The organism is Streptomyces atratus (assembly GCF_014648655.1).
Taxonomy (GTDB): Bacteria; Actinomycetota; Actinomycetes; order Streptomycetales; family Streptomycetaceae; genus Streptomyces; species Streptomyces atratus.
On sequence record NZ_BMRN01000024.1, the window covers coordinates 55,789 to 111,952 of the forward strand.

At 69.2% G+C, this 56,164-nt stretch carries 47 protein-coding genes and 2 pseudogenes; 32 read left to right on the forward strand and 17 right to left on the reverse strand.

Going from position 1 to position 56,164, the window contains the following annotated elements; translation table 11 throughout:
- Positions 1-309: 309 nt before the first annotated feature.
- The 6 genes from IEZ15_RS29135 to IEZ15_RS29160 all read left to right on the forward strand — a co-directional run bounded on the left by IEZ15_RS29135 (position 310) and on the right by IEZ15_RS29160 (position 6,569).
- Positions 310-1,908: an alkaline phosphatase D family protein gene (locus IEZ15_RS29135; protein ID WP_189280050.1), complete on the forward strand. Its 1,599-nt coding sequence runs from the start codon at positions 310-312 to the stop codon at positions 1,906-1,908.
- A gap of 896 nt (positions 1,909-2,804) precedes the next feature.
- Positions 2,805-3,245, forward strand: a complete 441-nt coding sequence (locus IEZ15_RS29140; protein ID WP_114247530.1) for a DUF6278 family protein — start codon at positions 2,805-2,807, stop codon at positions 3,243-3,245.
- A gap of 123 nt (positions 3,246-3,368) precedes the next feature.
- Positions 3,369-4,112, forward strand: coding sequence for an amino acid ABC transporter ATP-binding protein (locus IEZ15_RS29145; protein ID WP_114247531.1), 744 nt, complete (start codon positions 3,369-3,371; stop codon positions 4,110-4,112).
- Between the two features lie 14 nt (positions 4,113-4,126).
- Positions 4,127-5,038 carry a glutamate ABC transporter substrate-binding protein gene (locus IEZ15_RS29150; protein ID WP_114247532.1) on the forward strand — a complete coding sequence of 304 codons (912 nt, stop codon included), beginning with the start codon at positions 4,127-4,129 and terminating at the stop codon, positions 5,036-5,038.
- Positions 5,039-5,055: 17 nt separating this feature from the next.
- Positions 5,056-5,700 carry an amino acid ABC transporter permease gene (locus IEZ15_RS29155; RefSeq protein ID WP_189280051.1) on the forward strand — a complete coding sequence of 215 codons (645 nt, stop codon included), beginning with the start codon at positions 5,056-5,058 and terminating at the stop codon, positions 5,698-5,700.
- A complete protein-coding gene (locus IEZ15_RS29160; protein WP_189280052.1) occupies positions 5,697-6,569 on the forward strand; it encodes an amino acid ABC transporter permease in 873 nt (290 codons plus the stop codon). Before IEZ15_RS29155 ends, IEZ15_RS29160 begins: the two co-directional genes overlap by 4 nt.
- Positions 6,570-6,762: 193 nt before the next feature.
- Here IEZ15_RS29160 and IEZ15_RS29165 read toward each other — a convergent pair.
- Positions 6,763-7,146 (reverse strand): annotated as a pseudogene (locus tag IEZ15_RS29165) (CocE/NonD family hydrolase); the annotation flags it as partial.
- Positions 7,147-7,282: 136 nt separating this feature from the next.
- Complete coding sequence (locus IEZ15_RS29170; RefSeq protein WP_189280053.1) at positions 7,283-8,506, reverse strand: L,D-transpeptidase; 1,224 nt, start codon at positions 8,504-8,506, stop codon at positions 7,283-7,285.
- A gap of 225 nt (positions 8,507-8,731) precedes the next feature.
- Here IEZ15_RS29170 and IEZ15_RS29175 point away from each other — a divergent pair, with 225 nt between their 5' ends.
- The 5 genes from IEZ15_RS29175 (at position 8,732) to IEZ15_RS29195 (ending at position 14,261) form a co-directional block, all read left to right on the forward strand.
- Entirely contained in the window at positions 8,732-9,898 is a 1,167-nt protein-coding gene (locus IEZ15_RS29175; RefSeq protein ID WP_189280054.1) for a lipid II:glycine glycyltransferase FemX, read from the forward strand.
- Positions 9,895-11,559, forward strand: coding sequence for a murein biosynthesis integral membrane protein MurJ (gene murJ / locus IEZ15_RS29180; protein WP_189280055.1), 1,665 nt, complete (start codon positions 9,895-9,897; stop codon positions 11,557-11,559). Before IEZ15_RS29175 ends, murJ begins: the two co-directional genes overlap by 4 nt.
- Before the next feature lie 64 nt (positions 11,560-11,623).
- Positions 11,624-12,307, forward strand: coding sequence for a response regulator (locus tag IEZ15_RS29185; RefSeq protein ID WP_189280056.1), 684 nt, complete (start codon positions 11,624-11,626; stop codon positions 12,305-12,307).
- Positions 12,304-13,740, forward strand: coding sequence for an ATP-binding protein (locus tag IEZ15_RS29190; protein ID WP_189280057.1), 1,437 nt, complete (start codon positions 12,304-12,306; stop codon positions 13,738-13,740). Before IEZ15_RS29185 ends, IEZ15_RS29190 begins: the two co-directional genes overlap by 4 nt.
- Positions 13,737-14,261, forward strand: a complete 525-nt coding sequence (locus IEZ15_RS29195; RefSeq protein ID WP_189280058.1) for a hypothetical protein — start codon at positions 13,737-13,739, stop codon at positions 14,259-14,261. Before IEZ15_RS29190 ends, IEZ15_RS29195 begins: the two co-directional genes overlap by 4 nt.
- A 239-nt stretch (positions 14,262-14,500) precedes the next feature.
- Here IEZ15_RS29195 and IEZ15_RS29200 read toward each other — a convergent pair whose 3' ends face one another.
- Positions 14,501-15,280, reverse strand: coding sequence for a hypothetical protein (locus tag IEZ15_RS29200; RefSeq protein WP_189280059.1), 780 nt, complete (start codon positions 15,278-15,280; stop codon positions 14,501-14,503).
- A 150-nt stretch (positions 15,281-15,430) separates the two neighbouring features.
- Positions 15,431-15,679, reverse strand: coding sequence for a hypothetical protein (locus IEZ15_RS29205; RefSeq protein WP_189280094.1), 249 nt, complete (start codon positions 15,677-15,679; stop codon positions 15,431-15,433).
- Between the two features lie 105 nt (positions 15,680-15,784).
- Here IEZ15_RS29205 and ggt point away from each other — a divergent pair, with 105 nt between their 5' ends.
- Complete coding sequence (gene ggt, locus IEZ15_RS29210) at positions 15,785-17,593, forward strand: gamma-glutamyltransferase (RefSeq protein WP_189280060.1); 1,809 nt, start codon at positions 15,785-15,787, stop codon at positions 17,591-17,593.
- Between the two features lie 145 nt (positions 17,594-17,738).
- On the forward strand, positions 17,739-18,494 hold the full coding sequence (locus IEZ15_RS29215; protein ID WP_189280061.1) for a glycoside hydrolase family 75 protein: 756 nt from the start codon (positions 17,739-17,741) through the stop codon (positions 18,492-18,494).
- A 21-nt stretch (positions 18,495-18,515) separates the two neighbouring features.
- Here IEZ15_RS29215 and map read toward each other — a convergent pair whose 3' ends face one another.
- The gene (gene map / locus IEZ15_RS29220) at positions 18,516-19,283 is read right to left on the reverse strand and encodes a type I methionyl aminopeptidase (RefSeq protein WP_189280062.1); all 768 of its coding nucleotides are present in this window, start codon (positions 19,281-19,283) and stop codon (positions 18,516-18,518) included.
- A 41-nt stretch (positions 19,284-19,324) separates the two neighbouring features.
- Between map and IEZ15_RS29225 the strand changes: the two genes are divergently transcribed.
- On the forward strand, positions 19,325-19,594 hold the full coding sequence (locus IEZ15_RS29225; protein WP_114247546.1) for a helix-turn-helix domain-containing protein: 270 nt from the start codon (positions 19,325-19,327) through the stop codon (positions 19,592-19,594).
- 277 nt (positions 19,595-19,871) lie between these two features.
- Here IEZ15_RS29225 and IEZ15_RS29230 read toward each other — a convergent pair whose 3' ends face one another.
- Positions 19,872-20,963 (reverse strand): Rieske 2Fe-2S domain-containing protein, encoded by a 1,092-nt coding sequence (locus IEZ15_RS29230; RefSeq protein ID WP_189280063.1) that lies wholly within the window; start codon positions 20,961-20,963, stop codon positions 19,872-19,874.
- The gene (locus tag IEZ15_RS47240; RefSeq protein ID WP_373302634.1) at positions 20,926-21,315 is read right to left on the reverse strand and encodes a hypothetical protein; all 390 of its coding nucleotides are present in this window, start codon (positions 21,313-21,315) and stop codon (positions 20,926-20,928) included. The genes IEZ15_RS29230 and IEZ15_RS47240 overlap by 38 nt, the downstream gene beginning before the upstream one ends.
- A 237-nt stretch (positions 21,316-21,552) precedes the next feature.
- Here IEZ15_RS47240 and IEZ15_RS29240 point away from each other — a divergent pair, with 237 nt between their 5' ends.
- From IEZ15_RS29240 to IEZ15_RS29250, 3 genes are all read left to right on the forward strand, one after another.
- Entirely contained in the window at positions 21,553-22,395 is an 843-nt protein-coding gene (locus tag IEZ15_RS29240) for a nitrilase-related carbon-nitrogen hydrolase (RefSeq protein WP_114247549.1), read from the forward strand.
- The gene (locus IEZ15_RS29245; RefSeq protein ID WP_189280064.1) at positions 22,392-23,675 is read left to right on the forward strand and encodes an aspartate aminotransferase family protein; all 1,284 of its coding nucleotides are present in this window, start codon (positions 22,392-22,394) and stop codon (positions 23,673-23,675) included. The genes IEZ15_RS29240 and IEZ15_RS29245 overlap by 4 nt, the downstream gene beginning before the upstream one ends.
- Before the next feature lie 117 nt (positions 23,676-23,792).
- A complete protein-coding gene (locus tag IEZ15_RS29250) occupies positions 23,793-24,155 on the forward strand; it encodes a hypothetical protein (RefSeq protein WP_189280065.1) in 363 nt (120 codons plus the stop codon).
- Positions 24,156-24,248: 93 nt separating this feature from the next.
- Here the strand turns inward: IEZ15_RS29250 and IEZ15_RS29255 are convergent, their stop codons facing one another.
- Entirely contained in the window at positions 24,249-26,135 is a 1,887-nt protein-coding gene (locus tag IEZ15_RS29255) for an alkaline phosphatase family protein (protein WP_189280066.1), read from the reverse strand.
- Between the two features lie 181 nt (positions 26,136-26,316).
- On the opposite strand from IEZ15_RS29255, the gene IEZ15_RS29260 reads away from it, so the two are divergent.
- Positions 26,317-27,234 (forward strand): LysR family transcriptional regulator, encoded by a 918-nt coding sequence (locus IEZ15_RS29260; protein ID WP_189280067.1) that lies wholly within the window; start codon positions 26,317-26,319, stop codon positions 27,232-27,234.
- Between the two features lie 32 nt (positions 27,235-27,266).
- On the opposite strand, the gene IEZ15_RS29265 is transcribed toward IEZ15_RS29260, so the two are convergent.
- The gene (locus tag IEZ15_RS29265) at positions 27,267-28,214 is read right to left on the reverse strand and encodes a hypothetical protein (protein ID WP_189280068.1); all 948 of its coding nucleotides are present in this window, start codon (positions 28,212-28,214) and stop codon (positions 27,267-27,269) included.
- Positions 28,215-28,456: 242 nt separating this feature from the next.
- Here IEZ15_RS29265 and IEZ15_RS29270 point away from each other — a divergent pair, with 242 nt between their 5' ends.
- From IEZ15_RS29270 to IEZ15_RS29290, 5 genes are all read left to right on the forward strand, one after another.
- Complete coding sequence (locus IEZ15_RS29270; RefSeq protein WP_189280092.1) at positions 28,457-30,145, forward strand: thiamine pyrophosphate-dependent enzyme; 1,689 nt, start codon at positions 28,457-28,459, stop codon at positions 30,143-30,145.
- Between the two features lie 13 nt (positions 30,146-30,158).
- Positions 30,159-31,538 (forward strand): NAD-dependent succinate-semialdehyde dehydrogenase, encoded by a 1,380-nt coding sequence (locus IEZ15_RS29275; RefSeq protein ID WP_189280069.1) that lies wholly within the window; start codon positions 30,159-30,161, stop codon positions 31,536-31,538.
- Between the two features lie 311 nt (positions 31,539-31,849).
- On the forward strand, positions 31,850-33,250 hold the full coding sequence (gene hydA / locus IEZ15_RS29280) for a dihydropyrimidinase (protein ID WP_189280070.1): 1,401 nt from the start codon (positions 31,850-31,852) through the stop codon (positions 33,248-33,250).
- Between the two features lie 10 nt (positions 33,251-33,260).
- Positions 33,261-34,262 (forward strand): TIGR03842 family LLM class F420-dependent oxidoreductase, encoded by a 1,002-nt coding sequence (locus IEZ15_RS29285; RefSeq protein ID WP_189280071.1) that lies wholly within the window; start codon positions 33,261-33,263, stop codon positions 34,260-34,262.
- A 124-nt stretch (positions 34,263-34,386) separates the two neighbouring features.
- Entirely contained in the window at positions 34,387-35,946 is a 1,560-nt protein-coding gene (locus tag IEZ15_RS29290) for an NCS1 family nucleobase:cation symporter-1 (RefSeq protein ID WP_189280072.1), read from the forward strand.
- On the opposite strand, the gene IEZ15_RS29295 is transcribed toward IEZ15_RS29290, so the two are convergent.
- Together IEZ15_RS29295 and IEZ15_RS29300 are read right to left on the reverse strand one after the other, a co-directional pair.
- A complete protein-coding gene (locus IEZ15_RS29295) occupies positions 35,909-36,685 on the reverse strand; it encodes a hypothetical protein (RefSeq protein ID WP_189280073.1) in 777 nt (258 codons plus the stop codon). The genes IEZ15_RS29290 and IEZ15_RS29295 overlap by 38 nt on opposite strands.
- A 137-nt stretch (positions 36,686-36,822) precedes the next feature.
- Positions 36,823-37,005, reverse strand: coding sequence for a hypothetical protein (locus IEZ15_RS29300; protein ID WP_189280074.1), 183 nt, complete (start codon positions 37,003-37,005; stop codon positions 36,823-36,825).
- Between the two features lie 22 nt (positions 37,006-37,027).
- Between IEZ15_RS29300 and IEZ15_RS29305 the strand changes: the two genes are divergently transcribed.
- Together IEZ15_RS29305 and IEZ15_RS29310 are read left to right on the forward strand one after the other, a co-directional pair.
- Positions 37,028-37,333, forward strand: coding sequence for a hypothetical protein (locus tag IEZ15_RS29305; protein ID WP_189280075.1), 306 nt, complete (start codon positions 37,028-37,030; stop codon positions 37,331-37,333).
- Between the two features lie 140 nt (positions 37,334-37,473).
- A complete protein-coding gene (locus IEZ15_RS29310; RefSeq protein ID WP_189280076.1) occupies positions 37,474-38,949 on the forward strand; it encodes an amidase in 1,476 nt (491 codons plus the stop codon).
- Here the strand turns inward: IEZ15_RS29310 and IEZ15_RS29315 are convergent.
- A complete protein-coding gene (locus IEZ15_RS29315) occupies positions 38,927-39,118 on the reverse strand; it encodes a hypothetical protein (protein ID WP_189280077.1) in 192 nt (63 codons plus the stop codon). The two genes, IEZ15_RS29310 and IEZ15_RS29315, sit on opposite strands and share 23 nt — an antisense overlap.
- A gap of 217 nt (positions 39,119-39,335) precedes the next feature.
- Here IEZ15_RS29315 and IEZ15_RS29320 point away from each other — a divergent pair, with 217 nt between their 5' ends.
- Positions 39,336-41,852: a SpoIIE family protein phosphatase gene (locus IEZ15_RS29320; RefSeq protein WP_189280093.1), complete on the forward strand. Its 2,517-nt coding sequence runs from the start codon at positions 39,336-39,338 to the stop codon at positions 41,850-41,852.
- 39 nt (positions 41,853-41,891) lie between these two features.
- Here IEZ15_RS29320 and IEZ15_RS29325 read toward each other — a convergent pair whose 3' ends face one another.
- Both IEZ15_RS29325 and lplAB read right to left on the reverse strand, forming a co-directional pair.
- On the reverse strand, positions 41,892-42,227 hold the full coding sequence (locus IEZ15_RS29325; protein ID WP_189280078.1) for a hypothetical protein: 336 nt from the start codon (positions 42,225-42,227) through the stop codon (positions 41,892-41,894).
- A gap of 80 nt (positions 42,228-42,307) precedes the next feature.
- Positions 42,308-43,372, reverse strand: a complete 1,065-nt coding sequence (lplAB, locus tag IEZ15_RS29330; RefSeq protein WP_114249393.1) for a lipoate-protein ligase LplAB — start codon at positions 43,370-43,372, stop codon at positions 42,308-42,310.
- Between the two features lie 697 nt (positions 43,373-44,069).
- On the opposite strand from lplAB, the gene IEZ15_RS29335 reads away from it, so the two are divergent.
- The 5 genes from IEZ15_RS29335 to IEZ15_RS29355 all read left to right on the forward strand — a co-directional run bounded on the left by IEZ15_RS29335 (position 44,070) and on the right by IEZ15_RS29355 (position 50,116).
- Positions 44,070-44,495, forward strand: coding sequence for a hypothetical protein (locus IEZ15_RS29335; RefSeq protein WP_189280079.1), 426 nt, complete (start codon positions 44,070-44,072; stop codon positions 44,493-44,495).
- 841 nt (positions 44,496-45,336) lie between these two features.
- On the forward strand, positions 45,337-46,713 hold the full coding sequence (locus IEZ15_RS29340; RefSeq protein ID WP_308427453.1) for a SulP family inorganic anion transporter: 1,377 nt from the start codon (positions 45,337-45,339) through the stop codon (positions 46,711-46,713).
- A gap of 397 nt (positions 46,714-47,110) precedes the next feature.
- Positions 47,111-47,581 carry a hypothetical protein gene (locus IEZ15_RS29345; protein WP_189280081.1) on the forward strand — a complete coding sequence of 157 codons (471 nt, stop codon included), beginning with the start codon at positions 47,111-47,113 and terminating at the stop codon, positions 47,579-47,581.
- A 127-nt stretch (positions 47,582-47,708) separates the two neighbouring features.
- Positions 47,709-48,836, forward strand: a complete 1,128-nt coding sequence (locus IEZ15_RS29350) for a PLP-dependent cysteine synthase family protein (protein ID WP_373302635.1) — start codon at positions 47,709-47,711, stop codon at positions 48,834-48,836.
- Positions 48,833-50,116: an MFS transporter gene (locus IEZ15_RS29355; protein WP_189280082.1), complete on the forward strand. Its 1,284-nt coding sequence runs from the start codon at positions 48,833-48,835 to the stop codon at positions 50,114-50,116. The genes IEZ15_RS29350 and IEZ15_RS29355 overlap by 4 nt, the downstream gene beginning before the upstream one ends.
- A 264-nt stretch (positions 50,117-50,380) precedes the next feature.
- Here IEZ15_RS29355 and IEZ15_RS29360 read toward each other — a convergent pair whose 3' ends face one another.
- A complete protein-coding gene (locus IEZ15_RS29360) occupies positions 50,381-53,182 on the reverse strand; it encodes a hypothetical protein (protein WP_189280083.1) in 2,802 nt (933 codons plus the stop codon).
- Positions 53,183-53,743: 561 nt separating this feature from the next.
- Between IEZ15_RS29360 and IEZ15_RS29365 the strand changes: the two genes are divergently transcribed.
- Positions 53,744-54,552, forward strand: a protein-coding gene (locus tag IEZ15_RS29365; RefSeq protein WP_229846163.1) for an IS5 family transposase whose coding sequence is annotated in 2 segments (ribosomal slippage) — positions 53,744-54,088 and positions 54,091-54,552 — 807 coding nt in all. Because the reading frame shifts where the segments join, the coding sequence is not laid out codon by codon here.
- An 8-nt stretch (positions 54,553-54,560) separates the two neighbouring features.
- On the opposite strand, the gene IEZ15_RS29370 is transcribed toward IEZ15_RS29365, so the two are convergent.
- Together IEZ15_RS29370 and IEZ15_RS45165 are read right to left on the reverse strand one after the other, a co-directional pair.
- Entirely contained in the window at positions 54,561-55,358 is a 798-nt protein-coding gene (locus IEZ15_RS29370; protein ID WP_189280085.1) for a bestrophin-like domain, read from the reverse strand.
- Positions 55,359-55,888: 530 nt separating this feature from the next.
- A pseudogene (locus IEZ15_RS45165) lies at positions 55,889-56,164 on the reverse strand (hypothetical protein); the annotation flags it as partial.

The following is a 56,164-nucleotide window of genomic DNA, read 5'->3' on the forward strand; positions in this document are numbered from 1 at the left end:
CAGCGGACATCCACCGCACGTGCATCGTTCGTCGGTCGGGGCGAGGAGAACTGAAGCCCGCTGGCCCGGTGCCGGGGGTGCTCGTGCGACACGCAGGGACCAGGAGGCCGACTGCGAACGGGGCTCCGGCTGTCGCAATAGAAGCTTCACGCACCCGATACGGGCGAGGCATCCTTGCGAGGCCGGGTGTTAACGGTCGCCCCGTGTTGTAGGTGCGCCAGGGTATCAAGCTGTCATGTGTGGTGGATCTGATCCTCTCTCGCGCGGTCAGCGGCGCGAGAGCCCTTTACCGCTCTCCAAAGGATGAAGATGCCCCGAACCGATGCCCCGTTCGTCACCCGTCGTGGCTTCATCGGCGCAGTTGGCGCGGCCTCCGTGCTCCTCGGTACCGGAGCCGTCGCGAGCAATACGGCAGTTGCCCAATCCCGGTCCGCAGCACGGGACTTCCCGTTCCGTGTAGGCGTCGGATCCGGTGACCCGCTGCCCGATTCCGTGGTGTTGTGGACCCGTCTGGCGACCGACCCGCTCGCCCCCGACGGCTCCGGCGGAATGCCGCCCCGTCCGGTCGCTGTCCGGTGGGAGGTCGCCGAGGACGAGCGGTTCCGTCGCGTGGTGAAGCGTGGCACCGTCACGGCGACGCCCGAACTCGGTCACTCCGTTCACCCGGAGGTGTGGGGCCTGCGTCCCGGCCGCGTGTACTGGTACCGCTTTCGTGTCGGTGGCCACATCAGCCAAGTGGGCCGCACCAGGACCGCTCCGTCGTACCATGCCAGGCTCTCGTCGCTGTCCTTCGCGTTCGTCAGCTGTGCCAACTGGAGCGATGGCTTCTTCACGGGCTACCGCCACCTCGCGAACGAGGACATCGACCTCGTCGTCCACCTCGGCGACTACATCTACGAGTACGGCATCAACGCCACCGGCGGCGCCCGTAAGCAACCGATGGGCGGCGAGTTCCGGCCCGAGGCAACGGACTTGGCGCGGTACCGGCTGCAGTACGGGCTCTACAAGAGCGACCCCGACCTGATGGCCGTGCACGCCGCGCACCCCTTTGTGGCGACCCTCGACGACCACGAGGTCGAGAACAATTGGGCCGACGAGTTCCCCGAGGCGTCGAGCCAGAGCAAGGGGGAGCTGTGGCTGCCGCGCCGTGCGGCGGCGTTCCAGGCCTACTACGAGAACCTGCCCTTCCGTGCCGGGTCGATCCCGGGCGGCGCCGACATGCGGATCTACCGCCGGTTGACCTACGGGAACCTGGTCGACTTCAACGTCCTCGACACTCGGCAGTTCCGCGACGACCAGCCGTACGGTGACGGCACCCACGCCCCCGGACCGGAGAGCACCGACCCGTCGAAGACGATGATGGGCTTCGAGCAGGAGGCATGGCTTCTGGACAACTTCGCACGCTCGAAGGCCCGCTGGCAGGTGATCGCCAACCAGGTACCGATGGCCGAGGTCGACCTGGACCCCACCGAGGCGAAACTGCTCTTCATGGACCCCTGGGACGGGTACGCCGCCAACCGTCGGCGCATCCTCGGCGGCGCTCTCGAACGCGACGTCGACAACCTGGTCGTGCTCAGCGGCGACCGTCATCAGAACAACGCCGCCAACCTGCTCCTCGACTACGACGACGAGCGCTCGCCGATCGTCGGCAGCGAGTTCGTCGGCACGTCGATCACCAGCTCCGGTGACGGCGTGGACATGAACGAGTGGGGGCGGACAGCCCTAGCCGCGAACCCGCACATGAAATTCTTCAACTCGCAGCGCGGCTACGTCCGGTGCAGCGTCACGAAGAACGAGTGGCGCAGCGACTTCCAGGTCATGCCGTACGTCAGCCGGCCGGATGCACCCATCTCGACACGGGCGACGTACGTCATCGAGAACGGGGTGCCGGGTGTGCAGCCCGCATGAGGGTGCGGTGAGCGCCGGCACGCGGTACGGCCGGCGCTCCGAGGCGGACCTCGACGCCACGCGGCCGAACGGCCGCAGCGCGTGCGACGCTGCCCGCCGGACCTGACCGACGGCGGGAAGAGGTCCGGCAGTCTCCATGAGCCGGTGTCCGAGGGGGAGCGCTCGAGCCCACTCGGACACCGGTGAAAAGACCTGTTGGTCAGGGCCTCTGCCTTCCGGCCGTGGACTCACCCCGCACAGGGCCCGCAGCGCTGCGAGACCCGGGTCAGACCTTGCCGGCGGTGAGAGCCCCGTGAGGTTCGGCAGAAGGTTGGGACGGCCGGTCCGGGCGTCCGTCACCACGCCGCTGGTGGCGCTCGACTTGATCGCGGTGACCGTCGCCGGGCTCGCCAAGATGGCCTCCAGCGGTCCGTAGCCGGTGGCCGGCGCCTCACCGCCGGGCAGGTCGGCCCGCAAGAATCGCCGGTCTTCCAGGTCGCTCACACCCGGACACCGTGACGCCATGACGTCCGGACGTGTTCCGGATGACGAATCAGAAACGGAGGCCGGTGTGCCCGGACCGGGCGGGCTGGTTTCGGCGTCACGGATTCGCATATCCGTTCACTGGTACGTCTGATCGATGGTCGGTGGTCTCCGACGTCGGCTGCCTGGCCGGTTTCGGGTCGCAGCCCACACCTCAAGGTGCGGCGATCCGGGGCCGGTTTTGTGTCATGGTGGGCTGATGGTCGCTTCACGATGTTGACTGAGTGGGGCCCGGTGGGAGTCGAATGGGAGATGATCACGGTGGATGTGAGTGAACCGAGGGTGACGGGAACGCGTTGCCCGGCGTCGCCCGTGGGTGGTGCCCCCCGAACCGGGACGCCGTCCAGCGGCGGTGCGCCCCAGGGAAACCGATCATGAACATCCCTTTCTTGGACAGCTGGCGCAAGCGTCACGACGGTACGCGAGGGGCGGGGCTCGCAGCCGCCGTCGAGGCTGATCCTGAGGGTGTGGCCGACCTCCTCGCGGAGTGCGAGCTACTGCGTGTCCGGGCGGGGCAGCGGGGGCTCGAACTCGATGACAGCCCGGCCTCGTTGGCGGCTCTCGATCAGTTGCCGCCGCGCTGGCGCGACGATCCCGAGGAGCTGCCCTGGCTGGGCAACGACGCGGGGCTGTACCTGGGCACGGTTCTGGTGCGCAACGTCCCCGGTGCGGTCTGGAACATCTGGCCGAGCGGACAGCCCGTGGTGCGGCTTGCCTCGGGGCGGGAGATCGATGTGGTCGAGGCCGGGCTGGACTGGGCGATCGCGGGCAGTCCCGAGCTCTCGCAGGTGTACTCGGAGTCGGCCGAGGGGTAGAACTCTCACTAAAACCGAATAAGATGCCTTATATCCCATTTATGCGTGTCGGAGGCGAAGTCCCTTTTCGCGCTGGATAGTTTGCGCTGACCTCGACATAGCGACAAGTGGGTGGGGCAGCGTATGGCCGTCGATCCGTTGATCGAGCTGCGGGACGTCAACAAGTTCTACGGGCAGCTGCACGTACTGCGGGACATCAACCTCACCGTCGGCCGCGGGGAGGTGGTGGTGGTCATCGGCCCCTCCGGCTCCGGTAAATCAACGCTCTGCCGGACCATCAACCGGCTGGAGACGATCGAGTCGGGTCACATCGTGATCGACGGCAGACCTCTTCCCGAGGAGGGGAAGGGGCTGGCCCAGCTCCGGGCCGAAGTGGGCATGGTCTTCCAGTCGTTCAACCTGTTCGCGCACAAGACCGTGCTGGCCAATGTCTCGCTCGCCCAGCTCAAGGTCCGCAAGCGGAAGAAGGACGACGCCGACCGGCGCTCCCGGGAACTGCTGGAGCGGGTCGGACTCGCCTCACAGGCCGAGAAGTTCCCCGCCCAGCTCTCCGGCGGCCAGCAGCAGCGGGTCGCCATCGCGCGCGCCCTCGCCATGGACCCCAAGGCACTGCTCTTCGACGAGCCCACCTCGGCGCTCGACCCGGAGATGATCAACGAGGTGCTGGAGGTCATGCAGCAGCTCGCCCGGGACGGCATGACCATGGTCGTCGTCACGCATGAGATGGGCTTCGCCCGCTCCGCGGCCAACCGCGTGGTCTTCATGGCCGACGGCCGCGTCGTCGAGGACCGCACTCCCGAGGCGTTCTTCACCGCTCCCGAGAGTGACCGCGCCAAGGACTTCCTGTCCAAGATCCTCAAGCACTGACGGGGAGCTCCGTGTTGCGTACGAGAAGATTTCTGGCCGCCTGCGCCGGTCTCCTGCTGGCCGTGCTCGCCGCCGGTTGCGGCAAGGAGGGCAGCCCGCCGGTGAAGGGCCCGAAGCCCGAGCAGCTGCCCGTGTACAAGGTCGACACCAGCTTCCGGCTGCCCGAATCACCGACCTGGAAGAAGGCGAAGAAGCGCGGATACCTCAGGGTCGGGGCCAAGGAGGACCAGCCCTACCTGGGCGAGAAGGACCCGGCCACCGGCGTCTACTCCGGCTTCGACATCGAGATCGCCAAGATGATGTCGGCCTCGCTCGGCTTCGACCCGAAGACGATCCGCTTCAGGACCATCGCCTCCGCCAACCGTGAGACGGCGCTTCAGAACGGCCAGATCGACTACTACGTCGGCACCTACACCATCAACGCCATGCGCAAGAAGCTCGTCGGCTTCGCCGGGCCCTACTTCATGGCCGGGCAGTCTCTGCTCGTCCGCACCGACGAACACGACATCAACGGCCCTCAGGACCTGGCCGGCAGGACGGTCTGCTCGGCGGCCGGATCGACCCCGTACCAGCGCATCGCCGCCGACTACCCGAAGGCGATCCTGGTCGCCTACGACACGTACTCGATCTGCGTCGACAACCTGCTGACGTACCAGGTCGACGCCGTCACCACCGACGACGCGATCCTGCTGGGCTTCGCCGCCAAGGCGCCCAAGGAGCTGAAGGTGGTGGGCAAGCCGTTCTCCGAGGAGCCGTACGGCATCGGCGTCCCGCGCAGCGACAACGCGCTGCGGTTCGCCCTCAACGACGCACTGGAGGCGAACGAGAGGAACGGCAACTGGAAGAGGGCGTTCGAGGCCACACTCGGTCTGTCCGGGGTGCCCGCGCCGACTCCGCCGCCCATCGACCGCTACCCGGCGACCTGAGAGGGCGGGCATCGACCATGGACGTACTCACACAGAATTTCTCGCTCTACGGCAAGGGCTTTCTCGGCACGGTCGAGCTGACCGTCTACTCCTCGATCCTGGCCCTGCTCCTCGGCTTCTTCATGGCCTCATGCCGGGTGGCTCCCGTCGGCTCGCTCCGGGTGTTCGGCACGGTCTGGGTGACGGTGCTGCGCAACACCCCGCTGACGCTGCTCTTCTTCGCGGTCCTGCTCGGACTGCCGCGCTTCGGCCTGGTGCTTCCCTTCAAGGTCTTCGCGGTCCTCGCGCTCGGCTGCTACACCTCCGCGTTCATCTGCGAGGTGCTGCGCTCCGGCATCAACACCGTGCCGACGGGGCAGGGCGAGGCAGCCCGCAGTCTCGGCATGACGTTCGGTCAGACGCTGAACAACATCGTGCTGCCGCAGGCGTTCCGTTCGGTGATCCCGCCGATCGGCTCGACACTCATCGCCCTCGCCAAGAACTCGGCGATCGCCGGGGCCTTCAGCGTGACCGAGCTGCTCGGCACCTACAAGACCCTCAACGAGCTGGGTTACAGCATCATCTGGACCTTCGTCTGGATCGCCGTCGGCTACCTGATCATCACCCTGTCCATCAGTGCGCTCTTCAATGTGCTGGAGAAGCGCTGGGGAGTCGCCCGATGACCACCCACACCGCGCCGTCCCCCACCGCGCTCTACGACATCCCGGGCCCGGTCACCCGTAAACGCCACCGCTTGTACGGGTTCGTCTCGACGGTCCTGATCCTCGCCCTGGTCGGCTGGGTCATCCATCTGCTCTTCGACACCGAACAGTTCACCAGCGCCAAATGGACACCCTTCGAGTACAAGGGCATTCAGGAGCTGCTGCTGCGCGGACTGGGCAACACGCTCAAGGCGTTCGCGTACGCCGCCGTGCTCTCCCTCGTGCTCGGGGCGGTGCTCGCCGTCGGCCGGCTCTCCGACCACCGGGTCGTGCGCTGGGTCTCGACGCTGCTGGTCGAGTTCTTCCGGGCCATGCCCGTTCTGGTGATGATCTTCTTCATCTTCGTGGCGCTGAAGGTGCAGCCGCTGCCCGCGCTGGTCACCGGTCTGACCCTGTACAACGGCTCGGTGCTCGCCGAGGTGTTCCGTACCGGAATCAATTCGGTGGAGCGCGGCCAGCGCGAGGCCGCGTACGCCCTGGGGATGCGCAAGACGCAGGTCACCACGTTCGTACTGGCCCCGCAGGCGGTGCGTGCCATGCTGCCCACGATCATCAGCCAGCTGGTGGTGGCGCTGAAGGACACCTCGCTCGGCTATCTGATCACCTACGAGGAATTCCTCCACGCGGGCAAGCTCATCGCGTCCAACCTCGACTACGATCTTCCCTTCATCCCTGTGGTGATGGTGATCTCGCCGATCTACATCGGGATGTGCATGCTGCTCTCCTGGTTCGCGACCTGGGTGGCCAAGCGGGAGCGGCGCAATCCGAAGACGAAGGCCGTGGAGGTCGCACCGGCCGAACCAGGAACGCTGCTGCCGGGAGTGCAGTAGCCGGGACCCGCTGCGAAGCGGGCCCCGAGGGGCAGTGCCCGCCCGGCAGCAGCCGGTGATCACTTCTCGCGCAAGGGAACGGACACGTACGACGGGTCCGCCCGGGGCGAGGAGAAGGTCAGCTGTGGGCCGGCCGGGTCGTGCTCGATGTACAGCGGGTCGACGGTGTCGATCACCAGGGTGAGTCGGTGACCGGCGGGCCCGCGACCTCGATGTCGCCGCCGGAGAGCCAGAGGCCCCGCGAGGTGTAACTGACCACCACATAGCCGGAGTCGGCGAGCTGCTGGGCCTGGGCGAGGTACTCGACCTGTGGCAGGCCCCAGCTGGTGGGCAGCACGATCAGTGGATGCCGCTCGCCCGGCTGCGCACCGGCGGCCGTGAACACATTGCCCTTGAGCGTGATCCCGCCGGAGCCGGGGATGTCGTAGAACCCCAGGCCCGGAGCGGACGCCGCCACCGCTGCGGCGGCGGGCCGGGCGGTGGCCGCCGGGGCCGCGCCGAGGGCGGCTCCGGCGAGCAGGACGGCGGCCGTTCCGATGGAAGCGGTGGTGCGCAGAGCCGGGTACGGGCGTGCCACGGGTCACTCCTCACGCGTGCCGGTGCAAAGTGACCCGACGGTAACCCTGGCTCCTTACTCGTGGTAACTCGTCGTAAGTCGCGTGAGAGCAACGATTATTGGATGCGGTGTCAGTAACGCGGCGCAGCGGTGCGGCTCACTTCAGCGCGCTCTTCGCCTGCCAGTCGGACCATGTCACATTCCACGCCCCGTACCCGTTGCCCTCCGCGACCGTGCCCTTGGCGTCCGCGCCGGTGATCTCGAACGGGTCGCCGACCCGCACCTGCTGGTACAGCGCACCGGCATTGGCGTCGCTCATTCCGACACAGCCCGAACTGTGGTTGGCCACCCCGAAGTAGGCCGCGTTCCACGGCGCCGCGTGGGCGTACATCCCCGACCAGGTCAGCCGCATCGACGAGTCGACCATCTTGTCGTAGGCGTCGCCGAGACCGACCGTCTCGGAGCGCATGTTGATCGTGCCCTCCTTGGCCATCAGCACGGCCGTGCCGCGCCAGGACGCCTTCTCGCCGCCCGGGGTGCCGGCCGACATGGGCACGTCCATGACGGTCTTTCCGTCCCGCTTCAGCGCCAGCCGGTGGCGGTCGAGGTCGACCTTGACCACCTGGTCGGTTCCGATGGTGAAGGTGGTCCTGTAGTCGCGGACGAACCAGCCGCCGGACGGGCCCGAGTCGATTCCGTTGAGGTCGGCGTCGAGCGTGACCTTCGTACCGGACTTCCAGTACTCCTTGGGCCGCCAGTCGACGCGGTCCTTGCCGGAGTAGTCCTGCAGCCAGCCCCAGGAGCCCTCGGTGTTGTTCGAGGTGGAGACCTTCAGGGCCTTCTCGACCGCGGCCCTGTCCTTCACCGGGTTGTCGAAGACGATCGACAGGGGCTGGGCGATGCCGACCGTGGTGTTCTTGCCGGGGGCCAGCGTCAGCTTGTTGACCTTGTCGGCCCCGGCGGTGGTGAACCCGGCCTTGTCGCTGCCGCCCTCGGTGTCCTTCGCCTCGACGCTGTACGTGGTGCCCGGAGCGGCCGGCCGGTCGGACGTCCAGGTCCTGCCGTCGGCGGATATCCGGCCGGTGAGCGCGTCCCCCTCGGCTGCGCTCACCGTGACCGTCTTGAGCTTGCCGCTGCCGAGGGTCACCTCCACCGGCTTGCCGGGAGTGGCTCTGCCGCCCTGGAGGTTCACCGAGATCTTGGTGTCCTGTGCCGGCGCCTTCCCGGCCACATGCCCCGATCCCTTGCCCGAGTCCGATGTGGACGCGCCGGAACAGGCAGTGAGCGTGGCGCCGAGCACCGCGGTACCCGCGATCAGGGTGAGCCGGACCGGGCGGCCGAGCGGGGCGGTACGGCGCATGCGCCGGCGTGCAGAGATCAACGGAAAAACCTCCAAGGCATTGCTTCTCGTCGGTGGAGAGGTATTCACCCGACGATAGGTTCCGCAAATCGGCCGAAAACCGGGAAATCCCCTGTGTGACATGGGCCGCAGCGCAACGGTCATCGTCCGGTCACATTCGCCGCTCGGCTCCGTCATGGACCGCTGTGAGCATCCTGTGCAGCCCCGCAGAGCCGACAGCGGGGCGGACCAGGGAGGGCCACGAACATGTCAGCGCTGCTCGCGACCGGAGACCGCAGCCATGACCACGAGCTACGGATACGCAGCCTGACCGCCGCCGAGCACCGGGCGTTCGTGTCCACCTGTACGGAGGCAAGCTTTCTGCAGTACCCGTCCTGGGCCTCGGTGAAGGACCGATGGACCTCCGAAATGGTCGGCTGGCACAGCGACTCGGCTGAACCGGCCGGGGCCGCGCTGGTGCTCTACCGGCAATTCCCGGGAACCCGCAAATACTTCGCATACCTGCCCGAGGGGCCGGTCGCCGACTGGGCCGACCCCGACATCGACCGCTGGCTGCGGCCGCTCATGGCGCATCTGCGGAGGTCCGGTGCCTTCGCCGTACGGATCGGCCCCTCGCCGGCGTACCGCCGCTGGGACACCGCCCGCCTGAAGGCCGCGACCGGCCCCGGCCGCAAGGTCGGCGACGTACTCGCGACGGAGGTGGACCCGCTCGGCACGGCCGTCGCCGAACGGCTCCGGGCCCGCGGCTGGCGCCGGTGCGGCGGCGACGGGGGAGGGGACGCCGACGCACAGCCGCGCTATGTCTTCCAGGTGCCGCTCGCCGGACGGACCCCCGACGAACTGTGGTCGGGACTCAACCAGGAGTGGCGCCGCAATGTACGCAAGGCCCAGAAGGCCGGGGTGCGGATCGTCATCGGCGGCGCGGCCGAACTGCCGGAATTCCACCGCCTGCTGCGGATCACCGAGGAGCGCGACGGCTTCCGGCTCGGCCGCTCCCTCGCGTACTACCAGCAGCAGTACGCCGTACTCAACGCCGAACACCCCGGCCGGATGAAGCTCTATCTGGCCGTCCACCAGGGCGAGATCCTGGCCGCCCACACCATGATCAGCACCGGCCGGCGGGTCTGGTACCAGACCGGCGCCTCCGCCGACCACCGCCGCGAGGTCCGTCCCAGCAACGCGCTGCAGTGGAAGATGATGCTCGATGCCCATGGGCTCGGTGCCGACGTGCACGACATGCGCGGGGTACCCTCCACCCTTGACCCCGACGACCGCCCCTTCGGGCTGCTCCGTTGGAAGCTCGGCACCGGAGGCCAGGTCGTCGAGACCCTCGGAGAGTGGGAGACATCGGTGGGCGGAGCTGCCAACAACACCCTGTACCGGGCGTTCCAGGCGTACCTGGCGCGCCGATGACGGCCACCGAGACGGCCTCCGCGAAGGCCGCAGAGCGCAAGTCCGGCTCGGTGCTGCGCAGCGGCGCCGTCATGGCGTCCGGCTCCATCGTCTCCCGGGCGACCGGCTTCATACGCTCGGCGGTCGTCGTCGCCGCGCTCGGCACCGGACTCCAGGCGGACGGGTACACCGTCGCCAACACCGTGCCCAACATCCTCTACACCCTGCTCATCGGCGGCGCGCTCAACGCCGTCTTCGTCCCCGAGCTGGTGCGGGCCGCCAGGAACCATGCCGACGGCGGCGCCGCGTACACCGACCGGCTGCTCACCATCTGCACGATCGGGCTCCTCGCCCTCACCGCGCTCACGGTCGTCGGCGCCCCGTGGATCGTCTCGGTCTACGCCCCCGACTACCACGGCGAACAGGCCGATCTCACCATCGCCCTGGCCCGCTACTGCCTGCCGCAGATCCTCTTCTACGGGTTGTTCACCCTCCTCGGTCAAGTGCTCAACGCCCGTGACCGGTTCGGCGCGATGATGTGGACCCCGGTCCTCAACAACGTGGTGATCATCGCGGTGTTCGGGATCTATCTGACCGTCGCGGCAGGCTCCGACGGTACGCTGACCGCGGCGCAGGCGCAGTGGCTCGGCTGGGGGACGACCGCCGGGATCGCGGTGCAGACGCTCGCCCTGGTGCCCGCGCTGCGCGCCGCGAAGTTCCGCTGGCGGCCGCGGTTCGACTGGCGGGGCAGTGGACTCACCCGGCCGCTGCGCGCGGCCGGCTGGCTGGTCATGCTCGTGGCCACCAACCAGATCGCCTACTGGGTGGTCACCCGGCTCTCCACCGCCACCGGTCAGCACGCCGTGGAACAGCATGTGTCGGGCGGTGCCGGCTACACCGCGTACAGCTACGCCTTTCAGCTGTGGGTGGTGCCGCACGGCATCGTGACCGTCTCGCTCGTCACCGCGCTGATGCCCCGGATGAGCCGGGCGGCGGCCGACAACGACCTGACGGGTGTCCGACGCGATGTCTCGTACGCCCTGCGCACCTCGGCCGCGGTCGTGATCCCCGCGGTGGCCCTGCTGTTCGCGCTGGCACCGTGGGTGATGGGGGCCGTGTACGGATACGGGCGCACCGGCGACGCGGACATCGCCGTGATGGCGGGGATGATGATGGCGTTCGCACCGGGGCTGATCGCCTACTCCGGGCAGTACGTGCTCTCTCGCGCGTTCTACGCGATGAGCGACACCCGCACCCCGTTCCTCCTCAATCTGGTGATCGCGGCGCTCAACGCCGGGCTCTCGATTGCCGCGTATCTGCTGCTGCCGGTCCGCTGGGCCGTGACCGGGATGGCCGGGGCGTACTCGGTGGCGCTGTTCGCGGGCTTCGGCGTCACCGCGTATGTGCTGCACCGCAGGGTTTCCGGCAGCGATGCCGGCCGGCCCTCACTGATGCGTTCGCCCGGGCTGTGGGCGCAGCTCCGGCTGGTGGCGGCGTGTGTGCCCGCCGGGCTGCTGGGATACCTGGCCGCTCGCGCCTGCGAGGGGTCCGGGGACTTCGCCGCCGTGGGGGCGGGCGCTGTCGTACTCCTGCTCACGGTGGCGCTGCTGGCACGGCCGCTGCGGCTGCGGGAGATCAGTGCCGTGATCGCGGCGGCCCGGGGGCGGCTGCGGCGGGCGTGAGCACCCGGCGCACAGTCCGGTCACCGGTTCGAATCCATTCCTTGAACGCTGGGATACTGCTGCCATGCCTCGCGTGTTGCTGATCGAAGACGACCCCTCCGTACGGGAAGGGGTCGAGCTGGGGCTGCGGCGGCGCGGTCATGAGCTGCGGTCCGTCGAAACAGGTGAGGAGGGCCTCGCGGCGCTGGGCGAGTTCCTGCCCGATCTGGTGCTCCTCGATCTGATGCTCCCCGGAATGAACGGGGTTCAGGTCTGCCGCCTGATACGGGAGACCAGCCAGCTGCCGATCATCATGCTCACGGCGCGCGGTGACGACTTCGACGTGGTCGTCGGGCTGGAGGCCGGCGCCGACGACTACATCGTCAAGCCCGCCCGTACCGAAGTGATAGAGGCCAGGATCCGCGCCGTACTGCGCAGGCTCGCCGAACCCGCGGGGCGCGGCGGCATCGAATTCCACGGCGAACTGGCCGTCGACCGCGCCGGGCTCTCCGTCGCCAAGGCGGGGCAGCGCCTCCTGCTCGCGCCCTCCGAACTGAAGCTGCTGCTCCACCTCTCGGCCTCGCCCGAGCAGGTCTTCAGCAGGCAGCAGCTCCTCGAATACGTCTGGGAGCACAGCTACCACGGAGACGCGCGCCTGGTCGACGCCTGTGTGCGGCGGCTGAGGCAGAAGATCGAGGACGTGGCGGGCAGCCCGCGCTACATCCAGACCGTCCGCGGTTTCGGCTACCGCTTCGGACCGCTCGCGTGAAGCTCTTCGCCGCGCGGTTCGGACTGCGGACCCGTCTCATAGGCGCCTTCCTTCTGGTCGCGGCGATCAGCGTCGTCACCACCGCGACCCTGACCTACCGGGAGGCCCGCTCCGCCATCCTCCAGCAGGCGCAGGACACGGCCGTCGCCCAGTTCCGCGACCGGATCGCCGCACAGGCGGTGACCCTTCCGGTGGATCCGGAGCAGCTGCGCCGGACCTGCCAGACCCTCGCCGGGGAGGGCAAGCCGCACACCTGGTTCGTCTTCGCCGAGTACGGGAAGACCCGGGTCTCCTCGACGGACCAGCCCACCTCCGGCGTGATCACGCCCGCACTGCGCGACGCCGCACGTGGAGACGTGCACGGCTCCTTCCAACGAGTCGTCAAGAATGGCAAGCCCTGGCTGACCATCGGGATGCCCGCAGTCTTCGACCGGGGCGACGGACGCCAGCCCACCGGGCTCGTCCTCTACGCCGTGATGCCGCTCTCCAGCGAGGAGGCCAATGTCAACGCCATGGTCACCGCGGCCCGCGACGGCGCCCTGCCCGCCCTCCTGATCGCGCTGGTGCCCGCCCTGCTCGCCGCCCGCAGCGTGCTGCGCCCGGTACGCGATCTACGGCGGGCCGCCGCCGGCATCGGCCGGGGCGAGCTCGACACCCGTATCGAGGTCAAGGGCTCCGACGAACTCGCCGAACTCGCCTGGACGTTCAACGAGTCGTCGACCAAGCTCCAGGAGTCGGTGGAGGAGCTCCAGCGGGCGGAGGCGCGGGCCAGACGCTTCGCCTCGGACGTCTCGCACGAGCTGCGCACCCCGCTCGCCGGGATGCTTGCCGTCACCGAAGTGCTCGACGAGGACGCCGCCCAGCTGAACGCCGACACCGCGGCGGCCGTCCGGCTGATCAGCGCCGAGACCGGGAAGCTCGCCACCCTCGTGGAGGATCTGATGGAGATCTCCCGCTTCGACGCGAAGGCCGCGGATCTCCACCTGGACGAGGTCGACGTCGCCGAGACGATCCGCAAGACCCTGCAGGGCAGGCACTGGGAGGACCGGGTCCGAACCGAACTGCCCGACGGGATAAGGGCGATGCTCGACCCGCGCCGCTTCGACATCGTCGTCGCCAACCTGGTCGGCAACGCCCTGCGGCACGGTGCGCAGCCCGTCACCGTCCGGCTGCGGACCGAGCGGCGGGGTGCGGCCCGCTGGCTGGTGACCGAAGTCGCGGACAACGGGCCGGGGATCGACTCCGCCGTGCTGCCGCACATCTTCGACCGGTTCTACAAGGCCGACGCGGCCCGCACCCGGTCGGCGGGCAGCGGGCTCGGCCTGGCGATAACCCAGGAGAACGTACGGCTGCACGGCGGCACCGTGCGCGCCGTCAACGGACCCGCGGGCGGCGCGGTCCTGACCGTGGAACTACCGATGGAGGGGCAGTGAGACGCGTACGCGCGTTCGGCGCCCTGCTGCCTCTCGTGCTGCTGGCGAACGGGTGCGGGATACAGGCGACGGATGTCGTCGAGGTCGGCGATCCGGCGACCGTGGATGTGGCGCCGGGGAGCCAGGGCACCCTGCTCTACTTCGTTTCCTCGTCGTCCGCGAACCGGCTGATGCCCGTCGTGCGGCCGTTCGCCCTGCCGGTGGAAGGCGACTCCTCGGGCACGGGGCACGTGTGGCGTGGCTCCGACAAGGCGATCGCCATGCTCTTCGACGGGCCCACCCAGGCCGAGGCCGATTCGGGCCTGCGTACCGAACTTCCGCCCATTCGAGGCGCGTTGAGTCTGACTCTGGGGCCGGACGGCGTGTCGGTCCGGGTGAACACCGCCGTCACGAAACTCTCCGAGGTCGCCCGGCAGCAGCTGATCTGCACGGCCGCGCAGGCCCGCACCGCAGACCGGAAGGCGGCGGTGAAGGTGACCGGAACCGACGGTGTCATCGGGCCGGCCCGCTGCTCCGTCTGACTGCCGGCTTCCTGCCTTAACGGTCAACGTCGGAAGTCCTTCGGGGATTGACGCAGAATGGGACCTATGCGGGGTCTTGACCACATCTGAACGCCCACGGACAGACTCGGCGCCTACCGGGTATGGGTGTACGAGAAACCGGCCTCGGGATTGGGGCCGGATCGGGCAGCGTGATACCCCGGCGGAAGGGTGCGCGACCCGCGAGCGTGACAGCGTTCAATCGCGTAGATATACAAGGTTCATGCTGAGCCGAGCAGGCTTGCCCCGCTTGCTACGTCAGTGGCGCGGTCCGGTACGACGAGCCGTGCCATCGTCGCGTCGACCTCCAGGCCAAGCCACTGCGGCAGGCTGGTGCCGAGCAGGTCCGCGTAGCCCTCGTAGTCGTCGCCGGCCCGGAAGATGGGCGACTCGCCGGTTTCGTCGCACCAGTCGCTGACAAGTTCGACCCACTCGCCGTGGTCGGAGGCGATCTGAATCAGGGAGCGGGCGACGGTCGGGTCGAGCATCACGCTGTCACCGACCCGAAAGTTCCGCCAGGTGGCGGCCGTGGCGCGTACGGCCTCTGCGGCGTCGTCGAACCACTCCACGTATCCGTAGTCCAAGGACTCGTGGACCGGGCGAATCGAGTTGTCCACCCGTGCCACCGACAGCCGGTACTCGGGGCCGTAGCCATGACCGTCGAGATAAGCGGATGGGGCGAATATCTCCGGGCTCATCAGCGTGTCGAACAGTGTGCGCCATTGCAGGCTTCGCGCCCGTAGCTCCCAAAATCCGATCAGCGAGGGTGGGAGCGGGGCGCCGAGGCGCAGCTGCAACCTGGTCAGCAGCGTCGTAAAGTCCGCCGACGGCGCGTTGGGCTCCATGCTTGCCTGTCGTGCCGGTTCGACCAGCGCCAGGAGCGCCTCGAACCGCGGCGGTTCGTGGAAATGCATATCCACAGTCTCAAAGGCTTCATCGAAGGCCCGTTCCAGGCCCGAGGCGTCCACGGCTCGAAGCCATCGACAGACCCGGTCGGTCACCTCACCGAACGTCGGCTCCGGTGCACGCCGACCATGATCTCGCGTCAGAGCCTCGAAACTAACGTCAGCCACCCGTGCACCCTATGACAAGTCGGCTCCGGAAATCCTTCGGGGGGCTGGTATGGGAGCCGGTGCCGTGGGTGGCTTCTCTCAGATGTCGGGGAGGGTGAGGTAAAGGGCGAAGCCGCAGGTGCTGGCGGATTCTCCGCGGCTCAGACGCATCAGCTTGTTGCTTTCGCCGTCGGCCAGTTCGCCGCCGACATGAGCCGGCAGTCCGAAGAACGCCTGCTTGCGGCGGAGCTTGCGGCGCCAGAGACAGGTGCGGGCGATCCAGTCCAGCGCGGCGCTGATACCCGCGGCTGTCACGCCCAGCACGATGTTGCGTACGTCGTCGGTCATGGGCGGGCATGTCAGCGGGCGATCGGCCCCGGGTTCACGGCGGTCCTGACGAGGTGGGCGGGGCGGCGTTACCCTGCGGCGGACAATCCTTCACTGGAGGTGCGCATGCGACGTCTCGTCGCGCGGAATCTATCGTTGCCGGTTGTATTCGCCGCTGTCGTCACGGTTGTGGCAGCCGCCCCGTCCTCGTCTGCACCACCGACCGCGCCGCCGCCCAAGTCGCCTGTCGCGGTGGGTTACGGAGGGGCGGTCGCCAGCGTCGACGCGGATGCCTCGGCCGCCGGTATCGAGGTGCTCCGCAAGGGCGGCAATGCGGTGGACGCCGCGGTGGCGACTGCGGCGGCGCTCGGTGTCACCGAGCCCTACTCATCAGGTCTCGGCGGTGGCGGCTACTTCGTCTACTACGACGCCAGGAAGCACACCGTGGAGACGATCGACGGCCGGGAGACCGCACCGCGCAGCGCGGACTCCTCGCTGTTCCTGGAGAACGGCAAGCCGCTCGCCTTCGCCGACGCGGTCACCAGTGGACTGGCCGTGGGCACCCCCGGCACCCCGGCCACCTGGGACACCGCGCTCGACACCTGGGGCAGCAAGTCGCTGCGGCAGGTACTGAAGCCGGCCGAGCGGCTCGCCAGGGACGGCTTCGTCGTCGACAGCACGTTCCGCTCGCAGACCGAGGGGAATCAGGCCAGGTTCGCCGACTTCCCGGCGACCAGCAAGCTCTTCCTGCCGGGCGGACAACTGCCGGTGGTCGGCTCGGTCTTCAAGAACCCCGATCTGGCGCGTACGTACGAACAGGTGGGCCGCAAGGGCATCGACGAGCTGTACAAGGGCGAGCTGGCCGACGACGTCGTACGGACCGTACGCAACCCGCCCGTGGACCCGAAGGCAACCCGGGTCGTGCGTCCCGGCGACCTCACAGCCAAGGACCTGCGGTCCTACCGGGCGCTGCGGCAAGCTCCGACGAAGGTCGGCTACCGCGGTCTCGACGTGTACGGCATGGCACCCTCCTCGTCCGGCGGTACGAGCGTCGGCGAGGCGCTCAACATCCTGGAATCCACGGACCTTTCGAGGGCGAGCGAGGCGCAGTATCTGCACCGCTACATCGAGGCGAGCCGGATCGCGTTCGCGGACCGCGGGCGATGGGTCGGCGACCCCGCGTTCGAGGACGTACCGACGCAAGGGCTCCTCAGCCAGCGGTTCGCCGACTCGCGGGAATGCCTGATCAAGGATGACGCGGTGCTCACCAGCCCGCTCGCGCCGGGAGACCCCGGCCACCCGGCCGACTGCAGGGCCGGTGGCACGGCCGCCCCGACGACGTACGAGGGGGAGAACACCACACATCTGACGACGGCCGACAAGTGGGGCAATGTCGTCGCGTACACGCTGACGATCGAGCAGACCGGCGGCAGCGGCATCACCGTGCCGGGACGCGGCTATCTGCTCAACAACGAGCTGACGGACTTCTCGTTCGCGCCCGCCAGTCCGGCGGTCCACGATCCGAATCTGCCGGGTCCGGGCAAGCGTCCGCGCTCGTCCATCTCGCCGACGATCGTGCTGAAGCACGGTGAGCCGGTGCTGGCCCTCGGCTCGCCGGGTGGCGCCACGATCATCACGACCGTGCTGCAGTCGCTCATCGGCAAGGTCGACCGGGGGCTTCCGCTGGTCGACGCCATCGCGGCGCCGCGCGCCAGCCAGCGCAACTCGCCGACGACGGAGCTCGAACCGGGGCTGTGGAACAGCCCCGTTCGGGCGGAACTGGAGTCGCTGGGTCATGTCTTCAAGCTGAACCCGGAGATCGGGGCGGCGACAGGTGTGCAGCGGCTGCCGGACGGACGGTGGCTGGCGGCAGCGGAGAAGGTGCGCCGGGGCGGGGGCTCGGCCATGGTCGTGAAGCCGAGCGGACGGCCATGACGATGCGTCAATAGCCCTATACAAATGGCTGGTTCCTCGTGAGGTCTCACGAGGAACCAGCCCGCGGTCTTGACGGAGATATGACGTCGGGTCCATCTTGGCCGCGTCGGTAAGGAAAGTTTCCTATTGGAAGGGCACCCCCACTGTGCGTACTCGAACGCTCGCCCTCGCCGCTGCCTCCGGCGCCGCCTTGCTCTCGGCCGCCACGCTGACGCCCGCCGCCCAGGCCCGCCCGGTCTCGGGTGCCGTCACCACTGCCGCCGCGCCCCGGGCGGATTCAGGCGCCGCCGACCGGGCCGGGACCGGCGTCGAGGAAGGCTCCGTCAGCGCGGCCGATCTGCTGGCCGAAGTCACCTCGTGTTCGCAGATCTCCAACGGCAAGTACCGTACGGACGAGGAGACTTCGGCGACGGTGCCGGTCTGCGGCAAGAACGGTGCCGTGTTCTGGAAGGCCGACATGGACATCGACTGCGACGGCCAGGTCACCACCGCCTGCAACGAGAACACCGACCCGTGGTTCCAGGACGACACGGCGTTCCACACCTCCGGCGACAAGCCGCTGAACGCCGAGAAACTGCCGTACGTCGTCGTGCCGAGCAGCAGCAGCATCTGGAACTACAGCAACGCGGGAATCAAGGGCGGTGGCGTCGTCGCCGTCATCTACAACAACAAGGTCGAGTACGCAGTCGTCGGCGACACCGGCCCCAACAAGATCATCGGCGAGGCCTCGTACGCCACCGCCAAGGCGCTCGGCATCGACCCCGACCCGGAGACCGGCGGCGCCGAATCCGGCGTCACCTACATCCTGTTCAAGAACTCCAAGGTGTCGCCGATCGAAAGCCACAGCGCCGCCGTCACCGCCGGTGAGGCCCTCGCCAAGCAGTTCATCCAGAACAACTAGACGATCACGAAGGGAGGTTGATCACAGCGCGGTCAGGATGCGCGGACCGTCGTCGGTGATCGCCACCGTGTGCTCGGCGTGCGCCGCCCGGCTGCCGTCGGACGTACGCAACGTCCAGCCGTCCCGGTCCGGACGGAACGCGTCCTTGCCGCTGCCGATCAGCATCGGCTCGATCGCCAGCACCATTCCGTGCCGCAACGGCATGCCGCGACCCGGTCGTCCCTCGTTGGGGACGGCCGGGTCCTCGTGCATCGAACGGCCCACGCCATGGCCGCCGAACCCCTCCGGAATGCCGTAACCGGCGCTGCGGCACACCGTGCCGATCGCATGCGCGATGTCACCGATCCGATTGCCGACGACCGCCGCCGCGATCCCCGCCTCCAGCGCCGCGAAGGCCGTGTCGATCAGCCGGGTGTCCGCCGGCCGGGTGCGCCCGACGGTGAAACTGATCGCCGAATCGCCCACCCAGCCACCGAGCGTCGCGCCCGCGTCGATGCTCACCAGATCGCCGTCGCGCAGCCGCTGGTCGGTCGGGATGCCATGGACGATCGCATCGTTGACCGACGCGCAGATCACGGCGGGAAACGGGGTGGGGGCGAAATGCGGCCGGTAGTTCAGGAACGGCGACCCGGCGCCCGCCTCGCGGAGGACCCCGCGGGCCACCTCGTCGAGTTCGCGCAACGAGACGCCGACCGCCGCCGCTTCCCGCACGGCCGTCAGTAGCTGCGCCACGACCCGGCCGGTCTCGCGCATCGCTTCGATGGATGTGTCTGTCTTGAGCTGCACCATGCCAATTACTATACCGGTCGCGGCGGTATTAGAATGACGGCATGGTACGAACGCCCCTGACCCCGGAAGAGCGCCGCCGCGGCGAACGCCTCGGAGCGCTGCTCCGCGAGGCGCGTGGCGGGCGCAGCATGGTCGAGATCGCGGCGAGCGCCGGAATCTCCGCCGAGACGCTGCGCAAGATCGAGACCGGCCGCGCCCCGACCCCCGCCTTCTTCACTGTCGCGGCGCTGGCCGGGGCGCTCGGACTCTCGATGGACGAACTGCTCACGCGCTGCGCCCCGGAGCCGGATGTGGTGCCACTGGCGGGGTAGGGCCTGTCGGGCCTCGGCCCGCCGGATGGGACCTGATCGGCCGGATGGGCCCTGGCGGCGGTGGCTCGGTCGTCGAACGAGTCCCTGTCCGGGGCGTGGGGGTTGGCGCGGGTCCCCGCAGGGGCGCTCAGGGGGGTGCGTCGCACGGTGCTTCGACCGCACCGCAGTCGAAAAGCGCGCGTAGCCGTGGCGTAACAACGCCCGGACGACTGCGACCAGTTGCTGCTCCAGGGGGTGACGCGGCCGGCCGCGCAGATCGCCGATGCGGTGGTGGCGCTCACGGCACTTCGGCTCCGTCGCTTCGCTCATCGTGGTCGAGCCGCGTCCCCCCGATCTCCCCCGGTGTCGGATAGAACCGCCGGGCCCAGCGCCGGAACGGGCCGATCGGCCCGTCACCGGGAGCGAGCCGGGGCGGCTGCTGGTACTGCTTGTGATTCCAGATCGGAAAGTCGGCGGCGGTGAACTCGCAACTGGAACGGAAGACGGCGCGGTCCAGCAGCCGGGCGGCGGTTCGGCTCACCACCCGTGCGAGCGGGGCCGGCAGCCGGGCCGGCTCCGTGAAGGCGATGCGGTTCTTCTGCCGGAACTGCATCCGGTTGGGCGCGATCGCCGTCGGCATCACCATCGTGCACATCCGAAGCCCGATTCGAGGCGTGTACACATCCGCGTGCAGGCAACCGAGTCCGTAGCCGTCCACCTCCACCTCGACGACGAAGTTTCCCAGCAGCGGCGCCGACTCATGGGCCCGCATGGACACGTGGAACGCGGCATCGTCGTAGACGACAGGCCCGCCGATCTCGGCCTTGGCCCAACCGTGCAGGGTGGCGAAATGCCCGAGGTCCACCGAGTTCTCGATGACTTCCTGGACATTGCCGGCCAGCTCCCAGGCGGCGCTACGGGCAGGCCGGTGGCCGATCTCGTGCCAGTCGGGGATGAACCAGTCCGGTGCCCGGCCGTCGTGGTGCCGCCAGACGAAGACAGCACCGTTGACCTCGTGCACCGGCAGTTGCGTCAACGGCGACCTCGGCGGCTTTGTGTCGTATCCCGTGCGCACGCACCTGCCGTCGGGGCCGAACGCGAAGAAATGGAAGGGACATACGAGATCGTCCCCGTCGACCTTCGCCAGACCGAGATGGGCGCCGAGGTGCGGACAGTACGGACGGATGGCGCGGACCGCCCCCGTGCCGAGCCGGTACAGCACCACGTCCTGCCCCGCCAAAGGCCGGGTGAGCACAACACCCGGCCGCAACTCGTCGGAGAAGGCCAGCGCGGACCAGCCGCTCGGACAGGGCAGAGCAAGCGCCCCCGCAGCATCGGCCGGTGTCGGCCCCTCACTGATGGCGCGCCCGTACTCGTGTGACAGTCCCACGACTTCCCCTCTCAGGATCGGTCGCCTGGATACTGCCCGGACCGCTCCGAGATCCTCCCGGCGCGCCGTACATCACCCGAACGGGAGGGAACGTGGAAGGTGTTGACGGTGTACGCGAGCCCGCATCTCGCCGAGCACGTTCCTGCACGCCGGTGCGTGGACGGACACGCCCTGGAACGAGGCGTCCGCTCGACAGCGCGAGGAGACGCCTTCGTACTGCCGGACCATCGCGCGGTGGCCGGGGCTTGGCGCAGCCGTCCGGCACCTCGAGAGTCACGAAGTACCCACCCTTGGGTGAGGTCCAGGTCGCGAGGCCGGTCCCGCCGAGCTGGGTATCCAGGATCCGTGCCACCGGCTCGAACTTTGTCCTGCAGCAGGGCGCGTTGGCGCTCCATCACGGCATCTGCTCTCCGAGCCGGAAGGTGAATGAACATGTGGACCGTACGGGTGCGAAACATGATCGACTCCGCCGGTTCACGGCGATGGTCTTGCCCCGCTGTGTGACGGGGCTTACGTTCTCCTCTACGCACGTATCTACGGGCGTAGAAAAGCGTAGAGGCTCTCTGACGCCGCGTCGAAGGAGCAGCTCATGTCCCAAGTCGTACGCGCCGCACTCGTCCAGGCGACCTGGACCGGCGACACCGAATCCATGATCGCCAAGCACGAGGAGCATGCGCGCGAGGCCGCCCGCCAGGGCGCGAAGATCATCGGCTTCCAGGAGGTGTTCAACGCACCCTACTTCTGTCAGGTGCAGGAACCCGAGCACTACCGCTGGGCCGAGGCCGTCCCGGACGGGCCGACCGTCCGGCGGATGCAGGAACTCGCCCGCGAGACCGGCATGGTGATCGTCGTGCCGGTCTTCGAGATCGAGCAGTCCGGCTTCTACTTCAACACCGCCGCCGTCATCGACGCCGACGGTTCTTATCTCGGCAAGTACCGCAAACATCACATCCCGCAGGTCAAGGGGTTCTGGGAGAAGTACTACTTCAAGCCCGGAAACGTCGGCTGGCCCGTCTTCGACACTGCCGTCGGCAAGGTCGGTGTCTATATCTGCTACGACCGGCACTTCCCGGAGGGGTGGCGACAACTCGGGCTCAACGGCGCTCAGTTGGTGTACAACCCGTCCGCCACCTCGCGCGGCCTCTCCAGTTATCTCTGGCAGCTGGAGCAGCCCGCGTCCGCCGTCGCCAACGAGTACTTCGTCGCCGCGATCAACCGCGTCGGCCAGGAGGAGTACGGCGACAACGACTTCTACGGAACCAGCTACTTCGTCGACCCGCGCGGCCAGTTCGTCGGCGAGGTCGCCAGCGACAAGGAGGAGGAACTCCTCGTCCGCGACCTCGACTTCGGGCTCATCGACGAGGTCCGCCAGCAGTGGGCGTTCTACCGGGACCGCCGACCCGACGCGTACGAAGGACTGGTGGAGCCGTGAGCAGCCTGCACCAACGCCATCTCGCCGTCAGCCCCGACTGGCTGGCGCTCTACTACAAGAACCCCGTGGAGATCACCCACGGCGAGGGCCGCCATGTCTGGGACGCCGACGGCAGGCGCTACCTCGACTTCTTCGGCGGCATCCTCACGACCATGACCGCCCACGCCCTGCCCGAGGTGACCAAGGCGGTCAGCGAGCAGGCCGGGCGGATCATCCACTCCTCCACGCTCTACCTCAATCGGCCGATGGTCGAGCTGGCCGAACGCATCGCCACGCTCTCCGGCATCCCGGACGCCCGGGTCTTCTTCACCACCTCCGGTACCGAGGCCAACGACACCGCCCTGTTGCTCGCCACCACGTACCGCAGGTCGAACCAGATCCTCGCGATGCGCAACAGCTACCACGGCAGATCCTTCTCCGCGGTCTCCATCACCGGCAACAGCGCATGGTCGCCCACGAATCTGTCGCCGCTGCAGACGCTTTACGTGCACGGCGGCGTCCGCACCCGGGGGCCGTACGCGCACCTCAGCGACGCGGAGTTCATCGCGGGCTGTGTCGCCGACCTGGAGGACCTGCTCGGCCACACCCGCGAGCCCGCCGCCCTGATCGCCGAACCCATCCAGGGCGTCGGCGGGTTCACCTCACCGCCGGACGGCCTGTACGCGGCCTTCCGCCGGGTCCTCGACCGCCACGGCATCCTGTGGATCTCCGATGAGGTGCAGACCGGCTGGGGCCGCTCCGGCGAACACTTCTGGGGCTGGCAGGCGCACGGCGAGAACGGGCCGCCGGACATCCTCACCTTCGCCAAGGGCATCGGCAACGGCATGTCGATCGGCGGTGTCGTGGCTCGCGCCGACGTCATGAACTGCCTCGACGCCAACTCCATTTCGACCTTCGGCGGCTCGCCGGTCACCATGGCGGCCGGCCTCGCCAACCTCTCCTACCTCCTCGAACACGATCTGCAGGGCAACGCCCGGCGAGTCGGCGGACTGCTGATCCAGCGGCTGCGTGCGATCGGCGCGGCCTCGGAGTGTGTACGGGAGGTACGCGGCCGGGGACTGATGATCGGCATCGAGCTGGTGAAGCCCGGCACCGACGAGGCGAACCCGGAGGCGGCCGCCGCCGTACTCGAAGCGGCCCGGGAAGGCGGCCTGCTCATCGGCAAGGGCGGCGGCCACAACACCAGCGTGCTGCGGATCGCACCGCCGCTCTCGCTGACCATCCCGGAGGCGGAGGAGGGCGCGGAGATCCTGGCCGAGGCTCTTCGATCGGTGGAATGAGAAGCGCCGGATGAGCGACGGGGGTGTGGGCGGCGGCCGGTACGCGGCTGTGCAGCTCGGCCGCCACCACACCCCCGTGCAGTCATCGCACCCCCGTGTCCGCCCAGGAGCACCACCGTGCCCGAGAACACCCTCCCTCTCCCGTCCACCGCCGGGCCCGGCGCATCGGCGGCCGACGCCGACGCTGTCCGGACCGTCCTCATCGGAATGTACGAGGCGTACGACGCCGGCGACCGGGCGAGGACCGACCGGGCACTCGACCCCCGGGCGACCGTCCGGGACTCCGCCGCCGAGCCGCTCACCGGCTGTCCTCCAGGCTTTCGTACCGACCGACTCACCCCTCAGCGGGTGGGGATGGCGGCACAGTGGACAGGCCCGGGAGCGGGAACCAGTGCGCGGCGCACAGTGGCGTCGGGAGCCGCTGTGCTGTGTGCCCCGGCGGCCTGGGGCGGCCGCACCGGCGCCGAACTGCCACGGTAACCCGGCGCGGGAGCGGCGTGGCCGGGAACGGCCTCCGGCGTATGCGCGTTGCGGCCGGGCCCCGGTCGGTTACTCCGGGGCCCGGCCGATCGGTCAGCCCCGGTGGCCGGTGGGGCGGGTGAGGTCCAGGGTGCGGACCGGGTCGAGTTCGCCGTAGTACGCGAGGTGCTGGTAGCGCACGTCGGTGACGGTGAGGGTGGCCTCGGCGATGCCCTGTGGCACGGTGGTCCTGAAGCGCACCGAGCCGTCCTTCTTCGTCGTACCGGTCAGCTTCTGCACCCTGCCGCCGGCCGTCAGCTCGGCCGTGACCTTCGCGTCCTTCACGGGCTTGCCGTGCGCGGTCTTGACCACGCCGTTCGTGGTGACCTTCCAGGCCGCGTCGGAGCCGGGCCGCCCCAGCAGCTCGGTGCCGGCCTCCAACGAGGTGAGGGCGAGCTGCGACGGCGGGTCGGGCTGGCCGAAGGCGACCTGGTCGATGGTCCAGAAGGCGCTGTTCGTACCGGTGTAGCGGAAACTCAGCCGGGCAGACTTCGCGCCCGCCGGGACAGCGAGCTCAAGACGCTCGACGGTGTTGGCGTCGCTCCGGTACGACTTCACGAGCTGCGGGGTGCCACCGTCGTACGAGACGTACACATCGCCGCTCTGCGGTCCGTCGACGCGGTAGTTCGTGGCGTACGAGACGGTCGCCTTCGCCGCCCCGTTCAGCTTGTACGCGGGGCTGACCAGGGTGGAGTCGAACTGTCCGGCGTCGTGCGCCTTGTCGTCCCACTCGTCGGAGTCGGCGACCGCGAACACATTGCGGGCGCGGACGTTCGTCTCGCGGCCCTGGCCTCGCTCGGCGTCGGTCCAGAACTCGTCGGTGGCGAAGGACCAGCCGCGCCACTCGGTGACACCACCGGCCGGCATCTTCGAGTTGTCGACGGACCAGCCATCGGGTGCGGTGTTCGTCCATCCCTTGGCGTCGGCCGGGAGCCCGGTCTCGTCGATGGGCGTACGGAGGGAGCCGCGCAGCGCGTCGAAGGCGTCCGTCTTCGGCTCGGCGAGCGAGGTGCCGTCGAGGTTCCAGGCGGGGTCGGTTGCGACACCCTCGTGGCGCAGGACGGTGGGCGCGATGTCGGTGATCTTGACGTCGTCGCGTACCGAACCGGGCTCGATGCCCTTGCCCTGGGCGATCACGAACGTGCCGCGCTCCAGCGGGGTGTTGCCGCCGTGGCCGCCGGTGGGGGTGTGGCCGTGGTCGGCGGTGACGACGACGAGCCAGTCCTCATCGGCGTACGTCGGCCGCGAGGTCACGGCGTCGAGCAGCCGGCCGACCTGCGCGTCGGCGGTGTTCAGGGCCTTGAGATAGGCGTCGCTCGCGGAGCCGGAGCTGTGACCGGCGCCATCGACCTCGTCGAGGTGGACGAAGGTGGAGTCGGGGTTGCCGTGCGCGAGGTAGTCCTCGGCCTTCGCGGTGGTGCCCTCGTCGTTGCCGCCCGCGATCCGCAGATCGGTCTTCGCGCCGAAGACGATCTGCGGGATCGGGCTCCAGGTGCCGACGATCAGGGTGGACGTGGCCGGGTCGGCGGTCTCCAGCCGGGTCGCGTAGTCCGGGTACCGGCCGTAGTCGGGGGCAGTGAAGTTGTTGTCCTTCACATTGTGCTTGTCGGGCCAGACGCCTGTGGCGATGGACGACCAGCCGGCACCGGAGACGGTCGGGGCCATCGGGTTGGCGTACAGGTTGCTTCGTGCGGTCAGGCCCTTGGCCATCAGCTGCTCGATGTGCGGTACGTCGCCACGCGAGAAGGCGTCGAAGGTGGCGCCGTCGATACCGATGACCAGGGACTTGGCCTGCTTGGTACCGGACGGCAGACCGGCGTACGGGGCAGCGGCTGCGGCCCCGTACTCCTGGGCGTGGGCGGCCGTGGTGGCGAGCGGCAGTGCGACGGCGGCGACGGTGGCGGCGGCCAGCACCGTACGCGCGGAGCGCGACAGGGACACGTGATCCTCCCGGATCGGTCAGGGGACACCGGACATCGGGGGCGTCCGGTGTTGCGTCCGAGACTCGCCGTCGGTGGTGATCGGACCACGCCGCGTAAGGGACGAGCGCATGAATCGTACCCAACATTTGGCCCAGACCCATTATAATTTCGTTATTTTTCGGCGTCGCTATCATCGGCCGATGAACTACCGGCGCCTCCTCTATTTCCTCGCCGTCGTCGACGCCGGGACCATCACTTCCGCCGCCGCCACCCTCCATGTCGCCCAGCCGGGACTGAGCCGTCAGCTCAAGACGCTGGAGCGCGAGCTCCGGATGACGCTCTTCGAGCCGCGCGGCAACCGGCTGGTGCTGACCGCCTCCGGGCGCGCCTTCGTCCCCCTTGCCCGTCGGGTCATCGCGGAGACCCGTCAGATGGAGGCCGCGGTCGAGGGGCTCCGCTCCGGGCGGGTCGCGCAGCTGACGGTCGCCGCGACGGCGGCCACCATCCGGGGCTTCCTCGCGCCGTTCATCGCCACGACGGGCCCGGACGATCCGCCGCTGATCACCCGGCAGGCCGGCCACTTCGCCCTCAACGACGAACTCCTGGACGAGGCGGACTTCATCGTGTCCCCGACGCCGATGGTCGAGGGCTTCGAGACCGTCGACCTCGGCGGCACCGCGCTGAAGGCACATGTCGCCCCCGGCCATCCCTGGGCCGAGGAGGGCCGCACGGAGGTCGGCCTCGCCGAGATCTGCAGCGACCGGCTGTTCGCCCACTCGCGCTCCAGCGTCAGCCGCGCCGTACTCGACAACGCGCTCGGTGCGGCACATCTCGCACCCGAGCGGCTCACCGAATGCGAGGACGGCCCGACCGTGGAGGCACTCGCGGTGGCAGGGCACGGGATCGGGGTCAGTACGGACCTGCCGCGGTACGGGGCGCATGCGCTGTGGATCACGGTGGAAGGGACCGGACGCAGGGAGGTGCTTCAGGTGCCGCTCCATGTGGCCTGGCTGCCGGGCCACTTCGCGGCCGACACCATTCGCGCTACGGCGGTGCGGCTGCGGGACTTTCTCGTGGGACAGGGGGACGCCGTGATCCCGGCGCCCCCGCGTCCCTGACCGTCCCGCGGAGGCGTGCGGATGCGCGAGAGCTACGGCGTGACGCGGTCGAACCTCACCCGGCCTCCGTGGTTCTCGTCGTCCGTGCCCCAGATGGCCCGCCCATCGCGCGGGAACGCGATCGCCTCGATCTTGCGGTCGTCCTGCTTGGTGAAGCGGCGCAGCGGGGTGAGCTCGTCCGTCTTCCTCAGTCGCAGAACGGCATGGTGCGCGCCGTCCACGGCGAGCCGTCCGGCGTTGTAGACCGCGGAGCTGAACGGTCCGTCGTCCATGTTGGGATCCGACGCCGACGACACCAGGACGGTCCCGTCCGCCAGGACCTTCAGGTCACTGATGTGCCGCACCTCGTCCTCGTTCGGAAGCGGCACGGCGAATTCCTGCCGCGCGGTGGGAGAGCCGAAGTCGAGGCCGTATGTGCCGACCCTTGCCGAAGCGGCGCGTACGACTGCCTTCAGTGCGCCGCTGCCGCGGGTGGCCCACACGGCGAAAACGCTGCCCGACCTGTCGCGGTGCAGCGCGAAGCTCTCGTAGTTGTCGCCGTCGCGCCGCTCCGGCACGGTGACGGGACCTCCCTGAACCGTCGCCCGGCCGTTCGCCACAAGGATGTGGTACGCGTCGCCGTTGCCGGCCAGGGCGATGTAGTGGCCGGCGCGGCCGGGCACCGCGTCGAGCGCCTCCAGGTCCTTCGGCAGTACGCCGAGCCAGAGCAGTTCGGTGGTCACGGGCGCTCTGCCCGGCCTCAGCCGCACGGTGGCCACCCGGCTCTCGCCATCCCCCTTGTTGTCCCGCACGATGACGGCATCGTCCCGGTTCGGCCCCACGGGGGCGCCCTCGGTCGGAGCCATGCCGCTGACACCGCCCTGGATGCCGGCCCCGACCTGTCGCCATCCGTCAGAAGGGCCGGCCGCCCGGGCCCCCAGAGCCGCTGCGGCGATGGAGGCGCAGGCCACGGCCGACACGATGAATCCATTTCTGATCATGGCACCGAAGCCAGGCCGCTGGCCCCGTCCCCGGCCCGGACCGGCTCCGTGCCGCCCGGCAGATTCCCTCGCCCGGCGGCCACGTCGTACGCCACCTGGCTTTCATGCTCAATGGTTATGGTCGGGTTGCCATTTGTGTATTGGACGGCATGACCGATGCCTTCCGATACTGAGGGACCTGCCGAGCGCATCCGTATCCGCAATTGCGCCGCACCTCCCCGAAGGACCCGTCCGTGACCGTCATGTCACCCGCTTCCGCACGCCCCGGCACCGACCGCGCCCGCACCGCCGGTCACGCCATCGTCGAGTCCCTTGCCCTGCACGGGGTCCGGCGAGTCTTCGCAGTCCCCGGCGAGAGCTACCTCGACGTCCTCGACGGGCTGCACGATTCCGACATCACCACCGTCGTCTGCCGCCACGAGGGCGGCGCCACCTACATGGCGGAGGCGCACGGAAAGCTCACCGGTGAGCCCGGCGTCGCCATGGTCACCCGCGGGCCCGGCGCCGCCAACGCCTATGTGGCCGTCCACGCCGCCTGGCAGGACGCCACACCGCTCGTTCTGTTCGTCGGCCTGATCCCGAGCGACCACCGTGACCGCGAGGCCTTCCAGGACTTCGACCCGCGTGCCTGGTTCGGTACGCAGGCCAAGCGCGTCCTCCTCCTCGACCGGCCGGAGCGCGCCTCCGAACTGGTTGCCGAGGCCTTCTTCGCCGCCCGTTCGGGCCGTCCCGGGCCGGTCGTCGTGGGGCTGCCCGAGGACATCATCACCCGCCCCGCATCGCCGGAGCTCCACCCGGTCGTCCCGGTGACGGACGGCGGCGTCGCCCCCGCCGAACTCGACGCGCTGCGCGATCTGTTCGTCCGCGCCGAACGTCCGCTCATCCTCGCCGGCGGCCCTCGCTGGACGCCTCGCGCCGCCGCCCGGCTCACCGCCTTCGCCGAGCGCCACCGCATTCCGGTCGCCCAGGACTGGCGGGCCTCCGACCGGGTTCCCTTCGACTCACCGGTCAATACCGGCCAGTTGGGATACGGGCGGCTCGACTCGCTGGCCCGCCGGGTCGAGGAGGCCGACCTGCTGCTCTGCGTCGGCGGCGTACTGACCGACGTGCCCAGCGACGGCTACACGCTGCGCCAGTCCCCGTCGTCCACCACCGTCGTCGCCAACATCGACGCCACCCTGCGCGGTCGCAGCGGCGCCCTCACCCGGCAGATACTCGCAGCCCCCGACACCTTCACCGAAGCCCTGGTCGGCCTCGACCTGACCGGTCACCCCGACTGGACGCGGTGGACCGCCGAGGCCCGCGAGGAGCAGGCCCGGCACGCCGCGCTGCCCGCCGCGGCCCGCACCGGCGCCGGGCTACCGGCGACCGCACCGGGCACCGCCCACATGACGAGCGTCATCGCCGAACTCGTCGAACGGCTCCCCGACGACGCCGTCCACACCTTCGGCGCCGGCAACCACTGCATCTGGGCCCAGCGTTATCTGCCGACCCGGGTCTTCCCCAGCCAGCTCAGCATGCGCAACGGCTCCATGGGCTACAGCGTCCCGGCCGCCCTGGCCGCCTCGCTGGAGAGCCCCGGCCGGCTGACCGTCGCCATCGCGGGCGACGGCGAGTTCCTGATGAACGGTCAGGAGATCGCCACGGCAGTGCAGTACGGTGCGGCCTTTCTCGTGATCCTGATGGACAACCGGCAGTACGGAACGATCCGCGAGCACCAGGAACGCCACTATCCGGGCCGGATCAGCGGCACCCAGCTCGCCAACCCCGACTTCGCCGCCTACGCGCGTGCCTTCGGCGCCCACGGCGAGACCGTTACCGCCGACGACCAGGCGGCCGGGGCCGTCGAGCGTGCGCTCAAGGCCGTGACGGACGAGCGCAGGCCCGCCGTCATCCACGTCGTCGTCGACCAGAACATCCCCCTGCCGTAAGCGAGTACACACCATGACCACCACTCAGTACGCCATCGTCGACCCGGCCACCGGAGCAACGGTCCGGCACTATCCACCGGCCACCGACGCATCGATCGCCCAGGCCCTGGCCGCCTCCGACGCCGCGCAGACCGGCTGGCGCGGGCGCCCCGCCGAGGAACGGGCCGCCCTGCTGCACCGCGTCGCCGATCTGCACGCCGAACGCAAGGACGACCTGGCCGCTCTGATCACTCAAGAGATGGGCAAGCCCGTCACGCAGGCCGGGATCGAGATCGACATCGTCGTGTCGATCTACCGCTACTACGCCGACAACGGCGCCGCCCTCCTTGCCGACGAGGAACTGGCCGTCGTCGCGGGCGGCACCGCCGTCGTCCGCAAGGAGGCGGTCGGTCCGCTCCTGGGGATCATGCCGTGGAACTACCCCTACTACCAGGTCGCCCGGTTCGCGGCGCCCAATCTGATGCTGGGCAACACGATCCTGCTGAAGCACGCCCCCCAGTGTCCCGCGTCCGCGCTCGCCATGGAGCAGATCTTTTGTGACGCCGGCCTGCCCGGGGGTGCGTACATCAACCTCTTCGCCTCCGACGAGCAGGTGGCCGACGTCATCGCGGACCCGCGGGTGCAGGGCGTCTCGCTGACCGGCTCCGAGCGGGCGGGCGCCGCGGTCGCCGAGATCGCCGGAAGGCACCTGAAGAAGGTCGTACTGGAGCTCGGCGGCTCCGACCCCTTCCTCGTGCTCGGCGGCGCCGACCTGACCCGCGCCGTCCAGCAGGCGTTCATCGGCCGGTTCGGCAATGCCGGCCAGGCCTGCAACGCCGCGAAGCGCATCATCGTCCTCGACGAGCAATACGACGCGTTCGTGGAGCAGTTCACCGCCGAGGTGCGGGCGGTCGAGCCCGGCGACCCCACCGACCCGGCCACCTTCCTGGGCCCGCTCTCCTCCGTCGCCGCCGCCGAGGGTCTCGCCGCCCAGGTCGACGACGCGGTGGCACACGGCGCGACGGTCCTCACCGGAGGCCGCCGCATCGACCGCCCCGGCGCCTGGTACGAGCCGACGGTCCTCACAGGGGTGACCGACCGGATGCGCGCCTTCCACGAGGAACTGTTCGGTCCCGTCGCCCTCATCCACCGAGTGGCCGACGAGGAAGAGGCGATCGCGCTCGCCAACAACAGCCCGTACGGCCTCGGCGCGGTCGTCCAGTGCGACGACGAGGCGCACGCACTGCGAGTCGCCGACCGTCTGGAAGCCGGGATGGTGTACATCAACGACGCCCCCGGTACCGCTGCGGAGCTCCCTTTCGGAGGGATCAAGCGGTCCGGGATCGGCCGTGAACTCGGCAGGTACGGCATGGACGAGTTCGCCAACAAGAAGCTGATTCGCGTCAAGCGCTAGCCAGGGCCCCTCGAACGTCACCCGTCACCCGTCACCCGTCGCCCGGACGCCAACCGCCACCGTCGCCCGTTACCTGCCCGTTTGCCGTCGGCGGCGCACGTATACAACACGGCGCGGCGCAGTTCCCCACCCGGGAACGGCGTCGCGTCGCGTCGCGCTGTGGGCCGGTGGAGTGCCAGGCGGGTGAAACAGAAACGTCTTCAGCGGTTAGCCGCAGCGGTATTGCCACAGTGGGTAACCCGCTTCTACGTTCTTCACCACGCACCCCATCTACGTGCGTAGACCCGTTCCGCCAGAGTGAGGAGGGGTACATGAGCCGCACCGTCATCCACGGTGGTCTCGTCATCACCGCGTCCGACGAAATCCATGCCGACGTACTCATCGAGGGCGGCCGCATCGCCGCCCTCGCGGCGCACGACACCGACGCGGCCGAGAGCTGGAGCGCCGACCGGAGGATCGACGCCACCGGCAAATACGTCATCCCCGGCGGTGTCGACGCGCATACGCACATGGAGATGCCGTTCGGCGGCACCTACGCCGCCGACACCTTCGAGACCGGCACCCGCGCGGCCGCCTGGGGCGGCACGACCACGATCGTCGACTTCGCCATCCAGTCCGTGGGCCGCGCGGTCCGCGAAGGGCTCGACGCCTGGTACGCGAAGGCCGACGGCAACTGTGCCATCGACTACGCCTTCCACATGATCCTCTCCGATGTGAACGAGTCCTCGCTCAAGGAGATGGACCTGCTGGTGTCGGAGGGCGTCACCTCCTTCAAGCTGTTCATGGCCTACCCCGGTGTCTTCTACAGCGACGACGGCCAGATCCTGCGCGCCATGCAACGGGCCTCCCACAACGGCGGCCTGATCATGATGCACGCGGAGAACGGCATCGCCATCGACGTCCTCGTCGAACAGGCACTGGCCGAGGGTCGCACCGACCCGCGCTACCACGGCGACGTCCGCAAGGTGGCGCTGGAGGCCGAGGCCACCCACCGCGCCATCCAGCTCGCCCGCGTCGCCGGATCCCCGCTGTATGTCGTGCATGTCTCCGCCGACGAGGCCGTCGCCGAGGTCGCCGCCGCCCGCCACAAGGGACTTCCCGTCTTCGGCGAGACCTGCCCGCAGTATCTCTTCCTCTCCACCGACAACCTCGCCGAGCCCGACTTCGAGGGCGCGAAGTACGTCTGCTCGACCCCCCTGCGCCCCAAGGAACACCAGGAAGCACTCTGGCGGGGCCTCAGGAACAACGAACTCCAGGTCGTCTCCACCGACCACTGCCCCTTCTGCTTCTCCGGACAGAAGGAGATGGGCCGCGGCGACTTCTCGAAGATCCCCAACGGCATGCCCGGCGTGGAGAACCGGATGGACCTCCTCCATCAGGCGGTCGTGGACGGTCACCTCTCGCGCCGCCGCTGGATCGAGATCGCCTGCGCCTCCCCGGCCCGGATGTTCGGCCTCTACCCGAAGAAGGGCACCATCGCCCCCGGCGCCGACGCCGACGTGGTCATCTACGACCCCGCGGCCGAACAGACCATCTCCGCCGAGACCCATCACATGAACGTCGACTACTCGGCATACGAAGGAAAGCGCATCACCGGCCAGGTCGAAACGGTCCTCTCGCGCGGTGAAGTCGTCATCGACGGAAGGAAGTTCACCGGCCGGGCCGGCCACGGAATGTACACCCCGCGCGCCACCTGTCAGTACCTGGACTAGGAGCACCGTCATGGACTTCGGACTCGTCCTCCAGACCGACCCGCCCGCCTCGGCCGTCGTCGGCCTGATGCGCCGCGCCGAGCGCAACGGCTTCCGCTACGGCTGGACCTTCGACTCGGCGGTGCTCTGGCAGGAGCCGTTCGTCATCTACAGCCAGATTCTCGAACACACCGAACACCTCGTCGTCGGCCCCATGGTCACCAACCCGGGCACCCGCACCTGGGAGGTCACCGCCTCCACCTTCGCCACCCTCAACGACATGTTCGGCAACCGCACCGTCTGCGGCATCGGGCGCGGCGACTCGGCGATGCGCGTCGCGGGACGCAAGCCCAACACCCTGGCCCGTCTCGGCGAGGCCATCGACGTCATCCGCGACCTCGCCGAGGGACGGGAGGCAACCGTCGACGGGCAGCGGGTCCAGATCCCCTGGGTGAAGGACGGCAGACTACCCGTCTGGATGGGCGCGTACGGCCCGAAGGCGCTCGCCCTCGCCGGGCAGAAGGCCGACGGCTTCATCCTCCAGCTCGCCGACCCGTTCCTCACCCAGTGGATGATCAAGGCGGTACGGGACACGGCGGAACGGGCGGGCCGCGACCCGGACTCCGTGACCATCTGCGTCGCCGCCCCCGCCTATGTGAGCGACGACCTCGACCACGCCCGCGAGCAGTGCCGCTGGTTCGGCGGCATGGTCGGCAACCATGTCGCGGACCTGGTCTCCCGGTACGGCGAGCACTCCGGACTCGTTCCCGAGGCACTGACCGCGTACATCGCCGGCCGGTCCGGCTACGACTACAGCCACCACGGCCGCGCCGGAAACCCCGACACGAGCTTCGTACCGGACGAGATCGTCGACCGGTTCTGCCTGCTGGGCCCCGCCGAGGCACACATCGAGAAGCTCCGGGCCCTGCGCGACCTGGGCGTCGACCAGTTCGCCGTCTACAACATGCACGACGCGCGCGAGGCGACGATCGACGCCTACGGTTCCGAGATCATCCCCGCCCTGTCCACCTGACCCGTCCGCCCCACGGTTGTACGCACCCCGTCCCACCGTTGTACGCACCCCCGTCCCACGGTTGTACGCACGCCCCGTGCCCCGCCCCGCACGGCACCGCTCCCGAGCGAAGGGTCCAGCCGCCATGACATCGACCGTCCCACCCACCCCACCCCTTCCACGGCAGGACCGGATATCCGGCCCGTCGGGCCGCGTCGAACTCGCCCCCGGCGCCGTCCCCACCGACAACCGGTTCGTCAACGAGGACCTGCTGCCCGTTCCGCTGGAACGGCGCCGCTGGACGACGTACAACTTCGCCGCCCTCTGGGTCGGCATGGCCCACAACATCCCGTCCTGGCTGCTCGCCTCCGGCCTGGTGGCCCTCGGCATGGACTGGAAGCAGGCCGTCCTCACCATCGCGCTCGCCAACCTGATCGTGCTCGGCCCGATGCTGCTCACCGGGCATGCCGGGCCCAAGTACGGCGTCCCTTTCCCCGTTCTGGCCCGAGCGTCCTTCGGTCTGCGCGGCGCCAACCTGCCCGCGCTGATCCGGGCCGCGGTGGCCTGTGCCTGGTTCGGCATCCAGACCTGGATCGGTGGCGTCGGCGTCTTCACCCTGCTCGGGAAGATCTTCGGCGGCTGGGCGAAGGCGTCCGAGATCGGCGGGCAGCCGTGGACGCTCTGGCTCTGCTTCATCCTCTTCTGGGCCCTCGAACTCGCCATCATCTACCGGGGGATGGACACCCTGCGACGGTTCGAGAACTGGGCCGCCCCGTTCGTCATCGTCGGCGCCGTGGTGCTTCTGGTCTGGGTCGCCGTCAAGGCCGGTGGCTTCGGCCCGCTGCTCGACCAGCCCTCCGAGCTCGGCTGGGGCAAGGATTTCTGGCCGGTCTTCTTCCCGTCCCTGATGGGAATGATCGCCTTCTGGGCCACGCTCTCCCTGAACATCCCCGACTTCACCCGCTTCGGGGCCGGTCAACGTGCCCAGATCTGGGGCCAGTCGCTCGGCCTGCCGACCACGATGACGCTCTTCGCCCTGCTATCGGTCCTGGTCACCTCCGGCTCACAGGCCGTGTACGGGGAGGCGATCTGGGATCCGGTCCAGCTCGTCGCCAGGACCGACAATGTCTTCGGTCTGCTCTACGCCCTGGTCACGGTGCTCGTCGCGACGGTCTCCGTGAACATCGCGGCGAACGTCGTGTCACCCGCGTACGACCTGGCGAACCTCGCACCCAAACTCATCAACTTCCGTACGGGCGCCCTGATCACGGGTGTCGTCGGCGTTCTCATCATGCCGTGGAAACTCACCGAGACCCCCGAGCTGTACATCTTCACCTGGCTCGGTCTGGTCGGCGGACTGCTCGGTACGGTCGCGGGCATTCTGATCGCCGACTACTGGATCGTCCGCCGCACCGTGCTCGACCTCGCGGACCTGTACCGTCCCGGTGGCCGCTACTGGTACGCGAACGGCTGGAACTGGCGGGCGGTCGTCGCGTTCGCCGTCGGCGGCGTACTGGCGATCGGTGGCTCCCACTCGGCCCCCGGCACGGGCCCGTTCCCGGCCGACGGCCTGATCCCGTTCCTCAAGCCGCTCGCGGACTACGGCTGGGCGGTCGGGCTGGCCTCGTCGCTGGTGCTGTACGTGGTGCTCAGCGGTCGGTCCGGGGTCACACCGGCGACATCGGGCGACTCAGCAGGGCGCTGATGTCGTACGTCTGATCCGGTGGCGGAGTGGCCCTGGGAACCGGCTTGTCGAAAGCCGAGAAGCCCATGACCGCGCTCGCCCCACCGCCCTGCACCGTGATCCTCAGCGGGTACGGCTTGCCCGTTGCCGCGACGTACGTCGTCAGCGTCCAACCGTCTCTGAGCCTGGTCAGCGGTACCACCGAAGCCCCGTCGAGCGTGGTCTTCCTGCCCTTGTTCAGCGTCCCACGGTCGTTGTCCGCGTGGTCGCTGACCAGCTTCTGGAAGGTGTCGAGATCGCAGCCGCTCACCAGTTCGCGCAGTCTCGGGTCGTCGGCCGAGCCCTTCATGTACCGCCCGTTGAGGATTGCGGCGAAGGCCGAGCCGACGCCGGGAACCTGGCTCTTCCAGAAGTTCGCATCCGGCTTCACCCAGACGTCGTCGCCGCGCTTCACGATCCGGGCCGACCCCTGATCGTTGCCGAGGTCCACCGAACCGTTGCAGTTGCCGTCCCGGTCCAGGGTGAGATCCAGGGTCGGCGCGGGGCTGCCGCTGTCGTAGTGGCCACGCGCGCTGAGGTGCAGGGAATGGACGCTCAGCAGCGCGTCACGTGACCGGTCGGCGATCTGCTGGGCGGGGAGCGTGTCGATGCCGTTGTCCGCCCGTGCCACACCACCGCCGATGACGCTGCCGCTGGTGAGTCCGAGTACGAGGACCGCCGCCTGGGCGGCCCGGCGTGTGCCGATGAGTTGGCCGGTCACGGCGCCTCCCTCGAAGGGCCCGTAGGGCCTGTTCAGGTGTGCGATCCGATCCATTTGAGCGTACGTCGGAGCGGGGCGGGTCGCGCGACGGAGGGAGCCGCCGGACCGGCCACCGGCCCCGGTGGCCGGTCCGGTCCTCAGCGCTGCCGGGCGCTCCGCTCCAGCAGTCGTGGAAGCGCACCCGCCAACCGCTCCCGCAGCCGGCCCGGATCGCTGTCCGCCCACGGATGGGTGGCGTGGAAAGCGGCCCAGTCCACCAGCCAGTCCAGCACCGTTTTGGGCGTGAACCCCTCCGCGTGCGGGCCGAGCACGGTGCGCAACAGGCTTGACGTGGTGCTCGAAATGGCAGACGGGGACAGCGCGGCCGCCTCGTCGGCCGTCCGCGGTATGTCCTCGTTCCACGGAGCGGCCTCGATCTTCACCCGCACGACGGAGAAACCCGCCGCGGTCCAGGACGATGCGGGTGAGTTTCAGGCCGTTGCGTTCCGCCCAGCGCTCCAGACGGGCACTCTCGTCCCTCTCGCCGCCGCCCGTACCGGGGAGTGGATCGAGCCGCACCGTCAGATGCGTCTCGAACTCTCCCTCGAACTCCGCTTCCACACGCCCCCCAGCAGTACTTTTGCCGTCCACTTCCGTCAGCGAACGTAGCAAGCGGCACTGATAGCCTCCGGCCACTCTCCGCCGAACGGTTGAGCGGACCGCCCACTACTCGTTACCCTCCGGTAAGTTCGTTCGGGCGTACAGGTGCGGGCGCGCGCACCTGCCGATACGAGGAAGGCAGGCAGCCCATGTCCTCAACGGAAGCCGTCGAAACGACCGAACCGGCCGGCCCGACCGGACTGGCCGACAGCGCACTGGAGCTGGCCGAAGGCCGTACCACCTCGACCGAACAGGTGTCCGCCTCCCTGTGCCGTATCGAAGCGAGCCAGGGCACCCTCAACGCGTTCAGGCACCTGCGCGCCGAGGCCGCACTCGCCGAGGCCGCCGAGGCCGACCGCCGGCTCGCCGCGGGGGAGCGGCTGCCCCTGCTCGGAGTTCCGGTCGCCGTCAAGGACGACACCGATGTCGTCGGGATGCCGACCTACTTCGGCTGCGACGGCGATCTGCCCGCCGCCACCGCCGACAGCGAGGCCGTACGCAGGCTGCGGGCGGCCGGGGCCGTGATCGTGGGGAAGACCAATTCCTGCGAGCTGGGCCAGTGGCCGTTCACCGAGGGCGCGGCCTTCGGCGCCACTCGCAACCCCTGGAACACGGGACACACCCCCGGCGGCTCGTCCGGCGGTTCGGCGGCGGCCGTCGCGGCCGGGCTCGTACCCGCCGCGCTCGGCTCGGACGGCGCGGGGTCCGTCCGTATCCCCGCAGCCTGGACCCATCTCGTCGGCATCAAACCGCAGCGCGGCCGGATCTCCGTCCACCCGCACAGCGACGCCTTTCAGGGCTTGACCGTCAACGGCCCCCTGGCCAGGACCGTCGCCGACGCCGCCCTGCTGCTCGACGCGGTCGCCGGACCCCACCCCGACGACCCGCACCGCCCGCCCCCCGTCGAGGCATCGGCCGCAGCCCGCCGCGACCCGGGCAGACTGCGCATCGCCGTCGCCTGGCGCCCCCCGCTCACCCTCACCGGCTCCACGCCCCACCCCGATGTGCGCAGGGCCGTCACCGCACTGGCCGAGGCGCTCGCCCGCCTCGGCCACGACGTCGAGGAGGCCAGACCCCGCTACGGACTGATCGGCCTCGGCTTCGTGCCCCGCGCCACCGCCGGGATCGCCGAACTCGCCGCCCGCCACCCCGACCCCGCCCTCCTGGACCCGCGCACCCGCAGCGCCCTGCGCACCGGCACCCGGCTGGGCGGCCGGGTGGTGCGCGCGGCCAGGGAGCGGGAGGTGCGCCAGCACCGCAGGATCGGAGCGTTCTTCCACACGTCCCGGGCCGGCGCCGGGTACGACGTACTGCTCACTCCGACGACCGCCCTGCCACCGCCCCCGATCGGCAGGTTCGACGGGCTGAGCGCCTGGCGCACCGATGTGACGATGGCCGAGGCCTGCCCGTATGCCTGGCCCTGGAACGTACTGGGCTGGCCCGGCATCAACGTACCGGCCGGGTTCACCTCCGACGGGCTGCCCGTCGGTGCCCAGCTGCTGGGCCCCTCCCGCAGCGAGGAACGGCTGATCTCCCTCGCCGCCCAGCTGGAGGCCGACCGCCGCTGGTACGAGCACCGGCCCCCCGCCCCTCCTGCCTCGGTCAGACCGGGCGGCGGGCGCTGACCACCCACACCCCCGCCCGCATCAGCACACCCTCCGGGGTCTCGTGCGCCACCAGCACATCCGTCATCGAGACCCGGGTGGCATCGGAGACGGAGAGCCCCGGCGTCCGGGAGACGAAGAACTCCACCGCGTCCGCCGCATCCCGGCCCCAGCAGGTGGCCGCGGTCACGCGGCCGGCGCACTCGCGCTGCCGGCAACACTGGAACGACCGGGCCGCGTACCGCATCGTGCAGGAGGCCCTCACCAATGGTCGCACCCCGTGAACCCCGCCCCTGAAGGCGGAGCGACAGCAGCCCCGCCCGTCCGGTCCACGGTGGCGGACGTTCGCACCGGAGCGCCGTAGGCGGGATCATGGACTGGAACGGAGTGGATGGGTGGTGACCAGTATGGCGTCCGAAGGCCCGCAGTCGGCGCCCGGAGCCGAGCCGTCGCAGCCCAGGACCCCCCAGCACTCCTTCGACACGGCGAACGACGCGACCGCGGTGGTGTCCGCTACCGGAACGGTCATCGGCTGGACGCACAGCGCACAGGACCTGCTGGGGTACCGCGCCGCCGAGGTGGTCGGCCGGTCCGCCGGTTTCCTCCTCGCAATGCCCGAGGACCCGGTGAGAGTGGCGAGGATCGCCGAGCGGTGCCGTGCGGGCGTGGGGTGGAGCGGTGTCGCCGACGTGCGGCGGCGCGACGGCGGGCGGATCGAAGTGGATCTACGGATCTCGGCCTCGTTCCACCTGGACGGCCGGGAGTGCTTCCTGGTCTCCGCACGCGAACGGCGACCGGTGGGGACGGTCGGGCAGTCGGTGCTCGACGCCTTCCTGACCAGCTCGCCGATCGGTATGGCGGTGATGAGCCCGCAGCTGCGCTACGTCTGGATGAACGAAACCCTGGAACGCATCGGCGGCGTCCCGCGAGAGCAGCGCGTGGGCCGCCGGATGGGCGAAGTGCTCCCGGGACTGGAGACCGACGCCATAGAACCCCTGATGCGCCGTGTGCTGGACACCGGGGTTCCCGTCATCGACTTCGAGTACCGGGGCTGGAGCTGGGCCGATCCGCACCGTGAGCGCGCCTACTCCACGTCGTTCTTCCCCCTGGCCGACGCCGACGGCACCGTCACCGGCATCTGCTACATGGTCCTGGACGTCACCGACCGGTGGAAGGCCCAGCAGCGCCTGGCCCTGGTCAACGACGCCGGAGCCAGCATCGGCTCCACCCTGGACGTGATGCGCACGGCTCAGGAGCTGGCCGACTTCGCGGTGCCGCGGTTCGCCGACTTCGTCGCCGTCGACCTCCTGGAGCCGGTCGCCAGCCCCGAGGAGCCCGGCCCATGGCCTTCGGGCACGGTGCCTTCCGGTACGGGAGGAGCCGCTCGCTCCGGTGGCGGTGCCGCGTCGTCCCGGCCGACGATGCGCCGGGCAGGGATGAGCTCGGTGCGGGAGGGCTGCCCGGAGGCGGTCTACCGGATCGGGGAACGGGTGGATTCCCTGCCCCCGCCCCACGACGTCCGTTTCCTCAGCGACGGCGAACCCGTCCTGATCCCGGCCCTCGACACCGTCAGGCATCTGTGGGCGGCCGAACAACCCGCCAGGGAAGCGACCATCCGCGAGTTCGGTCTCCACTCCCTCATCGCCGTTCCCATGCGGGCCCGGGACACAGTGCTCGGCCTGACCACCTTCGTACGATCGGTGAACCCGGCCCCTTTTGAGCCGGACGACGTGCTTCCGGCCCGCGACCTGGTGGCACGGGCGGCGGTGTGCGTGGACAACGCACGCCGTTACACCCGCGAGCACGCCGCCGCGCTCACCCTGCAGCGCAGCCTGCTCCCGCACACGCTGCCCGGAGGCATGGCCCTGGACGTGGCCTCCTCGTACCTCCCGGCGGATGCCAAGGACGGTGTCGGGGGCGACTGGTTCGACGTGATCCCGCTGTCCGGCGCCCGGGTCGCCCTGGTCGTCGGCGATGTCGTCGGACACGGCATCAGCGCCGCAGCGACCATGGGCCGGCTCCGCACCGCGGTGCACACCCTCGCCGACATGGACCTTCCCCCCGATGAACTGCTGGCCCACCTCGACGACCTCGTGATCCGCCTGAGCGACGAGGAACCCGAGGGTGGGTCGAGCGGCACGACCGTGCTGGGCGCCACCTGTCTGTACGCCGTCTACGACCCGGTCACCCAGCTCTGCACGATGGCGCGCGCCGGCCACCCGCCCCCCGTCGTCGTCTCCCCGGACGGGCGCGTCAACTTCCCCGAACTGCCCGCAGGCCCCCCGCTCGGCCTGGGCGGTCTGCCCTTCGAGACAGCGGAGATCGAGCTGCCGGAGGGCAGCCTGATCGCCCTCTACACCAACGGTCTCATCGAAGGCAGGGACCGGGACGCCGACCTCGGGATGTCCCGCCTCGGCGGTGCCCTGGCCCAGCGCGGACTCCCGCTCGACACGCTGTGCGCGACGGTCGTGGAGCAGCTGCTTCCCGTGCCGCAGCCCGACGACGTCGCCCTGCTCCTCGCCCGCACCCACGAACTGAGCGCCGACCACGTCGTCTCATGGGAGGTACCCGCCGACCCGGCAGCCGTCGCGGGCGTCCGGGCCCGGACGGCCCGACTGCTGAGGACCTGGGGCCTGGAGGAGCTTCAGATGACGACCGAGCTGATCGTCAGCGAGCTGGTCACCAACGCGCTGCGCCACGCCACCGGCCCGATCCGGCTGAGGCTGCTGCGCCAGTCCGTCCTGATCTGCGAGGTCTCCGACGCCAGCAGCACCTCACCCCGGCTGCGCCACGCCAGGACCACGGACGAGGGCGGTCGCGGGCTCTTCCTCGTAGCCCAGCTCACCCACCGCTGGGGTACCCGCTACACGCCCGAAGGCAAGATCATCTGGACCGAGCAGGAACTGCCGGTGACGGGAACGTGAGGACGTTCGGGGGAAGCCTTTTACGGCACCGGCAGCAGGTCAGCCACCGCCCACCCGCGCGATGAGTTGCGGGGCGAGTACGGCGTACGGGTTGCAGATGTCATCGGTGAACCGGTCGGGTCCGCCGAGCCATCGGGTGTGGAGCTTGACCGCGGGGCCGGCGGTCCGTGTTTCGCGCAGTGACGGGGAGAGTGCGGCCGGCTGTTCCATGACGCGCAGTGGCCCGGCGAGTGTCTGCAGGTTGGCGACCATCCGTACGCCGGACCGCCCGGAAGTGATCGTGGACGAACCGAGCCACGGGTGGGTCGGCGGTTTCCTGGTCAGCGCGTTCAGTTCCGCCGCGTCGACGGTGCACCGGTGCGGATGGGCCCACATGCAGGCTCGGGCGGGAAGACGGTCAGCCGGGCAGCAATCTCCGTCAGGTCGCGTCGCAGCCCCTGGACAGTCCCAGGGGGCTAGGGCACCCGGGCCGTCCACTCGGATGTACCGAACTTGGTGCGTACGAGTTCCTCGGCCCGGGCCATCTCCTCAGGGGTTACCTTGCCGGGGGTGAGGCCGTGGCGTTTCCGAAAAGATTCGATCATGTTGTCGATGACGGTCTGGCGAGGGAGGCCGGTCTGCCGACGGAGGGGGTCGACGCGCTTCTTGGCGCTCCTGGTGCCCTTGTCGGACATCTTTTCCTTGCCGATGCGCAGGACATCGAGCATCTTGTCGGCGTCGATGTCGTAGGACATCGTCACGTGGTGCAGCACGGCGCCGGGCCCGCCGTCGGGGCCCACGATGCGCTTCTGGGCGGCTCCGGCGATCTTCCCGATGTCGGTCGCGATGTCGTTGAGCGGCTGGTACCAGGCTTTGATGCCCATGTCGCCGAGAGCACCGAGCACCCAGTCGTCGAGATAGGCGTAGCTGTCGGCGAACGAGAGGCCGGAGACGAGGGACTCCGGGACGGAGAGCGAGTACGTGATGGTGTTGCCGGGCTCCACGAACATGGCCCCACCACCGGATACGCGGCGGACGACCGTGATGCCGTGGCGTTCGGCGCCTGCCGGGTCGACCTCGTTGCGCAAGGACTGGAAGCTGCCGATGATCACGGCGGGCGCGGCCCACTCCCACACCCGGAGCGTCGGCGGACGTCGGCCCGCGGCGACCTCGGCGGTGATGACCTCGTCGAGGGCCATGTGGAGTGCGGGGGACTGCGGGGCCTCATGGATGAGCTGCCAGTCGTAGTCGCTCCACTCGGTGGCGTGCGCGAGGGCTCGGCGAACGGCGACGGCGACGCCCTCGGAGGTGAGGCCGAGCATCACGGTCGAGGCGGGGAGCGCCGCGTCGATCCGGGCGGTGAGACCGGCGGTATCGGTGTTGGCAGGGGCGCCCTCCAGCGCCGCGTCGATCGTGAGGATCGCCTCGTCCGGCTCCAGGAAGAAGTCCCCGGCCACCCGCACGTTGCGCAGTGCCCCGCCCTCGACATCGAGATCCACCACGACGAGCTTGCCGCCGGGGACCTTGTACTCACCGTGCACGGCCATGCCTCCAGTTCCGCCCGACTCTCATTTCCACGAATCGGTTCCGATCAGCGACAACACCGCAGCCGTACGGTTTACTCCGCACAATCGCAGTGATGGACATGCTGTCCAGGATCACGTTGCCTGCCGTCCGGACGTGGTCCCGATGACGCATCATGTGGAGTGCGTGGCGATCCCGGCCGGGTGGGCGCCCCGCAGTACGAGCGGGTGACGACGGGCTTCCCCCTCTTCATGCGCAACGTCCCCTCACCGGTGGTGTTGCCCCGGCGCGGACCTACGTCGTTCTTCTCCTGCCCGTCGTCCCGGCAGGCAGGATCGAGCCGGGCCGCGTCCTCGACCGCACTGTCGGCCTGGACCAGGTGCCTGGCGGCTACCACGCCATGGCAGACCGCGAGGCACTGAAGGTCCTCGTACGCCCCTGAACGGTTCACGCCCCGATCACGCGGACGAGCAGACCTTCGTCGACTGCCTCCCCGCGACCCGCGTCGTTCGGTCACGTCGTCAACATCGGCTGCCTGGACGGGGCGGACTCCACGCGGACAACTACTACGGGCCGCGGACGGCATCGCTGATCCAGTGCGCGTCCGGTGATTCGCCGTCCGGGTGAATTCGACACCGTACAGCTCATTTGCAGTGCCATCAGAAGCACTGGTGGGGTTGTCTGGTGATCCGGAGTCCGGCGGGAGGTGTGCACATGGTGCCCAGCAGCGGCAATGCGATGCGCCTGCTGTCCCGTGCCCTCTGTGCGATCACGCTGATCACTCTGGCGACGCTGGCACACGCCGTATCACTCCCGGCCTGGCAGCAGCCGACGTCCTCGCACATCGGCCTGGAAGGGCGCACTGTCCAGACCGTGACCGAGGACATCGACAGTGCCGCTCTCCCCGCAGTGGGGTCCGCCGTCCCGGACTCCGGAGGTCACGCGGGCGGTCATGGCTGGCGAGTGGGTTCGACTTCCATCGGTAAGCCGAAGCATGCTGCCGACCTCGTGGGTGCTTCCTCTGTCATGTCGCACGCGGTCCGCCGGGATGCAGGGGCGGGCAGGGGGCCCGCAAGGCCCGCGCCTGCCGCAGCCGCGGTCGCTGCCGGGTTCTCCTCAGGATGCGCCCTGCGCTGCTGAGCGAACCCGGCCTCTTCGATGTGCCTGCCACAGTGGGCGGGGCACCACGGAAGAGGCCTGCCGTCACAGTAGTTGACGCTCATCGACTGCGCAGGAGCACTCCGTCATGCCCGCAGACGTCTTTGCGGCCATGGGCGCGTTGGTACGCGCCGAGGCCGCCCGGAAAGTCACCTCATCCGCCCCGCCCGTGAACATCGCCCCATCTCCACTCGGCGATGGGTCCGTTCACGGCCCCGGTCCGCTGCCACAGGCACCGCGCCCTACGAAGGCGCCGTCCGGGTGGTGGCGCCGGGTTGTGGTCACGCGGCACCCCTGGTGTGTCACATTGCGCCGCCACGACCCCATCGGGGACGGCTCACCCGAACCCCGCCTCTGACTGCTTCCCGGCGGTGAGCGGGCCCAGCGGCGTGCGCCGCAGCGGTTCCTTCTGCCGGGGTGCATTCACCCAAGTCACAGACGCGCCCCGGGCGCATTGGGGACACCCGCCTGACATGCAATCCTTCATCGATCACGCCCGCGTCCTTCGCCGTCCACCCCTTCGACGCGACGATTACCCGGCCCGTCCGGCAAGGGCGGACGGCATCATCCCGTACCACAAGGTGAGGCGCATACAACTGCGCGCGTGGTGCTACGAAATCCACATCGGTACCGTGCTTGCCCATCGGCTGCACGAAGACGCGTTTCTCGCGTCGTGACCGGCACCCGCCCACCCGGCCGCGATCGGCACCCCAGAGGCAGGGGGGACGACCCCGCAGTCGCTAAGACGCGCGCCGCAGCGGCGGGGCGTGAGGTGGCGGCGTCCGTCGTTGTCTTCCTCGTGGCGCTTCCCCTGTGCGTCGGAGTGGCGACTGCGTCCGGCGTTCCGGCTGAACTCGGCCTCGTCACCGGCATTGTCGGCGGACTGGTGGTCGGCTGCCTGCCCGGCAGCAGCCTGCAGGTGAGTGGCCCGGCGGCCGGCCTGACCGTGCTGGTCCACGAGGCGGTCAGCGCTTATGGCATCACCGCCTTGGGGGTGATTGTCCTGGCGGCAGGCGTACTGCAGCTGGCCATGGGCCTGGCACGCATCGGAGGATGGTTCCGGGCAGTCTCTGTCTCCGTCGTACAAGGAATGCTCGCCGGAATCGGGCTCGTGCTGATCGCCGGTCAGCTCTACGCGATGGCGGACGCGACGGCACCGAGTACAGGCCCGGCGAAGATCATCGGCCTACCGGGACTGTTCGCGGGAGCAGTGGGCTCTTTCGAGGCACAGGCCGCACTCGCACTCGGGGCCACAACCATCGCGGTGATGACCGTGTGGAGACATCTGCCGCACGCTGTACGACGAGTACCGTCTCCGCTCGCCGGAGTCGGTCTGGCCACCGGACTGGCGGTTCTGTCCGACGCCCCTGTGGCGAAGGTCGAAGTACAGGGGGTGTTCGAGGCCATCCAGCCTCCGACCGCAGACGCCCTGGGGCAGTTGGCCGGGGTGAGTACGGTCGGCACGGTGCTCGCCTTTGCCCTGATCGCCTCGGCGGAAAGCCTGTTCGGCGCGGCGGCTGTGGACCGACTGCACGACGGGCCGCGTACCGACTACGACAAGGAGTTGATTGCCCAGGGCGTCGGAAACACGGTCTGCGGGATGCTCGGCGCCCTGCCGTTGACGGCAGTCATCGTGCGCAGCGCGGCGAACGTCCAGGCAGGTGCGCACACCAAGGCTTCCCGTGTACTGCACGGCGTCTGGCTGCTGCTGTTCGCTGCGATCCTGCCGTCCGCCCTCTCCGCGGTGCCGCTCGCCTCACTGGCAGGGGTTCTGATCTACTCGGGCGGCAAGCTGATCCCCGTCAGGGAATGGGGCGGACTGTGGCGCGAACAACGCGGAGAGGCCGTGATCCTCGTAGCAACGGCAGCCTCGATCGTCGTGGTCAACATGTTCGAAGGCGTGCTGATCGGTTTGGCGTTCGCCGTGGCAAAGACCGCTTGGGACACCTCCCACCTGCGCTTGGAGGTGTCCGATCAGGGCAATGGGCCGGTCAAGGTGTACATGATCGGCAACGCCACCTTTCTGCGACTGCCGAAGATGCTGGACGCGTTGGAGGCACTGCCCCGAAACCGCAGTGTGGAAATCGACCTGACGGGCCTGCGGCACCTTGACCACGCATGCCGCACCGCATTGTCCACATGGGCGGAGCCGCGCAATGAAGGACGCACCCAACCGGTCACCGTCATCGATGCCTCATGAGCCGGTCACGCACTCGGACTCATCCGACAGGCGACGAGTGTTCCGCACACAGACCGGCAGTGTCGGGGAAGTCCCGTCGGGGCGGGCGAAACGCAGCCGGACCATGCCTGCGGCGAGAGCGAACAGCCCCGGGACGATGAGGGGCCCGGGCCCGAACCGGTGATCACGCGCGGCGTCGGGGCGATCAGGCTATGAGGGTGCTGAGGCAGAACACCCGGAGCGGGCCGGCGTATTGGGCGATGACCGAGCTGAGGAAGACGCACGCGGAGCGCACCGCTGGGCTCACCGGCTGAGTTCCCTAGCAGATTTGCGTTGCTCGTACCGTCTTGATGGCATATTTCACCCTTACCTACCTATAAATGCGCATTGCTTCCTGTTCGGCGATACGGTCGGGGGCGTGCCGTCCTTTGTTGCCCCGGGGCCGGGTGTTCGCCGCCTCGTCATCACTCTGCTCCTGAGCCTGGCGATCGCCGCCGTGGCCCACGTGCTGACATGTGGTGTGCAGGCGCAGGACGGACACCACGTGTCGCTGCTCAGCGGTCCGCTGCCCGCAGCCGCCCCCCATGTGCGCGACATGGAGCCCGTGTCGGACACGGCGCAAACCATCGACCGCGACGTGTCCGAGACCGGGCATCATCCAGCGACTCCCGGCGGATGCTGTGATTCGGCGGTGCTCCTGGTCGAGGCGCCGACGCGCTCCGGGCTTCCCTTCCTGGCGGCGCTGCTGCTCACTCTGGCAGCGTGGGGGCTCATGGAGGCGGGCCTCTCGAGTCTGCCGTGGCGTCGTCCCGTCGGTCTCGCAGCCGACGGGCCGCCATGCCCCACGGGATTCTCTCTGCTGCGTCTGGTCTGCGTCAGCCGTACGTGAAACGGCTCGGTGCGCCCGGCCGCTCCCGCGACCGCCCGCACGAGCCGCCCGTACCCGTACCGCTCTCACGCGACGGCCCCGACCCGGTTCGCGGCCGTGGAAAGACCAGGTTGCCATGACCGCTGCCATGCGCAGCATTTCCACCGACGACGTGCACGCCTTCGTGGCGGCACACGAACTCCCCGAACCGGCAGGTGCGCCCCGCCGCACGCCCGCCGGCATGGTGGGCAACACCCCGGTCCTCTGGGTCGGAAGCCCGTTCACTCCCGCCGGCCGAGGCTTCTGGGCCAAGTTGGAGGGCGCCAATCCCGGCGGCATCAAGGACCGCCCGGCCCTTCACATGGTTGCGGCTGCCCGTGCACGCGGAGAGCTCCGGCCCGAAGCGCCCGTCATCGAGTCCACCAGCGGGACGCTCGGACTCGGTCTCGCGCTCGCGGGCATCACCTACGGCCATCCGGTCACTCTGGTCACCGACCCCGGCATGGAACCGCTCATGGTCCACCAGCTCCGCGCTCTCGGCGCCCGGGTGGAGGTGGTGGCAGAACCCAGTCCGGCCGGCGGCTGGCAGCAGGCGCGCAGGGACCGCGTCCGCTCCCTGCTCGCCGCTCATCCGGGCTCCTGGTGCCCCGACCAGTACCACAACCCGGACAACCCGGCGGCGTACGCGAATCTCGCCCTCGAACTCACCGTACAGCTCGGCCGGGTGGACGTGCTGGTGGCCGCCGTCGGAACGGGCGGGCACTCGGCCGGGACCGCCCGCGCCCTGCGCGCGATCTCGCCGGGCGTGCGGCTGGTCGGCGTCGACTCGGTGCGTTCCACCATCTTCGGCCAGCCCGCCGGTGTCCGCCTGATGCGGGGCCTGGGCAGCAGCATTTATCCCCGCAACGTCGACCACGCCGCCTTCGACGAGGCCCATTGGGTCGCACCGGACGAGGCGGTCCGGGCGGCCCGACAGCTGGCGAGGCATCACTGCGCGAGCGGCGGCTGGAGCGTCGGCGCCGTTGCGCTGGTGGCCGGCTGGCTCGCCCGCACCCTCACCCCGGGCACCCGCATCGCGGCGATCTTCCCCGACGGAGTCCACCGCTACTGGGACACGGTCTACAACGACGACTACTGCCGCACGCACGACCTCCTCTCACGCCGGCCGGCTGACGACCCCGATGAGATCGCCCATCCCGGCGAGCGCGTCGTGGAGCGCTGGACGCGCTGTGTGAACATCACCGCGCCCCGCGCCGACGAGGAGGCCACACGATGAGGGAGCTCGCCCGGCAGTTCCGCTCCTTCGACGGTGCCGTACGGCTGTTGATGGTCCAGCAGTTCACCATCAACACGGCGTTCTACATGCTCATGCCCTACCTTGCGATCCACCTCTCGGGTGGCCTGGGCATGGCAGCCTGGGCGGTCGGACTCGTGCTCGGCGTAAGGAACTTCAGCCAACAAGGCATGTTCCTCATCGGCGGCACGCTCGCGGACCGGCTCGGCTGCAAGAGCGTGATCACCGCCGGATGCGTGCTGCGGACCGTCGGATTCGGACTGCTCGGTTTCGTCGACTCGCTGCCCGCGCTGATCGCCGCGTCGGCGCTGACGGGCTTCGCGGGGGCGTTGTTCAACCCGGCTGTGCGGGCCTTGCTCGCACGGGAAGCGGGGGAGCGACGGGTGGAGGCGTTCGCGCTGTTCAACGTCTTCTACCAAGTGGGCATGTTCGCCGGCCCCTTGATCGGTCTTGCCCTGATCGCACTGAATTTCCGGCTGGTGTGCGCGGTGGCGGCACTGCTCTTCCTCGGACTCACCCTCGTACAGGTCAAGGTCCTGCCCGACCGCGGGCGCCCGCCGGCTGCGAAGGAGCGGCGCCAAGGAGTGCTCGCCGACTGGCGCACCGTGGTGTCCAACCGCCCCTTCCTGCTCTTTTCCGCAGCGATGATCGGTTCGTACATCCTGTCCTTCCAGGTCTACCTGGCGCTGCCGTTGCAGGCGCAGCGGGTGGCCCCGGGGAGCGGGGACGGTGTCAGCACGGTGCTCTTCGCCGTATCGGCGGGTGTTGCCGCGGCCGGACAACTGCGCATCACCGCTTGGGCGCGGGCGCGTTGGTCTCCGGGCCGGTCCGTCGTCTACGGCTTGACGCTGATGGGCGGCGCCTTCGCACCGCTCCTTGTCGCGGGCGCGCCGCCCCGGGGCGATGGTCTGCTCATCCGGGCAGTGGCCCTGGCACCGCTGTTCCTTGCGGCCGCCCTGCTCGCCCTCGGTACGGCCCTGGTGTATCCGTTCGAGATGGATACCGTTGTCGCGTTCTCCGGCGAGCGGCTGGTAGCCACCCACTACGGCCTGTACAACACGATCTCGGGCGTCGGAATCACCGTCGGGAACCTTGCGACCGGCGCCGTGTGGGATGCCTCTACTGAGCAACCGCGTCTGCCCTGGCTCGTGTTGTGCATCGTGGGCGTGGTGTGCGCCGCAGCGATCGCCGGCTTGACGCGCACCGGGAGACTTGGGCCTCTTCGGGTCGGCCGGGCGGGGGAACCGGTTTTGCAGCGGTGAGGCAGTGCCGTCCGGCGCGATGGCCTGCTCAGCTCGCCTGCAGGCCGCCGTTGCGGCTGGCCCGGCCCCGGTGGTCGTGCGTCGTCGCCGTGACGGCCGGTCTCTGCCGCCGACGTGATGGCCTACGTTCTGCCGGCGGAACGTAGGCCAGGCGAGCCGGGTCGAAGTTTGTCCACGTCGACGAGGGGCCACGTTTGCGCGGTACGTGGGAAACGCGTGGGGCACGCCGCGCCATTGCAGCCAGGGCTTGCCCGCAGCGCCGGGCTAGTAGATGACGCATTCCTGCAGGGTGGCACCCGCGTAGGAGCTGCCGCCATCCTTGGCCTTCACGAGGACGTGGCGGAGCTTGCCGTGGTCCAGCGCCTCCTCCAGGTCGTGCGCCAGCTTGCCGTCCCGTGGGGACTTCGTTGCACGCTCCTTCATCGCCTCGATGATCGTCTCCACGTACTCCCTGGTCCCCTGCTGGACCATCTTGTTCTTATGGCGGCCCTTCCCCTGACGCCAACCGGGTTCGCTCGATGGCGCCTTGGCCTCGACGATGAGCAGCGTGCCGTCCCTGAGCCGGTACAGCTGGTCGAACATATCGGCACCATTGGGGGTTTTGGGCAGGGGAATCCACTGGGCTCCCGGGAACTTTTCCGGAACGACGTGGTAGCGTGCCGCGCTCTCGCCGAGCCGCTCGGATATGCGGCTGTTGTTGGGCGTGACGCCTAGTTCTTTCCGGTAGTGCTTCAGTGCCTTGTCGCGTGTCCGCCCATTGGCCGCGGTCCCATGCCTGTTGAACTTCAGCTCCGCGTTGGTGAGATCCACGGACGTCTTGCGATGGTCGGCGATCTTGTTGAGCAGGTCGCTCCGTTTTCTGTCACCGACCGAGCCCGGGTCGACGAGCGTCTTGGGGGACAGCTTCACTCCGGGGGCCGAGGGCAGCTTGTTCTTGGAGATCCAGTGGTTCTCGTTGTCCTTGGCGAGTTTCGGCAGCGTGACGCCGTTCTCCGTGGTGGTCTCGCTCTTTCGGCGGCCGTCGATTTTGTAGTTGGCGGAGTACCAGACCGGGTCGTTGTTGGCCTTCCAGACCATCTCGTCCTGGATGTACTTGTGGTGGTCGACGGCACTGCTCAGCAGTTCGTTGCAGGTGAACACGCTGTTCGTGCGCTGCGGGGTGCCGTCCGGGCCGGGCGGATAGGTGGTGAACACGGCCGCGTCGAAAGCGGGGCCGCCCGCGCCGTTGCAGTACTTGTCGAGCTTGAGCTTCTTGAACTCCTTCGCCAGTGCCTGCCGGTCACTGCCGGCCAGGAGGGTGGAGGCGTTCGGGTCGATGTCGATCCAGGCGACCTTGTCGAAGCCGGGCGGGACCACTCCGGTACCGGAGAGTTCGTTGATCGCCGCCGCGAAGTCGTTCACGACCGCGTCCGTGCCCCCGGACACGGCCTTGCGCTGGATGGTCTGTTTGCCGGTCAGGTTCTGGAGGTCGGCCTTGTACCCGTCCGTGGAACCCTCGGGTTTGTAGGTGTTGCCCCAGACGACCTTGTTCCCCGCGCGCGCCAGATCGCTCGCATAGTGCAGCGTCCGCCGGTCGGAGACGGAGAGCTGGGCTGTCTTGGCTGCCAGTTCGGCAATGCCGCTCTCGCCGGAAACTCTCAGGTTGTCGGTGTTCACGGCCAGGTCGTAGAACGGCTCGAACGCTCCCTGCTGCTCCAGATTGGCCACCGTCTTGCCGACATTGCTGAGCCGGCTCTTGCGGACCTCGGGGCTGGTCCGCGGACCGATGTCGGCTGTCATGGCGTCGAGGAGCTGCAGGACGGGCTTGCCCTTGCTGTCGTTGGCCCGCTGGTCGCCCAGTGCCTCATTGAGCTGGAAACCGCGGCCCATCAGCCGTTTGACGAGCGCCGGGTCGTCGCCCATGACGCTCACTTCGTAGAAGGCCGCGGACCAGCTCACCGGGATCGTCTGGCCGGGCGGTGCCGTATTCGTCGCCGTCGCTGTCAGCGTGCGGTTTCCGCCGGGGGGCACGGAAACAGGACTGTTCAGGGGCGTCTGTCCGGCTACGGTCACTATCACCGTGCCGCTGGCCGGAGCGGTGCCCTGGTTGGTCACGTTCACGGTGGCCGGGCAGCTCGGAGTGCTGCAGAACGATGCCGTGAGCTGTACGGCCACGTCCGTCTGGGCCGCCACACGTTGGCTCAGCGGTTCGGCCTGCTCGTGCGAGGTGTCGACCCGGCGTACGTTCTCCGTTGTGCTCTGCACCTGGGCCTTGTCGGGCTCGCTGACTGCGGACGACAGGGCAGGGGCGGGCGCGGGCTCACCGGCCGCCGCCGGCACGTGACCTGCGGACTGCACATGGCCCGCGGACCGTGCGGCACCGTCCTGCGGGCCGGAGCGGAAGACGGCAGTGCGCGCATCCGAGGCGTCCGGCGCAGGTGCGGGTGTGGCGGCTCCTTGAGATCCAGCGGAACCCGGCAGGCCGACCGAGAGCGGCTGGTACGGAGGGGACGCACTCACCACGATGCGCAGGGTGCCGTCGGTCAGTACCTTCGCCGGACGGCCGTTCACCGACGTGGCCCCGCTCTGGCGCCACCTGGACGGCCGCCCGGACGGACCGTCGGTGTCCTGGCCCGAGAGGGCGTCGGCGAGCGCCGTCGGAGTCATCCGGGACAGCTCGGCCAGGCCGATCACCCCCTGCGGCGGGTCGGCCACCCAGGTGTTGGCCAGCGCTTCGGCGCTGCCCGGCTCGTGCTCGAACCACCACTGGCTGTTGCCGCGCAGAAGGGTTCGCTCGGGGCTCACAGCGAGCTCCGCGTATGCCCCGGAGTCACGGCTCAGGGTTCCGTAAGTAGTGCCGTCGCGGGCGACCGTCAGACGGAAGCCGATGATCGCGCCGTTGCCGTTCACCGTGGTCCCCGCATAGGTGACCCCTCGCCAGGCGCGCAGGCTCTTCGTGGCCGCCGAGGCCAGCTGCGGGGGCGTCTTCTCGCGTGGCCAGAGCACAAAGGTCATCAGACCGGCGACGAGCACCATGACCAGCGCCAGGGCGCCCCAACGCCAGTACCAGCGACTGGACTTAATCAACCGGACAAGCGCTCCAGCCGCCCGGGACGCCCGACTGCCCGATGGCGGTGGCGAGAGGTGCGGCGCCTGAGGGGGAAGTGGTGGGAACGAAGGGTACGGGGGAAGCGGTGGTTGCGGAGGTGGTTGCTCGGACGGTACTGATGCGCTGTCCCGTGCGTCCACATCTGCCCCCGGTTCCGGGACTGGGCGACCCCACCGGGTCGTGGCGTGATGGTCCCGATTCCCCATTCCTGATTTCCATCTCAATCCCCCTTTCAAACAAGCTTGTTCGCGCCACGTGGCAGGTTCCCGCCGCTCCCTGAACCCTACGGTCACTGATCACCTCACGGTCCAGGCCAGAGATCAGCCCGAGGAGCGCCGACCCGGGCTGTATCAACCAGGTTTTAACGACCCCCTCAGCCGGTCAGCGATCTTCCGCCGAACCCTGGAGCCGATACGCCGCCGGAGAGCATGGAAGGTCACCAGCAGGCTGGGTTCCTCGGGGGAACCAGCGACAGTTGAATAGGAGAGCCCACCAGTAAGACGTCGTTTCTTATGGCGTGATCGCTCGTTGAGTAGTGCATGACGGATCTGGTTGAGCGGTTGGTGCCGGGTGAGTTGTGGGTGCTGTTCCGGCGGGTGGTGCCGCTCACGGAGGTAAAGCGTCCTCAGGGCGGCGGTCGACGACGGGCCGGTGACCGCGAGACTCTGGCCGCGATCATCTTCGTGGCCACCTCGGGTTGTACGTGGCGGCAACTGCCGCCGGTTTTCGGCCCGGCCTGGCAGACCGTCTACCGGAGGTTCGCCCAGTGGAGCCAGGACCGGGTCTGGGCCCGGCTCCACCGCGTCGTCCTGGACGAACTCGGTGCCCGGGGCGAGCTGGACTGGTCGCGGTGCGCGATCGACTCCGTCAGCGTCCGGGCGGCAAAAAGGGGCTGCTGACCGGACCGAATCCGACCGACCGTGGCAAGTTGGGATCGAAGATTCACCTGATCACTGACCGGAGCGGGCTGCCGCTGTCGCTGGGCATCTCCGGCGCGAACATGCACGACAGCCAGGGAGTGGAACCGCTCGTCCGCGGCATTCCTCCCATCCGGTCCCGCCGCGGACCCCGCCGCAGGCGACCGGCCAAGCTGCACGCGGACAAGGGCTACGACTACGACCACCTGCGTCGATGGCTCCGCAAACGCGGCATCCGCCACCGGATCGCCCGCAAGGGCATCGAGTCCTCCACCCGGCTCGGCCGCCACCGCTGGGTCGTCGAGCGAACGGTGTCCTGGCTCGCCGGCTGCCGACGCCTGCACCGTCGATATGAACGCAAGCCCGAGCACTTCCTCGCCTTCGTCGGCATAGCCGCAACCCTCATCTGCCACCGCCGACTCACCAAGTGAAACGACGTCTAAGACCCGCCTTCGAAGAAGCCGGACTTCAGGTCCCCGATGATGACGTCGAGTGGATGCCCACTCACGGTGATCGGTCCACTCCAGGGCGCGGTGAGTGCGAAGAGCAACGCCAGGCTCAGCCCGACCACACTCGCAACGCCCAGAACGAGCAGTGACGTTCGCAGGCTGCTGCGGAAGGTGAGTGCGCCGGCGTTCACGATCAAGGCCAGTCCGCCGACCACAAGCGTGACAACGTAGAGCGCGGGTACGTCGCGCGAGGCAGCCGCAACGCGTGCGCGACGACTATTGGTGACGCTGTCCAGGGAAACCAGCAGCTCCGTGCTTGCCGGGGTTCCCAGCTCAGGCCGGGCCGCCTCGGCACGCACGCTCCGCTCCAGCCGCGCGATCGCGTGAGCGGTGGCCGGGTCGTCACCGGACGCCGCTGCCGCACCCTCCCATTCCCTGACACGCGTGGCCTGCAGGTAGTCCAGCAGTGCCGAATGGATCGGCTCCGACTGGACTCGCGGACTTGTCGCCGACCACGCCAGGCGGGAGGCTGCGGCCGCCTCGTCGCTCACCAACTGCTCTGCTGCGCGCAGGTAGCTGGCCTCGCTGGCCAGCGAGAGTGCCGCAAAGATCGCGAAGGCGGCGCCGAGTGTAGGCATCAGGGGCATGGCAATCTGGGGCACCTGATCCTGTTCCCCGACCGGTACGAGCGCCCGGACGCCGACCCGCGCCACGGCCGCGACCAGTAGGGCAAGGAAGAGCCAGCCAACAACCAATACCACCGTCGGCAGCGAGGCCAACCAGTTCACCACATCACCTACAGCGCGTTCCCGCGAGCGTCACCCGGCGGCGCCTCACGACCTGGACCTTCAACGAACGCTCCATGATCACAGGTCGAAGATCTCCGATGCCCGCGACGCACGGCACCGGCACCTCGCTTCGTTGGCCAATCAGCCGAGTACGGCCCAGTGCGACGCTGTTCGGCCGCCTTGCGATGCACCGCACCGGACGCCTTTTGTTATCCGCCCAAGGTTGCGAGACGCGCTGTTAGCCCGGCCTCTGCCGCCTGTCGAATGCGTGCCGAAGGGCGGTCGACGAGACGCCAAGCACGGGAAGAGGAGCAGGTCAGCAGGGGTATGACACCCAACCCACCAAGTGCCTTCTAAGCGCTTGGCCTCATCGATCAGCAAGTTGTGGTGACTGCAGTGTCTGACATCAACGTCAGCGCACTCGATCGCTCCTGAGCGGCTCTTGGGCCACTCACCGTGCTGTGTCATCGGTTTGGCGCCCAGGCGGGCCGTTCAGTTGGTAGAACTCCTAGTACTCCAGCCGGACTTCTTCATTCGTGCTGGTCAGCGGCTTGGGTGTGGGGAGTGTAGTGGGCTGGAATGGGGGTGGGGCGGTCTTTGCCGGGTCGTCCCGCGAAGGTGTGGCCGCGCTGCTTGTAGTGGCAGCGGCGGGCGCGTGCTTGGTGGCGGCGACGCCAGTGGGACCACGTCATCGCGTGGTCCCGGTCCGGAGCACGGCGGTGGGGTCCAACTGCCAGCAGACGTCGAATCTCGGCCGGTGTGAGGTCCACGAGGTCGGGTGTGTCCCGCTCACTGCCCCCTTTTCT

What these genes read in the sequence shown, in the direction of transcription:
- murJ (WP_189280055.1), top strand. Translation starts at nt 9,895, where the DNA reads ATGACGGCCACCGAGACGGCCTCCGCGAAGGCCGCAGAGCGCAAGTCC.
- IEZ15_RS29270 (WP_189280092.1), top strand. Translation starts at nt 28,457, where the DNA reads ATGTCACCCGCTTCCGCACGCCCCGGCACCGACCGCGCCCGCACCGCC.
- IEZ15_RS29160 (WP_189280052.1), top strand. Translation starts at nt 5,697, where the DNA reads ATGACCACCCACACCGCGCCGTCCCCCACCGCGCTCTACGACATCCCG.
- IEZ15_RS29205 (WP_189280094.1), bottom strand. Translation starts at nt 15,679, where the DNA reads ATGACCGACGACGTACGCAACATCGTGCTGGGCGTGACAGCCGCGGGT.
- IEZ15_RS29355 (WP_189280082.1), top strand. Translation starts at nt 48,833, where the DNA reads ATGAGGGAGCTCGCCCGGCAGTTCCGCTCCTTCGACGGTGCCGTACGG.
- IEZ15_RS29265 (WP_189280068.1), bottom strand. Translation starts at nt 28,214, where the DNA reads ATGATCAGAAATGGATTCATCGTGTCGGCCGTGGCCTGCGCCTCCATC.
- IEZ15_RS29285 (WP_189280071.1), top strand. Translation starts at nt 33,261, where the DNA reads ATGGACTTCGGACTCGTCCTCCAGACCGACCCGCCCGCCTCGGCCGTC.
- ggt (WP_189280060.1), top strand. Translation starts at nt 15,785, where the DNA reads ATGCGACGTCTCGTCGCGCGGAATCTATCGTTGCCGGTTGTATTCGCC.
- IEZ15_RS29320 (WP_189280093.1), top strand. Translation starts at nt 39,336, where the DNA reads ATGGCGTCCGAAGGCCCGCAGTCGGCGCCCGGAGCCGAGCCGTCGCAG.
- IEZ15_RS29275 (WP_189280069.1), top strand. Translation starts at nt 30,159, where the DNA reads ATGACCACCACTCAGTACGCCATCGTCGACCCGGCCACCGGAGCAACG.
- IEZ15_RS29155 (WP_189280051.1), top strand. Translation starts at nt 5,056, where the DNA reads ATGGACGTACTCACACAGAATTTCTCGCTCTACGGCAAGGGCTTTCTC.
- IEZ15_RS29240 (WP_114247549.1), top strand. Translation starts at nt 21,553, where the DNA reads ATGTCCCAAGTCGTACGCGCCGCACTCGTCCAGGCGACCTGGACCGGC.
- IEZ15_RS29225 (WP_114247546.1), top strand. Translation starts at nt 19,325, where the DNA reads ATGGTACGAACGCCCCTGACCCCGGAAGAGCGCCGCCGCGGCGAACGC.
- map (WP_189280062.1), bottom strand. Translation starts at nt 19,283, where the DNA reads ATGGTGCAGCTCAAGACAGACACATCCATCGAAGCGATGCGCGAGACC.
- IEZ15_RS29140 (WP_114247530.1), top strand. Translation starts at nt 2,805, where the DNA reads ATGAACATCCCTTTCTTGGACAGCTGGCGCAAGCGTCACGACGGTACG.
- IEZ15_RS29145 (WP_114247531.1), top strand. Translation starts at nt 3,369, where the DNA reads ATGGCCGTCGATCCGTTGATCGAGCTGCGGGACGTCAACAAGTTCTAC.
- IEZ15_RS29175 (WP_189280054.1), top strand. Translation starts at nt 8,732, where the DNA reads ATGTCAGCGCTGCTCGCGACCGGAGACCGCAGCCATGACCACGAGCTA.
- IEZ15_RS29260 (WP_189280067.1), top strand. Translation starts at nt 26,317, where the DNA reads ATGAACTACCGGCGCCTCCTCTATTTCCTCGCCGTCGTCGACGCCGGG.
- IEZ15_RS29290 (WP_189280072.1), top strand. Translation starts at nt 34,387, where the DNA reads ATGACATCGACCGTCCCACCCACCCCACCCCTTCCACGGCAGGACCGG.
- IEZ15_RS29325 (WP_189280078.1), bottom strand. Translation starts at nt 42,227, where the DNA reads ATGTGGGCCCATCCGCACCGGTGCACCGTCGACGCGGCGGAACTGAAC.
- IEZ15_RS29185 (WP_189280056.1), top strand. Translation starts at nt 11,624, where the DNA reads ATGCCTCGCGTGTTGCTGATCGAAGACGACCCCTCCGTACGGGAAGGG.
- IEZ15_RS29335 (WP_189280079.1), top strand. Translation starts at nt 44,070, where the DNA reads ATGGTGCCCAGCAGCGGCAATGCGATGCGCCTGCTGTCCCGTGCCCTC.
- hydA (WP_189280070.1), top strand. Translation starts at nt 31,850, where the DNA reads ATGAGCCGCACCGTCATCCACGGTGGTCTCGTCATCACCGCGTCCGAC.
- IEZ15_RS29305 (WP_189280075.1), top strand. Translation starts at nt 37,028, where the DNA reads ATGGCAGACGGGGACAGCGCGGCCGCCTCGTCGGCCGTCCGCGGTATG.
- IEZ15_RS29350 (WP_373302635.1), top strand. Translation starts at nt 47,709, where the DNA reads ATGCGCAGCATTTCCACCGACGACGTGCACGCCTTCGTGGCGGCACAC.
- IEZ15_RS29135 (WP_189280050.1), top strand. Translation starts at nt 310, where the DNA reads ATGCCCCGAACCGATGCCCCGTTCGTCACCCGTCGTGGCTTCATCGGC.
- IEZ15_RS29310 (WP_189280076.1), top strand. Translation starts at nt 37,474, where the DNA reads ATGTCCTCAACGGAAGCCGTCGAAACGACCGAACCGGCCGGCCCGACC.